Source organism: Enterobacter sp. UPMP2061 (assembly GCF_053709615.1).
Genome location: NZ_JBSKJP010000005.1, coordinates 228131 through 284833 on the forward strand (window position 1 = coordinate 228131; position 56703 = coordinate 284833).

At 56.7% G+C, this 56703-nt stretch carries 55 protein-coding genes and 4 tRNA genes (2 of these 59 only partly in view); 39 read left to right on the top strand and 20 right to left on the bottom strand.

Features of this window, described 5'->3' with window-relative positions:
* The 8 genes from ACWKXX_RS13120 to ACWKXX_RS13155 form a co-directional block, all read left to right on the top strand.
* Positions 1–586 carry the 3' portion of a TDP-N-acetylfucosamine:lipid II N-acetylfucosaminyltransferase gene (locus tag ACWKXX_RS13120; RefSeq protein WP_017383596.1) on the top strand. Its footprint begins 494 nt before the window's first position, so only the last 586 of its 1080 coding nucleotides appear in the window; its start codon lies beyond the left edge, outside the window; its stop codon occupies positions 584–586.
* Positions 583–1935, top strand: coding sequence for an ECA oligosaccharide polymerase (gene wzyE / locus ACWKXX_RS13125; RefSeq protein ID WP_017693948.1), 1353 nt, complete (start codon positions 583–585; stop codon positions 1933–1935). Before ACWKXX_RS13120 ends, wzyE begins: the two co-directional genes overlap by 4 nt.
* 12 nt (positions 1936–1947) lie before the next feature.
* Positions 1948–2688 carry a lipopolysaccharide N-acetylmannosaminouronosyltransferase gene (wecG, locus tag ACWKXX_RS13130; protein WP_015570015.1) on the top strand — a complete coding sequence of 247 codons (741 nt, stop codon included), beginning with the start codon at positions 1948–1950 and terminating at the stop codon, positions 2686–2688.
* 197 nt (positions 2689–2885) lie between these two features.
* A complete protein-coding gene (gene thrP / locus ACWKXX_RS13135) occupies positions 2886–4271 on the top strand; it encodes a bifunctional threonine/serine APC transporter ThrP (RefSeq protein WP_017693946.1) in 1386 nt (461 codons plus the stop codon).
* Between the two features lie 102 nt (positions 4272–4373).
* A tRNA-Arg gene (locus tag ACWKXX_RS13140) sits at positions 4374–4450 on the top strand.
* Positions 4451–4517: 67 nt separating this feature from the next.
* Positions 4518–4593, top strand: a tRNA-His gene (locus ACWKXX_RS13145).
* A 21-nt stretch (positions 4594–4614) separates the two neighbouring features.
* Positions 4615–4701: transfer RNA gene (locus ACWKXX_RS13150), tRNA-Leu, on the top strand.
* Between the two features lie 44 nt (positions 4702–4745).
* Positions 4746–4822, top strand: a tRNA-Pro gene (locus ACWKXX_RS13155).
* 537 nt (positions 4823–5359) lie between these two features.
* On the opposite strand, the gene hemY is transcribed toward ACWKXX_RS13155, so the two are convergent.
* The 4 genes from hemY to hemC are packed head-to-tail and all read right to left on the bottom strand — an operon-like array spanning position 5360 to position 9454.
* Complete coding sequence (hemY, locus tag ACWKXX_RS13160; protein ID WP_026080629.1) at positions 5360–6559, bottom strand: protoheme IX biogenesis protein HemY; 1200 nt, start codon at positions 6557–6559, stop codon at positions 5360–5362.
* 2 nt (positions 6560–6561) lie between these two features.
* Positions 6562–7755, bottom strand: a complete 1194-nt coding sequence (gene hemX / locus ACWKXX_RS13165) for a uroporphyrinogen-III C-methyltransferase (RefSeq protein ID WP_047726383.1) — start codon at positions 7753–7755, stop codon at positions 6562–6564.
* 20 nt (positions 7756–7775) lie between these two features.
* A complete protein-coding gene (hemD, locus tag ACWKXX_RS13170) occupies positions 7776–8516 on the bottom strand; it encodes a uroporphyrinogen-III synthase (protein WP_017383593.1) in 741 nt (246 codons plus the stop codon).
* Positions 8513–9454, bottom strand: a complete 942-nt coding sequence (hemC, locus tag ACWKXX_RS13175) for a hydroxymethylbilane synthase (protein WP_261665829.1) — start codon at positions 9452–9454, stop codon at positions 8513–8515. Before hemC ends, hemD begins: the two co-directional genes overlap by 4 nt.
* 350 nt (positions 9455–9804) lie before the next feature.
* Between hemC and cyaA the strand changes: the two genes are divergently transcribed.
* Positions 9805–12348: a class I adenylate cyclase gene (gene cyaA, locus ACWKXX_RS13180; RefSeq protein WP_017383591.1), complete on the top strand. Its 2544-nt coding sequence runs from the start codon at positions 9805–9807 to the stop codon at positions 12346–12348.
* 91 nt (positions 12349–12439) lie between these two features.
* Here the strand turns inward: cyaA and cyaY are convergent, their stop codons facing one another.
* Entirely contained in the window at positions 12440–12760 is a 321-nt protein-coding gene (cyaY, locus tag ACWKXX_RS13185; protein ID WP_006812374.1) for an iron donor protein CyaY, read from the bottom strand.
* A 135-nt stretch (positions 12761–12895) separates the two neighbouring features.
* Between cyaY and lptM the strand changes: the two genes are divergently transcribed.
* The 8 genes from lptM to corA all read left to right on the top strand — a co-directional run bounded on the left by lptM (position 12896) and on the right by corA (position 19827).
* Entirely contained in the window at positions 12896–13099 is a 204-nt protein-coding gene (gene lptM, locus ACWKXX_RS13190; RefSeq protein WP_003860815.1) for an LPS translocon maturation chaperone LptM, read from the top strand.
* Positions 13100–13134: 35 nt separating this feature from the next.
* The gene (gene dapF, locus ACWKXX_RS13195; RefSeq protein WP_017383590.1) at positions 13135–13959 is read left to right on the top strand and encodes a diaminopimelate epimerase; all 825 of its coding nucleotides are present in this window, start codon (positions 13135–13137) and stop codon (positions 13957–13959) included.
* Positions 13956–14663 (top strand): DUF484 domain-containing protein, encoded by a 708-nt coding sequence (locus tag ACWKXX_RS13200; RefSeq protein WP_261665828.1) that lies wholly within the window; start codon positions 13956–13958, stop codon positions 14661–14663. Before dapF ends, ACWKXX_RS13200 begins: the two co-directional genes overlap by 4 nt.
* Positions 14660–15562, top strand: coding sequence for a tyrosine recombinase XerC (xerC, locus tag ACWKXX_RS13205; protein WP_015570006.1), 903 nt, complete (start codon positions 14660–14662; stop codon positions 15560–15562). The genes ACWKXX_RS13200 and xerC overlap by 4 nt, the downstream gene beginning before the upstream one ends.
* Positions 15562–16278, top strand: a complete 717-nt coding sequence (yigB, locus tag ACWKXX_RS13210; protein WP_015570005.1) for a 5-amino-6-(5-phospho-D-ribitylamino)uracil phosphatase YigB — start codon at positions 15562–15564, stop codon at positions 16276–16278. The genes xerC and yigB overlap by 1 nt, the downstream gene beginning before the upstream one ends.
* A gap of 79 nt (positions 16279–16357) precedes the next feature.
* The gene (gene uvrD / locus ACWKXX_RS13215) at positions 16358–18520 is read left to right on the top strand and encodes a DNA helicase II (RefSeq protein WP_017383586.1); all 2163 of its coding nucleotides are present in this window, start codon (positions 16358–16360) and stop codon (positions 18518–18520) included.
* Between the two features lie 149 nt (positions 18521–18669).
* Positions 18670–18726: a YsgD/CorL family protein gene (ysgD, locus tag ACWKXX_RS13220; RefSeq protein ID WP_212743980.1), complete on the top strand. Its 57-nt coding sequence runs from the start codon at positions 18670–18672 to the stop codon at positions 18724–18726.
* Positions 18727–18876: 150 nt separating this feature from the next.
* Positions 18877–19827, top strand: a complete 951-nt coding sequence (gene corA, locus ACWKXX_RS13225; RefSeq protein WP_003860807.1) for a magnesium/cobalt transporter CorA — start codon at positions 18877–18879, stop codon at positions 19825–19827.
* Positions 19828–20255: 428 nt separating this feature from the next.
* Here corA and rarD read toward each other — a convergent pair whose 3' ends face one another.
* Both rarD and yigI read right to left on the bottom strand, forming a co-directional pair.
* Positions 20256–21152, bottom strand: coding sequence for an EamA family transporter RarD (rarD, locus tag ACWKXX_RS13230; RefSeq protein WP_017694744.1), 897 nt, complete (start codon positions 21150–21152; stop codon positions 20256–20258).
* Between the two features lie 51 nt (positions 21153–21203).
* Positions 21204–21671: an acyl-CoA thioesterase YigI gene (gene yigI / locus ACWKXX_RS13235; protein ID WP_006812366.1), complete on the bottom strand. Its 468-nt coding sequence runs from the start codon at positions 21669–21671 to the stop codon at positions 21204–21206.
* 160 nt (positions 21672–21831) lie between these two features.
* Between yigI and pldA the strand changes: the two genes are divergently transcribed.
* From pldA to rhtC, 3 genes are all read left to right on the top strand, one after another.
* Positions 21832–22701 (top strand): phospholipase A, encoded by an 870-nt coding sequence (pldA, locus tag ACWKXX_RS13240; protein WP_003860803.1) that lies wholly within the window; start codon positions 21832–21834, stop codon positions 22699–22701.
* Positions 22702–22791: 90 nt separating this feature from the next.
* Complete coding sequence (recQ, locus tag ACWKXX_RS13245; RefSeq protein ID WP_032620661.1) at positions 22792–24621, top strand: ATP-dependent DNA helicase RecQ; 1830 nt, start codon at positions 22792–22794, stop codon at positions 24619–24621.
* 61 nt (positions 24622–24682) lie between these two features.
* Positions 24683–25303: a threonine export protein RhtC gene (rhtC, locus tag ACWKXX_RS13250; protein ID WP_006179256.1), complete on the top strand. Its 621-nt coding sequence runs from the start codon at positions 24683–24685 to the stop codon at positions 25301–25303.
* On the opposite strand, the gene rhtB is transcribed toward rhtC, so the two are convergent.
* Positions 25300–25920 carry a homoserine/homoserine lactone efflux protein gene (gene rhtB / locus ACWKXX_RS13255; protein ID WP_006812363.1) on the bottom strand — a complete coding sequence of 207 codons (621 nt, stop codon included), beginning with the start codon at positions 25918–25920 and terminating at the stop codon, positions 25300–25302. The two genes, rhtC and rhtB, sit on opposite strands and share 4 nt — an antisense overlap.
* Before the next feature lie 111 nt (positions 25921–26031).
* On the opposite strand from rhtB, the gene pldB reads away from it, so the two are divergent.
* From pldB to ACWKXX_RS13270, 3 genes are all read left to right on the top strand, one after another.
* Positions 26032–27024, top strand: coding sequence for a lysophospholipase L2 (gene pldB / locus ACWKXX_RS13260; protein ID WP_015570002.1), 993 nt, complete (start codon positions 26032–26034; stop codon positions 27022–27024).
* Between the two features lie 31 nt (positions 27025–27055).
* Positions 27056–27856 (top strand): sugar/pyridoxal phosphate phosphatase YigL, encoded by an 801-nt coding sequence (gene yigL, locus ACWKXX_RS13265; RefSeq protein WP_015570001.1) that lies wholly within the window; start codon positions 27056–27058, stop codon positions 27854–27856.
* A gap of 82 nt (positions 27857–27938) precedes the next feature.
* Entirely contained in the window at positions 27939–28838 is a 900-nt protein-coding gene (locus ACWKXX_RS13270; RefSeq protein WP_023295736.1) for a carboxylate/amino acid/amine transporter, read from the top strand.
* On the opposite strand, the gene metR is transcribed toward ACWKXX_RS13270, so the two are convergent.
* Positions 28726–29679: an HTH-type transcriptional regulator MetR gene (gene metR, locus ACWKXX_RS13275; RefSeq protein WP_015570000.1), complete on the bottom strand. Its 954-nt coding sequence runs from the start codon at positions 29677–29679 to the stop codon at positions 28726–28728. The two genes, ACWKXX_RS13270 and metR, sit on opposite strands and share 113 nt — an antisense overlap.
* A gap of 116 nt (positions 29680–29795) precedes the next feature.
* Here metR and metE point away from each other — a divergent pair, with 116 nt between their 5' ends.
* Positions 29796–32057: a 5-methyltetrahydropteroyltriglutamate--homocysteine S-methyltransferase gene (metE, locus tag ACWKXX_RS13280; protein ID WP_017383582.1), complete on the top strand. Its 2262-nt coding sequence runs from the start codon at positions 29796–29798 to the stop codon at positions 32055–32057.
* A 47-nt stretch (positions 32058–32104) separates the two neighbouring features.
* Here metE and ACWKXX_RS13285 read toward each other — a convergent pair whose 3' ends face one another.
* The gene (locus ACWKXX_RS13285) at positions 32105–32911 is read right to left on the bottom strand and encodes a dienelactone hydrolase family protein (RefSeq protein WP_003860793.1); all 807 of its coding nucleotides are present in this window, start codon (positions 32909–32911) and stop codon (positions 32105–32107) included.
* 259 nt (positions 32912–33170) lie between these two features.
* Between ACWKXX_RS13285 and udp the strand changes: the two genes are divergently transcribed.
* The 9 genes from udp (at position 33171) to tatD (ending at position 41080) form a co-directional block, all read left to right on the top strand.
* A complete protein-coding gene (gene udp, locus ACWKXX_RS13290) occupies positions 33171–33932 on the top strand; it encodes a uridine phosphorylase (protein ID WP_003860792.1) in 762 nt (253 codons plus the stop codon).
* A 138-nt stretch (positions 33933–34070) separates the two neighbouring features.
* Positions 34071–35528, top strand: coding sequence for a DNA recombination protein RmuC (rmuC, locus tag ACWKXX_RS13295; RefSeq protein ID WP_017383581.1), 1458 nt, complete (start codon positions 34071–34073; stop codon positions 35526–35528).
* Between the two features lie 66 nt (positions 35529–35594).
* Positions 35595–36350, top strand: a complete 756-nt coding sequence (gene ubiE, locus ACWKXX_RS13300) for a bifunctional demethylmenaquinone methyltransferase/2-methoxy-6-polyprenyl-1,4-benzoquinol methylase UbiE (RefSeq protein WP_003860790.1) — start codon at positions 35595–35597, stop codon at positions 36348–36350.
* A gap of 13 nt (positions 36351–36363) precedes the next feature.
* Entirely contained in the window at positions 36364–36969 is a 606-nt protein-coding gene (gene ubiJ / locus ACWKXX_RS13305) for a ubiquinone biosynthesis protein UbiJ (protein ID WP_023295740.1), read from the top strand.
* Positions 36966–38606 (top strand): ubiquinone biosynthesis regulatory protein kinase UbiB, encoded by a 1641-nt coding sequence (gene ubiB, locus ACWKXX_RS13310; RefSeq protein WP_017694740.1) that lies wholly within the window; start codon positions 36966–36968, stop codon positions 38604–38606. Before ubiJ ends, ubiB begins: the two co-directional genes overlap by 4 nt.
* Before the next feature lie 76 nt (positions 38607–38682).
* Entirely contained in the window at positions 38683–38937 is a 255-nt protein-coding gene (gene tatA, locus ACWKXX_RS13315; protein WP_003860787.1) for a Sec-independent protein translocase subunit TatA, read from the top strand.
* Between the two features lie 3 nt (positions 38938–38940).
* On the top strand, positions 38941–39483 hold the full coding sequence (gene tatB / locus ACWKXX_RS13320) for a Sec-independent protein translocase protein TatB (RefSeq protein WP_163293977.1): 543 nt from the start codon (positions 38941–38943) through the stop codon (positions 39481–39483).
* Between the two features lie 2 nt (positions 39484–39485).
* On the top strand, positions 39486–40256 hold the full coding sequence (gene tatC, locus ACWKXX_RS13325) for a Sec-independent protein translocase subunit TatC (protein ID WP_015569997.1): 771 nt from the start codon (positions 39486–39488) through the stop codon (positions 40254–40256).
* Positions 40257–40297: 41 nt separating this feature from the next.
* Positions 40298–41080 (top strand): 3'-5' ssDNA/RNA exonuclease TatD, encoded by a 783-nt coding sequence (gene tatD, locus ACWKXX_RS13330; RefSeq protein WP_017694739.1) that lies wholly within the window; start codon positions 40298–40300, stop codon positions 41078–41080.
* Here the strand turns inward: tatD and rfaH are convergent.
* Positions 41077–41568: a transcription/translation regulatory transformer protein RfaH gene (gene rfaH / locus ACWKXX_RS13335; protein WP_003860779.1), complete on the bottom strand. Its 492-nt coding sequence runs from the start codon at positions 41566–41568 to the stop codon at positions 41077–41079. The two genes, tatD and rfaH, sit on opposite strands and share 4 nt — an antisense overlap.
* A gap of 169 nt (positions 41569–41737) precedes the next feature.
* On the opposite strand from rfaH, the gene ubiD reads away from it, so the two are divergent.
* The 3 genes from ubiD to ACWKXX_RS13350 all read left to right on the top strand — a co-directional run bounded on the left by ubiD (position 41738) and on the right by ACWKXX_RS13350 (position 45811).
* Complete coding sequence (gene ubiD / locus ACWKXX_RS13340) at positions 41738–43234, top strand: 4-hydroxy-3-polyprenylbenzoate decarboxylase (RefSeq protein WP_023295742.1); 1497 nt, start codon at positions 41738–41740, stop codon at positions 43232–43234.
* A 39-nt stretch (positions 43235–43273) separates the two neighbouring features.
* Positions 43274–43975, top strand: a complete 702-nt coding sequence (fre, locus tag ACWKXX_RS13345; protein ID WP_003860778.1) for an NAD(P)H-flavin reductase — start codon at positions 43274–43276, stop codon at positions 43973–43975.
* A gap of 216 nt (positions 43976–44191) precedes the next feature.
* On the top strand, positions 44192–45811 hold the full coding sequence (locus ACWKXX_RS13350) for an ABC-F family ATP-binding cassette domain-containing protein (protein WP_261665824.1): 1620 nt from the start codon (positions 44192–44194) through the stop codon (positions 45809–45811).
* Positions 45812–45849: 38 nt separating this feature from the next.
* On the opposite strand, the gene ACWKXX_RS13355 is transcribed toward ACWKXX_RS13350, so the two are convergent.
* A complete protein-coding gene (locus ACWKXX_RS13355; protein WP_003860776.1) occupies positions 45850–46137 on the bottom strand; it encodes an HTH-type transcriptional regulator in 288 nt (95 codons plus the stop codon).
* 330 nt (positions 46138–46467) lie between these two features.
* Here ACWKXX_RS13355 and ACWKXX_RS13360 point away from each other — a divergent pair, with 330 nt between their 5' ends.
* Together ACWKXX_RS13360 and cspE are read left to right on the top strand one after the other, a co-directional pair.
* Complete coding sequence (locus ACWKXX_RS13360; RefSeq protein ID WP_017383576.1) at positions 46468–47178, top strand: DUF3053 domain-containing protein; 711 nt, start codon at positions 46468–46470, stop codon at positions 47176–47178.
* Positions 47179–47422: 244 nt separating this feature from the next.
* Positions 47423–47635: a transcription antiterminator/RNA stability regulator CspE gene (gene cspE, locus ACWKXX_RS13365; protein ID WP_003860775.1), complete on the top strand. Its 213-nt coding sequence runs from the start codon at positions 47423–47425 to the stop codon at positions 47633–47635.
* Between the two features lie 58 nt (positions 47636–47693).
* On the opposite strand, the gene ghrB is transcribed toward cspE, so the two are convergent.
* The 6 genes from ghrB to ACWKXX_RS13395 form a co-directional block, all read right to left on the bottom strand.
* The gene (gene ghrB, locus ACWKXX_RS13370) at positions 47694–48668 is read right to left on the bottom strand and encodes a glyoxylate/hydroxypyruvate reductase GhrB (protein ID WP_261665823.1); all 975 of its coding nucleotides are present in this window, start codon (positions 48666–48668) and stop codon (positions 47694–47696) included.
* A 27-nt stretch (positions 48669–48695) separates the two neighbouring features.
* Positions 48696–49976, bottom strand: coding sequence for an MFS transporter (locus tag ACWKXX_RS13375; RefSeq protein WP_017694735.1), 1281 nt, complete (start codon positions 49974–49976; stop codon positions 48696–48698).
* A gap of 117 nt (positions 49977–50093) precedes the next feature.
* A complete protein-coding gene (locus tag ACWKXX_RS13380; protein ID WP_261665821.1) occupies positions 50094–51032 on the bottom strand; it encodes a sugar kinase in 939 nt (312 codons plus the stop codon).
* Between the two features lie 3 nt (positions 51033–51035).
* Complete coding sequence (locus tag ACWKXX_RS13385) at positions 51036–51785, bottom strand: sugar phosphate isomerase/epimerase family protein (RefSeq protein ID WP_045333503.1); 750 nt, start codon at positions 51783–51785, stop codon at positions 51036–51038.
* 102 nt (positions 51786–51887) lie between these two features.
* Positions 51888–52904 (bottom strand): LacI family DNA-binding transcriptional regulator, encoded by a 1017-nt coding sequence (locus tag ACWKXX_RS13390; RefSeq protein ID WP_062938376.1) that lies wholly within the window; start codon positions 52902–52904, stop codon positions 51888–51890.
* Between the two features lie 179 nt (positions 52905–53083).
* Positions 53084–53746 (bottom strand): OmpA family lipoprotein, encoded by a 663-nt coding sequence (locus tag ACWKXX_RS13395; protein ID WP_015569987.1) that lies wholly within the window; start codon positions 53744–53746, stop codon positions 53084–53086.
* A gap of 122 nt (positions 53747–53868) precedes the next feature.
* Here ACWKXX_RS13395 and ACWKXX_RS13400 point away from each other — a divergent pair, with 122 nt between their 5' ends.
* Positions 53869–56238, top strand: coding sequence for a molybdopterin guanine dinucleotide-containing S/N-oxide reductase (locus tag ACWKXX_RS13400; protein ID WP_044488942.1), 2370 nt, complete (start codon positions 53869–53871; stop codon positions 56236–56238).
* On the opposite strand, the gene ACWKXX_RS13405 is transcribed toward ACWKXX_RS13400, so the two are convergent.
* Positions 56207–56647 carry an N-acetyltransferase gene (locus tag ACWKXX_RS13405; RefSeq protein WP_015569985.1) on the bottom strand — a complete coding sequence of 147 codons (441 nt, stop codon included), beginning with the start codon at positions 56645–56647 and terminating at the stop codon, positions 56207–56209. The two genes, ACWKXX_RS13400 and ACWKXX_RS13405, sit on opposite strands and share 32 nt — an antisense overlap.
* Positions 56625–56703 carry the 3' end of a DNA-3-methyladenine glycosylase I gene (gene tag, locus ACWKXX_RS13410; protein WP_017383572.1) on the bottom strand. It continues 503 nt past the right edge of the window, so the window shows 79 of its 582 coding nt (coding positions 504–582); its start codon lies beyond the right edge, outside the window — the gene reads right to left on this strand; it ends in the stop codon at positions 56625–56627. Before tag ends, ACWKXX_RS13405 begins: the two co-directional genes overlap by 23 nt.

Consider the following 56703-nt stretch of genomic DNA (forward strand, 5'->3'; position numbering starts at 1 on the left):
CCGTATGGATCCGGCACTGAATACCATGGCGAATGACGCGGTTCGTGAGGGCAAACTGACTATCCTGGTGGGAAATTCCGGCGATCGCAGTAACGAGCATGTCGCGGCGCTGCGGGCGGTGCATCAGCAGTTTGGCGATACGGTGAACGTGGTGGTGCCAATGGGCTATCCCGCCAATAACGACGCCTACATCGATGAAGTTCGCCAGCAGGGGCTTGCGCTGTTTAGCGCGGAAAATCTGCACATTCTCAGCGATAAGCTGGAATTTGATGACTATCTCGCGCTGCTGCGAAAATGCGATCTGGGCTATTTCATCTTTGCCCGTCAGCAGGGGATTGGTACGCTGTGTCTGCTGATTCAGGCGGGCGTACCGTGCGTGCTCAACCGCGAAAACCCGTTCTGGCAGGACATGGCCGAACAGCATATTCCGGTGCTGTTTACCTCTGACACGCTTAATGTCGAGGTGGTACGGGAAGCGCAGCGTCAGCTCACGCTGGTGGATAAAAATAGCATCGACTTTTTCAGCCCGAACTACCTCACGCCGTGGCACCGCGCGCTGCGTATCGCTTCAGGAGACAACGCATGAGCCAGTTGCAATTTAGCGGCTTGCTGGTGGTCTGGCTGCTGAGCACGCTGTTTATCGCCACGCTCACCTGGTTTGAATTCCGGCGCGTACGTTTTAACTTCAACGTATTCTTCTCGCTGCTGTTTTTGCTGACCTTTTTCTTTGGCTTCCCGCTGACCAGCATCCTCGTGTTCCGCTTTGATGTGGGCGTCGCTCCGCCGGAAATCTTGTTGCAGGCGCTGCTCTCTGCGACCTGCTTCTACGCGGTGTATTACGTCACCTATAAAACGCGCCTGCGCGCGGCGAAAGACACCACACCCCGTCGTCCGCTGTTTACCATGAACCGGGTAGAAACCCATCTGACGTGGGTTATGCTGATGACCATCGCCCTCGTCAGCGTGGCGATTTTCTTCATGCATAACGGCTTTTTACTGTTTAAGTTGCAGTCCTATAGCCAGATTTTCTCCGCCGAAGTCTCCGGCGTCGCGCTCAAGCGTTTCTTCTATTTCTTCATTCCGGCGATGCTGGTGGTCTTTTTCCTGCGTCAGGACAGTAAAGCCTGGCTGTTCTTCCTGGTCAGCACCGTCGCATTTGGCATTCTGACCTACATGATCGTCGGCGGCACCCGTGCCAACATCATTATCGCCTTCGCGATTTTCCTGTTTATCGGCATTATTCGCGGCTGGATCTCGCTGTGGATGCTGGCGGCGGCAGGCGTCTTTGGCATTGTGGGGATGTTCTGGCTGGCGCTGAAGCGCTACGGACTGAACGTGGCCGGCGACGAAGCGTTTTATACCTTCCTGTATCTGACGCGCGATACCTTCTCTCCGTGGGAAAACCTGGCTTTACTGCTGCAAAACTACGACAAAATCGAATTCCAGGGGCTGGCGCCGATTGTTCGCGATTTCTATGTCTTTATACCGACGTGGCTGTGGCCCGACCGTCCCGGTATTGTCCTGAATACGGCGAACTACTTTACCTGGGAAGTGCTGAACAACCATTCGGGCCTGGCGATTTCCCCAACCCTGATTGGCTCGCTGGTAGTGATGGGCGGAACGTGGTTTATCCTGCCGGGCGCGATCGCGGTCGGGTTGATAATAAAATGGTTCGACTGGCTATATACGCTGGGTAACGAAGAGACCAACCGCTACAAAGCCGCTGTTTTGCACAGTTTCTGTTTCGGTGCCATTTTCAATATGATCGTTCTGGCGCGCGAGGGGCTGGATTCGTTCGTCTCACGCGTGGTGTTTTTTATGGTCGTTTTCGGTCTCTGTCTGCTGCTGGCAAAACTGCTGTACTGGTTGTTTGACAGTGCAGGGCTTGTGCACAGACGTGAGCCACAGGGCAGCACAACGCTGTCGCAAGTCTGAGTAGGGATTATCATGACGGATACAACTTCAGCCCCGCGTTATGCGCTGCGTGGGCTACAGCTTATTGGCTGGCGTGACATGCAACACGCGCTGGATTTCCTGTTCGCGGACGGGCAGATGAAATCGGGCACGCTGGTGGCCATCAACGCAGAAAAAATGCTGGCGGTTGAAGATAATGCGGAAGTGAAAAGCCTGATTGAAGCCGCGGAGTTTAAATATGCCGACGGTATTAGCGTGGTGCGTTCAATTCGTAAAAAGTTTCCTGACGCTAATGTGTCTCGCGTGGCGGGTGCTGACCTTTGGGAGCGACTTATGGAACGCGCAGGCGCTGAAGGCACGCCGGTATTTTTGATTGGCGGCAAACCAGAGGTGCTGGCGCAGACCGAACAAAAGCTGCGTAGCCAGTGGAATGTTAACATCGTGGGCAGCCAGGATGGCTATTTCAGGCCGGAAGATCGCCAGGCGTTATATGAGCGCGTACGCGACAGCGGGGCGAAAATTGTCACTGTCGCCATGGGGTCGCCGCGGCAGGAAATTCTGATGCGCGATTGCCGTCTGGTCAGCCCGGATGCGCTCTATATGGGCGTTGGCGGCACCTACGACGTCTTTACCGGCCACGTTAAGCGGGCACCCAAAGTCTGGCAAAACCTGGGGCTGGAGTGGCTCTACCGCCTGCTCTCTCAACCGACGCGTATCAAACGACAGATTCGTCTGCTGCGCTACCTCGCCTGGCACTACACCGGGAAAATGTAATCAATATGCAGCGCGATCTGCTGTTCGCGCTGCAGCCCCCCCTGTAAAACTGCTGGATTTCTGTACAATGCATTCATTTTTTTAATGCATTGTTTGCCATTTGCCAGAATTTAAGAAACCATTCGCTCCGTATTTCAGTACCCCTCAAAACAATACCCGGCAATAAGTCGGGAAACAGCAAACACAACCGAGGATTTATGGCAGAGAAAAAACCGGAGCTTCAGCGTGGGCTGGAAGCTCGACATATTGAATTGATCGCGCTGGGCGGGACTATCGGCGTTGGCCTGTTTATGGGCTCGGCAAGCACGCTGAAATGGGCGGGGCCTTCCGTCCTGCTGGCGTATATTATTGCCGGGCTGTTCGTCTTCTTCATCATGCGCTCAATGGGCGAAATGTTGTTTCTGGAGCCGGTAACGGGCTCTTTCGCCGTTTACGCCCACCGTTATATGAGCCCGTTCTTTGGCTATCTCACGGCCTGGTCGTACTGGTTTATGTGGATGGCCGTCGGGATTTCGGAGATCACCGCCATCGGGGTCTACGTGCAGTTCTGGTTCCCGGAGATGGCCCAGTGGATACCCGCGCTCATCGCCGTAGGGCTTGTGGCGCTGGCGAACCTTGCCGCCGTTCGCCTTTACGGTGAAATCGAGTTCTGGTTTGCGATGATCAAAGTCACCACCATTATCGTGATGATTGTTGTGGGTCTGGGTGTCATCTTCTTTGGTTTCGGTAACGGCGGGCACGCGATTGGTTTCGGTAACCTGACCGGACACGGCGGCTTCTTTGCCGGCGGCTGGAAAGGCTTCCTGACCGCACTCTGTATCGTTGTCGCCTCTTATCAGGGCGTTGAGCTGATCGGCATTACCGCAGGTGAGGCGAAAAACCCGCAGGTCACGCTGCGTAGCGCGGTAGGCAAGGTGCTGTGGCGTATCCTGATTTTCTATGTGGGCGCGATCTTCGTTATCGTGACCATTTTCCCATGGAACGAGATCGGCACCACCGGCAGCCCGTTTGTCTTAACCTTCGCTAAGATTGGCATCACGGCGGCGGCCGCCATTATCAACTTTGTGGTGCTGACGGCGGCGCTCTCCGGCTGTAACAGCGGGATGTACAGCTGCGGGCGTATGCTTTACGCGCTCTCGCAAAACAAACAGCTGCCGGCGGTGATGGGTAAAGTCTCCCGCGTGGGTGTACCGGTGGCGGGCGTAGCGGTGTCGATTGTGATTCTGCTGATTGGCTCTTGCCTGAACTACATCATCCCGAATCCGCAGCGCGTGTTTGTTTACGTCTATAGCGCCAGCGTGCTGCCGGGAATGGTACCGTGGTTTGTCATTTTGATTAGCCAGCTGCGTTTCCGACAGGCGCACAAAAAAGCGATCGCCAGCCATCCGTTCCGCTCCATTCTGTTCCCGTATGCGAACTATTTGACGATGGCGTTCCTGATTTGCGTATTAATTGGAATGTACTTTAATGAAGATACCCGCATGTCGCTGTTTGTCGGGATGATCTTCCTGGCTGCCGTCACAGCTGCATATAAACTTTTTGGCCTGGGTCGCCGTGGCTCCGCCCATAAAGTGGAGGAATAAGCGGCAAAATGTGCAAACCATAACCAAACGCGCATTTTTTTCAAAAAAGCACTAGACAGCGGGGACGGAGGTACGTAATATCCAGCCCCGCAACGGCGCTAAGCGCCCGTAGCTCAGCTGGATAGAGCGCTGCCCTCCGGAGGCAGAGGTCTCAGGTTCGAATCCTGTCGGGCGCGCCATTTTAGTCCCGGCGCTAGAGCTGCGGTGGTCTGAGAAGTAGTCAGAACCGCGTGAAAGAATACAGTGGTGGCTATAGCTCAGTTGGTAGAGCCCTGGATTGTGATTCCAGTTGTCGTGGGTTCGAATCCCATTAGCCACCCCATTATTGAAAGAGTTGTGAATTGCGAAGGTGGCGGAATTGGTAGACGCGCTAGCTTCAGGTGTTAGTGTTCTTACGGACGTGGGGGTTCAAGTCCCCCCCCTCGCACCACGACTTTTAATGAGTTGAACTAAAAATTCAAAAAAGCAGTACATCGGCGAGTAGCGCAGCTTGGTAGCGCAACTGGTTTGGGACCAGTGGGTCGGAGGTTCGAATCCTCTCTCGCCGACCAATTTTGAACCCCGCTTCGGCGGGGTTTTTTGTTTTCTGCGTTTTTTATCCTGTAGCCTTTCCCCGACAACACTCTATATCCTTGTCGCGATTCAGCGACATATAACCCTTTAATATTAAAGAATTTATTATTTTACCTCTTAACCTGTCTCCTGGTGACGACATATCGCCGCCTTCAGCGCGATGTTGTATGGCTTCAGGCGGTTCTTAACAGCATAATTTCCTTTTATCTTAAAATGTTGCGCGATGTAAAAGTTCTGCGTGTAAACCTGGCACATTACATGCAATAATATGCGTGTAGATGCTCATTCCATCTCTTATGTTCGCCTTAAGGCCTCATAAACTCAGGAATGACGCAGAGCCGTTTACGGTGCTTATCGTCCACTGACAGATGTCGCTTCGGCCTCATCAGACACCATGGACACAACGTTGAGTGAAGCACCAAATATGTTGTCTTACAGACCTGTTTTAACGCCTGCTTTTATAGCAGGCGTTTTTTTATGGGCGTAAAAAAGGAAGCCATCTGGCCTCCTGTTAATTACTGCTGCGTTCCGTTATTTTGCAACGTCAATAACAGCCCATCACGGCGCATAGCTGCGGCCTCTTCCGGCTTATGCTGCTTGTCCAGCGAATCAGCAAGCCAGGCGTAATCAAATGCGTCCGGACGTTGCTTCAGCGCGGCGCGGAAGGCGAGACTCGCCTCCTGCCACTCGCCGTGTTTCATCAGAGACTGGCCCAGCGTACTCCACAGCAGCGGACGATCGCCCACGGTTTTGATCTGCTGGCGCAGTGCTTTTTCAATTTGTTCCGGATTGTTGGTTTTCAGACGCGGGATGACCATCACCAGGCGGTCATCATACTGTCGCTTGAGACCGTCGAGGAGGATCTCCTGCGCGGTGTCATGGTCGTCACACTCAATCAGATGTTCTGCCATCGCCACCTGAAGAGGAACCTGCTGGCGCGTTTTGCGGCTCTGGTTTTTCCACCAGGTTTTCAGGCCGTCGCTGCCGAGATCGGCGCGCGCCTGATCCATCAGGCCAATCCAGGCCAGACGCTGAAGTTCATCACGATGTTCATCATCGCCCACGTCGGCTTTCGCCATGGAAGGGATAATGTCCAGCAGCGAGCCCCAGGCACCGGTCCGAATATATGCCTGCTCAGCCAGACGCAGCACTTCCGGGTGACGAGGGGTAATTTCCAGCAGACGGTCAACGCCGTGACGGGCGGCATGGTTTTCATTGCGCGCCAGTTGCAGACGAACGCGGGTGATCTCAACCGGAATCGGATCTTTAGTAGAGAGCTCAGACGCGCGTTCAAGATGCTGATTGGCGCGGGCCTCATCGCCTCGCTGTTGCGCCGCCTCAGCGGCCAGCAGATAGTTAACAACCGGTTGTTCTGCATGGTCGGCATTTTTCGACATCAGCTTTTCAACCTGCTGATAGTCGCCTTCGGCCAGCTTCAGCAACGCTTGCTCGGTCTGCTTGCGGGCGCGACGGCGCTTACGGCCAACGAACCAGCCGCGCGTATGTACGCCGGTACGGAAAATACGACGCAGGAGCCATTCCACGGCCAGCAGAACGACCACACCCAGGATCAGAATAATTACCAGCCCTGTTACGCTGGTTTCGATATTGTAGTTATCGGTCTGGATCAATACATAACCCTGGTGACCCGCGAGCATCGGCCCCAGTACAATCCCGGCGATCAGCAGGATGAAGAGTAAGAAGACTTTTAGCATCATTACTCTCCTTGCGGCGCGCTTTCAGGCGCTGGCGCGGCGGCAGGTGCTTCAGCCGGACGCTCTGCCGGAACGCCCGGCTGGGCCAGCAGGTTACGCACGCGCGTCTGCATGAGCTTCTCCAGAATCGGCTGGCTTTCCAGCTTGTCCGGCACGTTCATGGTGATGTTTTGCTGGCTCAGCTTGTCGATATCCTCAAGGAACGCGGTCGTGGTGGCGTCATTGGTATCGTAGTAAGCACGTACCCAGGTTGAAACGTTATCCAGCGCCTGTTTGTAGGTCTCTTCCTGGTGACGCGGTACGGCCTGGGCAGCCACCAGCAGGCGGGAGCGGATGTTTTCACGCAGATAGACGTCCTGGTTCGGCGCCAGCAGCGGCACGGCAGTTTCATCACGGCGGCGAATGGTAATAAAGCTGTCCATAAAGTTCTGCCAGCTCTTTTGCAGGTTGATACGCCATTCGCTCAGGGAGCTGGACAGCTCGGTGCCGTCAGAATCCATCGGGGAGTCATCGTCGTTGTTATCGGCCAGCTGAAGGTTATCAATCTGGTTCGAGAGCTGATTCACCTTAAGGATGATACCGTCGTAATCGACCTGAGAAACCGCGGACAGGCTGGCGATATCTTCCGTAATAGCGCGGCGAGCGTTGATGAGGCTCGGATCGTTCATGTCCGCCAGGCTTGCGTCGGCGCTTTTCAGCAGCGCGGCGGCGGTGGTGACATCCTGATCGCTCCAGAGCTTGCGCCCGGCCAGTTTCACCAGAAAATCGGCCTGTGAAAGTAGCCAGGTTTTGGCATCGGTTCCCGAAATTGTGGCGACTTTTTCCTGCACTTCGCTCAGCTGTTTGGTCAACTCTTCACGTTTGCTGTTCGCGTCGGCGAGGGCGACAGCCTGCTGTTTGATCACGCCTTCCAGCTCAGCTTTTTGCGTCTCCTGCGCTTTCTGTAGGGCAGTGATTTGGTTAACCAGCGCGTCGCTGGTGGCCGTCTGGTTGGTGCCTTGTTTCTTCACCAGTCCGTAGAGTCCCACGCCTGCGGCCAGCGCAATCGCGATGGCAATCACGCTCAGCGTTAGGCTGGTTTTGTTGCTGCCGTTTTTCTTCTCAACGGTTGTGTCTGTCGTCTCTGGCTGTGACGTGGTGTCCACAGTCTCCCTGGTCTCTTCAACCACGGCGGAGGATTTTTCGTGTTCCGTCATTATGGCTTCCCATTTGAGAGTTATTGTAATGCGCGCAGCAGCGCATCGTTGTCGGCGTTTTCAGCGATCCGAATATCCTGCCAGCCCAGTTCCCGGGCGTGGTTCGCCAGACGCTCACTGACGACCAGAAGCCGACAGCGGAGTAACCAGTTTTCGCGATACCAAAGCGGAATCAGCGACCAAAGCTGTTGTAACATTTCACCGCTGGTGACCACCAGCGTATTAATACCGCGGGCGTGCCAGCGCATTGCTTCTTCCGCGCCATCATAGTGTTTCGCACAGCGCTGATAGCACTCCACAAACGTCACGTCTGCGCCGCGTTCGCGCAGCGTTTCGCCCAGCAGTTCGCGGCCACCGTTGCCGCGCAAAATGAGCGCGCGCTTTCCGGCAATGGTTTGTAATTCAGGTAATTGTAGCAAGACTTCGCTGATTTCCCGATCTAACGGGTAACGAACATCGATTCCGCTCGCGGTATGTAAGGCCAGCGCCGTGGTGCGCCCGATGGCGAAATAGCGGGGGGCGTGAGGCCAGCTAACGGCATGCTGTTGCAGCTGCGCATGGGCAAACTCCACGGCATGCTGCGACAGCGCAAAGAGCAGATCGCCTTCCTGTAAGAGACGCATCTGGTCAGCGAGCTCAGGCAGCTCGCGACCGGGGGAGAATTCAATCAGCGGAAAACTCCAGGCCACCTGCCCCAGTGCGCGCAGACGGCTCACTAACTGCTCTCCTGCGGGAGAAGGGCGGGTGACAAGTATGCTCATGCAGGGGGCTCTCCGTTATAGACCTCAGCCAGAATTTCACGCGCGCCGTTATTCAGCAGCTCTTCCGCCAGCGATACGCCAAGCGCCTCGGCATCTTGCGGCTTGCCGCGACGTTCACCGCGAACCATCTGTGAGCCGTCCGGCGCGCCAACCAGCGCACGCAACCACAGCTCACCGTCAGTTAATTCAGCATAGCTGCCAATTGGCACCTGACAGCCTCCTTCGAGGCGAGTATTCATCGCGCGCTCGGCTTTTACGCGAACGGCGGTATCGTCATGATTCAGCGGCGCGAGCAGTGCCTGAGTGCGCGCATCAACCAGACGACACTCAATGCCGACGGCACCCTGGCCGACGGCGGGCAGCGACAGCTCCGGCGGCAACGCGACGCGAATGCGTTCTTCCAGCCCCAGGCGTTTCAGGCCCGCAACCGCAAGAATAATGGCATCGTAGTCGCCGTTATCCAGCTTGCCAAGGCGTGTGCCGACGTTCCCGCGCAGCGAACGGATCACCAGATCCGGGCGACGTTCAGCCAGCTGACACTGGCGGCGTAAACTTGACGTGCCGACCACGCTGCCTGCTGGCAACGCATCGAGCGAGTCATAGCGATTAGAGACAAACGCATCGCGCGGATCCTCGCGCTCGCAGATGGTCACCAGCCCCAGCCCTTCCGGGAACTCAACGGGCACATCCTTCATCGAATGCACGGCGATATCGGCGCGGTTCTCAAGCAATGCCAGCTCCAGCTCTTTGACAAACAGACCCTTTCCACCCACTTTGGCCAGCGGCGTATCCAGAATGACATCGCCACGCGTGACCATTGGCACCAGTTCAACGCGTAATCCGGTGTGGTAGGCTTCCAGGCGCTGCTTAACATAATGTGCCTGCCAGAGTGCAAGAGGACTTTGGCGTGTGGCAATTCTCAAAACATTGTCTAACATGCTTGTTACCGTCATTATCAATCGCTAACCATCCTAACATTGTTGACACTCGGATGGCAGTTTTACGGTTGATGAAGAGTGAGAGGGACAGGGCGGCGTACTCGTCAGCCATCGCCGTATTCAGGAATTTACACGTCAAGAACGGTGCTACACTTGTATGTAGCGCATCTTTCTTTACGGTCAACCGGCAAGGTGTTAAATTGATCACGTTTTAGACCATTTTTTCGTCTGTACCACCAGAAAAGCAAAAGGCGAAAAAAGGGTAACGGTTATTTTTTGAAATACTGCGGGTCCGCTGCTTTTTGTGTTCTGACTGGCGTGCGACACCCGGAAACATCAGGCGATACGTCTTGTACCTCTATATTGAGACTCTGAAACAGAGACTGGATGCCATCAATCAATTGCGTGTGGATCGCGCGCTTGCTGCCATGGGCCCTGCTTTCCAGCAGGTATACAGTCTACTGCCAACATTGTTGCACTATCACCATCCGCTGATGCCGGGTTACCTTGATGGTAACGTTCCCCAGGGCATTTGCCTCTTCACGCCTGATGAAACCCAACAGCATTACCTGACTGAACTTGAACTCTACCGTGGTATGCCGCCGCAGGATTCGCCGAAAGGCGAGCTGCCGATTACCGGGGTTTACTCCATGGGCAGCACGTCATCGGTTGGGCAAAGTTGCTCTTCTGACCTGGATATCTGGGTCTGCCATCAGTCCTGGCTCGACAATGAAGAGCGCCAGCTGTTGCAGCGTAAATGCAGCCTGCTGGAGAGCTGGGCGGCGTCGCTCGGCGTGGAAGTGAGCTTCTTCCTGATTGATGAAAACCGTTTCCGCCATAACGAAAGCGGCAGTCTGGGTGGTGAAGACTGCGGCTCGACTCAGCACATCCTGTTGCTGGATGAGTTTTACCGTACTGCCGTTCGCCTGGCCGGGAAACGTATTCTGTGGAATATGGTGCCGTGCGATGAAGAAGAGAATTATGACGACTACGTCATGTCGCTTTACTCGCAGGGCGTTCTGACGCCAAACGAGTGGCTGGATCTGGGCGGCCTGAGCTCCCTGTCCGCCGAAGAGTACTTTGGCGCAAGCCTCTGGCAGCTTTATAAGAGCATTGATTCACCGTACAAAGCGGTGCTGAAAACCCTGCTGCTGGAAGCCTACTCCTGGGAATACCCCACGCCGCGCCTGCTGGCGAAAGATATTAAACAGCGTCTGCACGACGGGGAGATCGTCTCCTACGGTCTTGATGCCTACTGCATGATGCTGGAACGCGTCACCGAATACCTGACAGCCATTGAGGACGCCACGCGTCTTGACCTGGTGCGTCGATGTTTCTATCTCAAAGTCTGTGAAAAACTGAGCCGCGAACGCGCCTGCGTGGGCTGGCGTCGTGAAGTCGTCAGCCAGTTAGTCAAAGAGTGGGGATGGGACGAAGAGCGTCTCGCCATGCTCGACAACCGCGCCAACTGGAAGATCGATCAGGTGCGTGAGGCGCACAACGAACTGCTTGATGCGATGATGCAGAGCTACCGCAACCTGATCCGCTTTGCCCGCCGTAACAACCTTAGCGTTTCTGCCAGCCCACAGGATATCGGGGTGCTGACCCGCAAACTGTACGCCGCGTTTGAAGCGTTGCCGGGCAAGGTAACGCTGGTTAACCCACAGATTTCGCCTGACCTGTCTGAACCGAATCTGACCTTTATCTACGTGCCGCCGGGCCGCGCGAACCGCACCGGGTGGTATCTGTACAACCGTGCGCCAAGCATGGATTCGATCATCAGCCATCAGCCGCTGGAGTATAACCGCTACCTGAACAAGCTGGTGGCCTGGGCCTGGTTTAACGGCCTTCTCACTTCACGTACCCGGTTGTTTATCAAAGGCAACGAGGTGGTCGATTTAGCCAAGTTGCAGGAGATGGTGGCGGATGTCTCGCACCACTTCCCGCTGCGTCTGCCTGCGCCGACGCCAAAAGCGCTCTACAGCCCGTGTGAGATTCGCCATCTGGCGATCATCGTCAACCTGGAATACGACCCGACGGCGGCCTTCCGCAATCAGGTCGTTCACTTTGACTTCCGCAAGCTGGACGTCTTTAGCTTTGGCGAGCAGCAAAACTGCCTGGTGGGCAGCGTGGATCTGCTGTACCGCAACTCGTGGAACGAAGTGCGTACCCTGCACTTTAACGGCGAGCAGGCGATGATCGAGGCGCTGAAAACGATCCTCGGCAAGATGCACCAGGACGCCGCGCCGCCGGACAGCGTGGAGGTGTTCTGCTACAGCCAGCACCTGCGCGGCCTGATTCGTACCCGCGTTCAGCAGCTGGTGTCTGAGTGCATCGAACTGCGTCTCTCCAGCACCCGACAGGAAACCGGGCGCTTTAAAGCGCTGCGCGTCTCCGGCCAGACCTGGGGGCTGTTCTTTGAGCGCCTGAACGTGTCGGTGCAGAAGCTGGAAAACGCCATTGAATTCTACGGCGCGATTTCACACAACAAACTGCATGGCCTGTCGGTTCAGGTGGAAACCAACCACGTTAAGCTGCCGCAGGTGGTGGATGGCTTTGCGAGTGAAGGGATTATTCAGTTCTTCTTCGAAGAGTCGGGCGATAACGCCGGGTTTAACATCTACATTCTGGATGAAACCAACCGTGCCGAGGTGTATCACCACTGCGAAGGCAGCAAAGAGGAGCTGGTGCGCGACGTCAGCCGCTTCTATTCGTCCTCGCACGATCGCTTTACCTACGGCTCAAGCTTTATCAACTTCAACCTGCCGCAGTTCTACCAGATTGTGAATGTGGATGGGCGAGCGCAGGTGATCCCGTTCCGTACGCAGGCGATTACCCCGGCGGCGCCCGCTAACCAGGAAACTGCGCCGCTGTTGCAGCAGTATTTTTCCTGAGGCTTTTCGCCGGGTGGCGCTGACGCTTACCCGGCCTACGGTTTGAGTCGTTGTAGGCCCGGTAAGGCGTAGCCGCCACCGGGCAACGCAACTACCTGAAACTCACTGCCTCGCCTGCCTGCGCCGTCGCCGCCTGCTCCAGCAGATCCCAGAACGTTTCGCCGCTGCGATCACAGACCCACTCGTCACCTTTCAGATCAAAGTGATAGCCGCCCTGTTTCGCCGCCAGCCACACCTGGTGAAGCGGCTCCTGACGATTAATAATAATCTTGCTGCCGTTTTCGAAGCTTAAGGTCAGGATCCCGCCGTTGATTTCACAATCGATATCGCTGTCGCCGTCCCAGTCGTCGATACGCTCTTCGATGGTCATCCACAGGGTATCGGCAAGGCGATGAAATTCACTGTCGTTCATGGTTTTATTCCTGTTTTTCGTGATGGCGGCAGTATAACGCTAAATAATTCCCGTTGCAGGAAAGCTGCAAACTCTTGCTTTTGTGTCTTCTCCTGCGATGATAGAAACAGATTTGAACTTACGGGCAACCTCTACATGAAAAACGTCTTCCGAACGCTTGTCGTTCTTGTCACTCTGTTTAGCCTGACCGGCTGTGGACTGAAGGGACCACTGTACTTCCCGCCAGAGGATAAAAACGCACCACCGCCGACAAAACCGGTGCAAAGTGGTATCGAGTCATCTACGCCGGATACCAACGATCGCGGCAATAACGGCGGCCCGACTCAGGTCAATCTCTGACAATTACGTTCTGTACCCGCGCAATGGAGCAAATGATGCAGTTCTCTAAAATGCATGGCCTTGGCAACGACTTTATGGTCGTCGACGCGGTAACGCAGAATGTCTTTTTCTCCCCGGAATTGATCCGTCGCCTGGCGGATCGACACGTGGGCGTGGGGTTTGACCAGCTGCTGGTGGTGGAGCCGCCTTACGATCCTGACCTGGACTTTCACTACCGCATTTTTAACGCCGACGGCAGCGAAGTTTCCCAGTGCGGCAACGGCGCGCGCTGTTTTGCCCGCTTTGTTCGGCTGAAAGGGCTGACCAACAAGCGCGATATCCGCGTCAGCACCGCCAACGGCCGGATGGTGCTCAGCGTCACCGACGACGAACTGGTGCGCGTGAACATGGGCGAGCCAAACTTCGACCCCTCTGCCGTGCCGTTTCGCGCCAACAAAGCGGAAAAGACCTATATTATGCGTGCCGCCGAGCAGACAGTATTGTGCGGCGTCGTCTCGATGGGTAACCCGCACTGCGTGATTCAGGTGGATGATGTGCAAACCGCGGCGGTTGAAACGCTCGGCCCGGTGCTGGAAAGCCATGAGCGCTTCCCGGAGCGGGCGAACATCGGTTTCATGCAGGTGGTGAAGCGTGAACACATTCGCCTGCGGGTTTACGAGCGCGGCGCGGGCGAAACCCAGGCCTGCGGAAGCGGTGCCTGTGCGGCGGTGGCCGTCGGTATCTCACAGGGGTTACTGGCAGAAGAGGTTCGCGTGGAATTACCGGGCGGACGTCTTGATATCGCCTGGAAAGGAGCGGGTCATCCACTGTACATGACTGGCCCGGCGACACATGTTTATGACGGGTTTATCCATCTATGAAGCAACCAGGGGAAGAACTGCGGGAACCTGTAACGGAGCTGGACGACAGCGCTGTTGTGGATTACCTGCTGCACAATCCTGAGTTTTTTATCCGCAATGCACGCGTCGTCGAACGGATGCGCGTGCCGCATCCGGTTCGCGAGACCGTGTCGCTGGTTGAATGGCACATGGCGCGCTCGCGCAACCACATCAATCAGCTCGAAGAGAACATGACGCTGATGATGGAGCAGGCCAGCAATAACGAAAGCCTGTTCTACCGTCTACTGCACCTTCAGGCGCGTCTGGCTTCCGCGCACAGTCTCGAAGAGTTCCTCAACCGCTTCCACCGCTGGGCGCGCGATCTGGGGCTGGCAGGCGCGACGATCCGTCTCTTCCCTGACCGCTGGCGCATTGGCGCGCCGTCCGGGTTTACCCATCTGGCGCTGAGCCGCCAGGCGTTTGAGCCGCTGCGCATTCAGCGTCTGGGCCATGAGCACCACTATCTGGGGCCGCTGAACGGGCCAGAACTGCTGGTGGTGCTGCCGGAAGCCAAAGCTATCGGCTCGGTGGCGATGTCGCTGATGGGGCGCGATGGTGACCTGGGCGTGATGTTATTTACCAGCCGCGACGCGCATCATTATGAACAGGGGCAGGGCACGCAACTGTTGCAGGAGATCGCCCTGATGCTGCCTGAGCTGCTGGAGCGCTGGATTGAGCGCGTATGACGGACGGATTGCTCGCCACTGACGTCAACCGCTTTCTGCGCTATCTGGGCGTAGAACGCCAGCTCAGCCCTATTACGCTGCTCAACTATCAGCGTCAGCTTGATGCCATCATGCAGATTGCCGATGAAATCGGCCTGAAAAGCTGGCAACAATGTGACGCCGCCACGGTACGCGGGTTCGTCGTGCGTAGCCGTAAAAAAAATCTCAGCCCGGCGAGCCTGGCGCTCCGGCTCTCTGCCCTGCGCAGTTTCTTCGACTGGCTGGTCAGTCAGGGCGGTCTGAAAGCCAACCCGGCAAAAGGGATCGCCACGCCGAAAGCCCCGCGTCATCTGCCGAAAAATATCGACGTCGACGACGTAAACCGCCTGCTGGATATCGATCTTAACGATCCGCTGGCCGTGCGCGACCGCGCGATGCTGGAGGTGATGTACGGCGCGGGCCTGCGTCTCTCTGAGCTGGTGAACCTCGACTTAAAGCACCTCGATCTGGAGTCCGGCGAGGTGTGGGTAATGGGCAAGGGCAGCAAAGAGCGCCGCCTGCCGATCGGCCGCAATGCGGTCTCCTGGATTGAGCACTGGCTGGACCTTCGCGGGCTGTTTGGCGCCGACGAAGATGCGCTGTTCCTGTCGAAACTCGGCAAGCGGATCTCGGCGCGTAACGTGCAGAAGCGCTTTGCGGAGTGGGGCATTAAGCAGGGGCTGAACAGCCACGTTCACCCCCACAAGCTGCGCCACTCCTTTGCGACGCACATGCTGGAATCAAGCGGCGACCTGCGCGGCGTACAGGAGCTGCTTGGTCACGCGAATCTGTCGACCACCCAAATCTATACCCACTTAGACTTCCAACACCTTGCCTCGGTGTATGACGCGGCGCATCCACGCGCCAAACGGGGGAAATAATGCGTTTTTACCGCCCACTCGGTCAGATCTCAGCCCTGACGTTTGATCTTGATGACACCCTTTACGACAATCGTCCGGTGATCCTGCGTACTGAGCAGGAGTCGCTGGCGTTTGTGCAGAACTACCATCCTGCGCTGAAAGCGATGCAGAACAAAGACTTCCAGAAGCTGCGTCAGTCCCTGCGGGAAACCGAACCGGAGATTTACCACGACGTGACCGAATGGCGCCGCCGTGCGGTTGAGCAGGCGATGCTCAACGCCGGCCTGAGCGCGCAGGATGCGGCCACGGGGGCCGAAGCGGCCATGGAAAACTTCGCCAAATGGCGCAGTCGGATCGACGTGCCGCAGGAGACCCACGACACGCTGGCGAAGCTCGCCGAAAAGTGGCCGCTGGTGGCCATCACCAACGGCAACGCTCAGCCTGAACTGTTTGGTCTGGGGAACTATTTTCAGTTCGTGCTGCGCGCGGGCCCGCACGGACGCTCGAAGCCGTTCAACGATATGTATCATCTGGCAGCGGAAAAACTGGATTTGCCGCTCGGTGAGATCCTGCACGTGGGCGACGACCTGACCACGGACGTCGCCGGGGCGATCCGCTGCGGCATGCAGGCCTGCTGGATCAAGCCGGAAAATGCCGATCTGATGACTACCCCGGATAGCCGTCTTCTGCCGCACGTGGAAATTTCACGGTTGGCATCCCTCACGACGCTGATATAATCATCAATTGTTCTGTATAAATTAACAGGGTTTTGGCGAATGGAAACATTTGCCTGCCCGACATGACGTGACGGTGCCAATGGACGTTTCTTACCTGCTCGACAGCCTTAATGATAAACAGCGTGACGCGGTTGCCGCCTCGCGTACAAACCTGCTGGTACTGGCTGGAGCGGGCAGTGGTAAGACGCGCGTGCTGGTTCACCGTATCGCCTGGCTACAGAGCGTGGAGAACTGCTCGCCGTACTCGATTATGGCCGTGACGTTCACCAACAAGGCGGCGGCGGAGATGCGCCACCGTATCGCGCAGCTGATGGGCACCAGCCAGGGCGGCATGTGGGTTGGCACCTTCCACGGCCTGGCGCACCGTCTGCTGCGCGCGCACCATATGGACGCTAACCTGCCGCAGGATTTCCAGATCCTCGACAGCGAAGATCAGCTGCGCTTGCTGAAACGCCTGATCAAGGCGATGAACCTCGATGAGAAGCAGTGGCCGCCGCGTCAGGCGATGTGGTACATCAACGGTCAGAAAGACGAAGGGCTGCGTCCGCATCATATCCAGAGCTTCGGTAACCCGGTCGAGCAGACCTGGCAGAACGTCTACAAGGCCTATCAGGAAGCGTGCGATCGCGCCGGTCTGGTGGATTTCGCCGAGCTGCTGCTGCGCGCCCACGAGCTGTGGCTGAACAAACCGCATATCCTGCAACACTACCGTGAACGCTTTACCAACATCCTGGTGGACGAATTCCAGGATACCAACAACATCCAGTACGCCTGGATCCGCCTGCTGGCCGGGGATACCGGCAAGGTGATGATCGTAGGCGATGACGACCAGTCTATCTACGGCTGGCGCGGCGCGCAGGTGGAGAACATCCAGCGCTTCCTCAACGATTTCCCCGGCGCGCAAACCATCCGTCTGGAGCAGAACTACCGTTCTACCAGCAACATTCTGAGCGCGGCCAACGCCCTGATTGAGAACAACAACGGGCGCCTGGGTAAAAAGCTGTGGACCGATGGCGTCGACGGCGAACCGATTTCGATTTACTGCGCCTTCAACGAGCTCGACGAAGCCCGCTTCGTGGTGAACCGCATTAAAACCTGGCAGGAGAACGGCGGCGCGCTGGAGCAGTGTGCCATTCTCTATCGCAGCAACGCCCAGTCGCGCGTGCTGGAAGAGGCGCTGTTGCAGGTGAGCATGCCGTACCGCATTTATGGCGGTATGCGCTTCTTCGAACGTCAGGAGATCAAAGATGCGCTCTCGTATTTGCGTCTGATTGCCAACCGTAACGACGATGCGGCGTTTGAGCGCGTGGTGAACACGCCGACGCGCGGCATCGGCGATCGTACGCTGGACGTGGTGCGTCAGGCCTCGCGCGATCGTCAGCTCACGTTGTGGCAGGCGTGCCGCGAGCTGTTACAGGAAAAAGCCCTTGCCGGGCGCGCCGCCAGCGCATTGCAGCGCTTCCTGGAGTTAATCGACGCGCTGGCGCAGGAAACGGCCGACATGCCGCTGCACGTCCAGACCGACCGGGTGATCAAAGATTCCGGCTTGCGCACCATGTACGAGCAGGAAAAAGGCGAGAAGGGCCAGACCCGTATTGAGAACTTAGAGGAACTGGTGACGGCAACGCGCCAGTTCAGCTACAACGAAGAAGACGAAGACCTGATGCCGTTGCAGGCATTCCTCTCTCACGCCGCGCTGGAGGCGGGTGAAGGGCAGGCCGATACCTGGCAGGATGCGGTTCAGCTGATGACCCTGCACTCCGCAAAAGGTCTGGAGTTCCCGCAGGTGTTCATCGTCGGGATGGAAGAGGGGATGTTCCCGAGCCAGATGTCGCTGGATGAAGGCGGGCGTCTGGAAGAGGAGCGTCGTCTGGCCTACGTGGGCGTGACCCGTGCGATGCAGAAACTGACCCTGACCTACGCGGAAACCCGCCGCCTGTACGGGAAAGAGGTGTATCACCGTCCGTCGCGCTTTATCGGCGAACTGCCGGAAGAGTGTGTGGAAGAGGTGCGCCTGCGCGCCAGCATCAGCCGTCCGGTCAGCCATCAGCGTATGGGCTCGCCGATCTCTGAAACCGACACCGGTTACAAGCTGGGCCAGCGCGTGCGCCACTCGAAGTTTGGCGAAGGCACCATCGTCAACCTGGAAGGCAGCGGCGAGCACAGCCGTTTGCAGGTAGCGTTCCAGGGGCAGGGGATCAAATGGCTGGTGGCAGCCTATGCCAAGCTGGAAAGTGTGTAACTTTCAGAAAAATATCACTATTTTGTAATAATCTGCTAGCCTTATACGTTGAAGGTCAATTAATGCCCTTCAGCGTTCCGTTGCGTGTTGACGCCACAGTTATTGCTGGCGTAACATGCGCGCACGATTACGCTAAGAGGACATTCGCCTTGGACACACCCAGTAGATACTGGCTCAATTCCCTGTCATCCAGGAACAACTCCTAAGGCTATCTCCTCTTGCTGATGGCCTTAGTGGTTGTCAGCGACTGCATCATTCCCGTCGCGCTGAGTCAGGCTGTTTAATGGTCTGAAACCCAATTTGTTTCTGTGTGCCCACCGAACTGTCCGATATTTTTTGCATTGGGAGTCCCGGTCATGTTGAGCGCATTTCAACTCGAAAATAACCGACTGACTCGGCTTGAAGCCGAAGAGTCACAGCCCCTCATTGATGCCGTATGGGTGGATCTGGTCGAGCCGGACGACGATGAGCGCCTTCGCGTACAATCTGAACTGGGGCAAAGCCTGGCGACACGCCCGGAACTGGAAGACATCGAAGCATCCGCCCGTTTTTTTGAAGACGAAGACGGCCTGCACATTCACTCCTTCTTCTTTTTCGAAGATGCCGAAGACCACGCGGGGAACTCCACCGTGGCGTTTACCATCCGCGATGGCCGCCTGTTCACCCTGCGCGAGCGCGAACTGCCTGCGTTTCGTCTCTACCGTATGCGCGCCCGCAGCCAGGCGATGATGGACGGCAACGCCTATGAGCTGCTGCTGGATCTGTTCGAAACCAAAATCGAACAGCTGGCGGATGAAATCGAAAACATCTACAGCGACCTGGAAAAGCTGAGCCGCGTGATCATGGAAGGCCATCAGGGCGATGAGTACGACGAAGCGTTGTCCACGCTGGCTGAGCTGGAAGATATCGGCTGGAAGGTGCGTTTGTGTCTGATGGATACCCAGCGCGCGCTGAACTTCCTGGTGCGCAAGGCGCGTCTGCCGGGCGGTCAGCTGGAGCAGGCGCGTGAGATCTTACGCGATATCGAATCCCTGCTGCCGCACAACGAATCCCTGTTCCAGAAGGTCAACTTCCTGATGCAGGCGGCGATGGGCTTTATCAACATCGAGCAGAACCGTATCATCAAGATCTTCTCGGTGGTGTCCGTGGTGTTCCTGCCGCCGACGCTGGTGGCGTCCAGCTACGGGATGAACTTCGAGTTTATGCCGGAGCTGAAGTGGAGCTTTGGCTACCCGGGGGCGATTATCTTTATGATCCTCGCCGGGCTGGCGCCGTATCTGTACTTTAAGCGGAAGAACTGGCTGTAAAAATCTGGCGGGTGGCGCTGCGCTTACCCGCCCTACGATCGAATTCCCTCTCCCTGTGGGAGAGGGTTCCCCACAAAATAATGCCTGCACAGACGGCCCCCTCTCCCTTGAGGGAGAGGGCTGGGGTGAGGGGGAACATACGGCTCAGGTGGTCATTCCGTTCACTTTATGTTCCTTGCTACTCTGTCACGACATGAGCGGTGAACGTGCCAGGGTGGCTCAGTCGCCACCACCCTGGCGACCCGGGCTTCCGGTGGAAAATCGCCGCTTCGCGGTGCCTTCGGCTTATTCCTTCCGGCTTATCGGGGACGGGCGGAGGTAACATCCCTGTAAAGCCCTCAGTTATTCTGAGGCAACGTTATCGCTTTTGCTTTCAAATTACTGGGGAACCCTCTCCCCTGTGGGAGAGGGTTAGGGTGAGGGCAACATCACAGCCCTTTGCGCACCCTGCGCTGGGTATAAATCGCATCCGCAACAAAGATGGCCAGCGCCACCCAGATAAAGGCGAACGTCACCATCTTATCCGCACCCGGCACCTCGCCGTAAAACACCACCGCCAGCAGGAACATCAGCGTGGGGCCAATGTACTGGAAGAAGCCCAGCGTGGAGAGGCGCAGACGCGTTGCCGCGCCGGTAAAGCACAGCAGGGGGATCGTTGTGACCACGCCCGCGGCCATCAGCATCAGGTTCAGCGACCATGGATTGCTGCCCATGTGGCTGGTGGCGCTGTCGGCAATACCGAACAGGTAGATCGCGGCGACAGGCAGCAGCCACAGGGTTTCAAACAGCATTCCCGTCTGCGCTTCCACGGCAATTTTTTTACGCACCAGGCCGTAGAAGGCAAAGCTGAACGCCAGCCCCAGGGCGATAACCGGCAGTGAGCCGAAGGTCCACAGCTGTACCAGCACGCCGCAGAAGGCCAGAATCACCGCCACCCACTGCATCCGGCGAAAGCGCTCACCAAGGAAAATCATCCCCAGCAAAATATTGACCAGCGGGTTAATAAAGTAGCCCAGGCTGGCTTCGAGCATGTGATGGTTATTCACCGCCCAGATAAACAGCAGCCAGTTTCCGCCAATCAGCACCGCAGAGAGAGCGAGCAGGAAGACCTTCTTCGGGGTTTTCAGCAGCGTTTTGACGCCTGACCACTGACGGCTGATACTCATCAGCGCAATCATGAAGAAAAAGGACCAGATGACGCGGTGAGTGAGGATCTCGTCCGCCGGGACATAGGCGATAAGTTTGAAGTACGCCGGTGCGATACCCCAAATAAAATAAGCGGCAAGGGCGAGTAAAACGCCCTGCCGCGTCTGTTTAGCATCCATCGGGAAAATCCGTTACAAAAAAGTGAAGTAATTTTACCCGAATTTGCCGTCTCAACCCACCATATAAGTGGCGGTTGCGCTGGCGATATAAACCTGTTCTTCGTTATGCAGCTCAACGCGGGCGACAGCAACTTTATTCCCGGCGCGCAGCAGGCTGCTGGTGCAGGTGAAGCGGTTTCCGCGTCCCGGCCGCAGATAGTCGACGCGTAAATCGATGGTGCCCATGCGCGACAGGCGCTGGCGTAACTCATCTTCGTTGATGGTGTCATGGCGCGTCAGCGTGCTGCCCACGCACACCAGACCGGCCGCCACGTCCAGCGCGGAGGCAATGACCCCGCCGTGCAAAATGCTTTGCGCCCAGTTACCGACCATCATTGGCTGATTATTGAAACTCAGCTGAGCGAAGTCTTTTTCGTATCGCTCCAGCTCAAGACCCAGTGCACGGTTGAACGGCATGTGGTACACAAAAATCTCGCCCACGAGCTTTAAGGTTTCTTCGGCGGTGAGTGTGGCTGACATCTGACGTGGCATCCTTGTTGTTAACAAAATGTTGATTTTATGCTTCAGGATAAAGGAATGCCACTTTAAGAAACGAGGAAGCGGAAGTTATCGCAGAAGTCTGTAGAATGCCCGGACAAAACTATTCATTAAATGTCACCATTTCAGGAGAACACCACCGATGCGGACGTATCTGGGTTGGTTACTGGCGGCGGTTGCGCTGCCCCTCACAGCATATGCGCAGGAAGCGACGATCAAAGAGGTGCATGATAAACCTGCCGTTAAGGGCAGCATCATCGCCAATATGCTTCAGGAGCATGACAATCCGTTCACGCTGTACCCTTATGATACAAACTACGTGATCTACACCCAGACCAGCGATCTCAACAAAGAGGCGATAAGCTCCTATAACTGGTCTGATAATGCGCGTAAAGATGAGGTGAAGTTCCAGCTCAGCCTCGCCTTCCCGTTCTGGCGCGGCATCCTGGGGCCGAACTCGGTGCTTGGCGCGTCTTACACGCAGAAGTCATGGTGGCAGCTCTCAAACAGCGGGGAATCTTCACCGTTCCGCGAAACCAACTATGAGCCGCAGCTGTTCCTCGGTTTCGCCACCGATTATGAGTTTGCAGGCTGGACGCTGCGAGACGTGGAGGTGGGCTATAACCACGATTCCAACGGTCGTTCCGACCCAACCTCACGCAGCTGGAACCGCATCTATACGCGTCTGATGGCGCAGAACGGCAATTTCATGGTGGAAGTGAAGCCGTGGTACGTGGTGGGCAGCACCGATGACAACCCGGATATCACCAAATATATGGGCTACTATCAGCTTAAAGTGGGCTATCAGCTGGGTGACGCGGTGCTGAGCGCCAAAGGCCAGTACAACTGGAATACCGGCTACGGCGGTGCAGAGCTGGGCCTGAGCTACCCGGTAACGAAACACGTTCGTCTTTATACTCAGGTGTATAGCGGGTATGGCGAATCGCTGATCGACTACAATTTCAATCAGACCCGCGTCGGTGTGGGCGTCATGCTGAACGATATTTTCTAAGCTGCTCGAATGTTTTTGCGTTAAACGTTGAAGTTTCTCTCTCAGGCGCTGAAAATAGCGCCTGTTTCATTTCTGGCATATGGGGTTAACGTGGCGCAGGCGGAAGTATTGAATCAGGAATCGCTGGCTAAACAGGTTTTGCAGGAAACCTTTGGCTACCAGCAGTTCCGCCCTGGCCAGGAAACCATCATTGAAACCGTGCTGGAAGGCCGCGATTGCCTGGTGGTCATGCCGACCGGCGGCGGAAAATCGCTCTGCTATCAGGTGCCCGCGCTGGTGCTTAATGGCCTGACGGTCGTGGTATCGCCCCTTATTTCCCTGATGAAAGACCAGGTCGACCAGCTGCTTGCCAACGGCGTGGCGGCGGCCTGCCTGAACTCGACGCAGACCCGCGAGCAACAGCAAGAGGTAATGACCGGGTGCCGCACCGGGCAGATCCGCCTGCTGTATATCGCGCCAGAACGCCTGATGCTGGACAACTTCCTCGATCATCTGGCGCACTGGAATCCGGTGCTGCTGGCAGTGGATGAAGCGCACTGTATCTCCCAGTGGGGGCACGATTTCCGCCCGGAATACGCCGCTCTTGGCCAGCTTCGTCAGCGCTTCCCCGAGCTGCCGTTTATGGCGCTTACCGCCACGGCGGACGACACCACGCGTCAGGACATCGTTCGCCTGCTGGGGCTGAACGACCCGTATATTCAGGTCAGCAGCTTCGACCGCCCGAACATCCGCTATATGCTGATGGAGAAGTTCAAGCCGCTGGATCAGCTCTTACGCTACGTGCAGGAGCAGCGCGGAAAGTCCGGCATCATCTACTGCAACAGCCGGGCGAAGGTGGAAGACACCGCCGCGCGTCTGCAAAACCGTGGCTTTAGCGCCGCGGCCTATCACGCCGGGCTGGAGAACCATATCCGCGCCGACGTGCAGGAGAAATTCCAGCGCGACGACCTGCAAATCGTGGTCGCAACGGTGGCGTTCGGGATGGGGATCAACAAGCCCAACGTGCGCTTTGTGGTGCATTTCGACATTCCGCGCAATATCGAATCCTACTATCAGGAAACCGGCCGCGCCGGGCGTGACGGCCTGCCTGCGGAAGCGATGCTGTTTTACGATCCGGCGGATATGGCGTGGCTGCGCCGCTGTCTCGAGGAGAAACCGCAGGGGCAGTTGCAGGATATCGAACGGCACAAGCTTAACGCGATGGGGGCCTTCGCCGAAGCGCAAACCTGCCGCCGTCTGGTGCTGCTCAACTACTTTGGTGAAGGGCGTCAGGCACCGTGCGGCAACTGCGATATCTGCCTCGACCCGCCGAAGCAGTACGATGGCCTGATGGACGCGCGCAAAGCGCTCTCGACTATCGGACGCGTGAACCAGCGCTTCGGGATGGGCTACGTCGTTGAAGTGCTGCGCGGGGCTAACAACCAGCGTATCCGCGATATGGGTCACGACAAGCTGCCGGTTTATGGCATCGGGAAAGACCAGAGCCACGAGCACTGGGTGAGTATCATCCGCCAGCTGATCCATCTCGGCTTTGCCACGCAGAACATTGCCCAGCATTCTGCGCTTCAGCTGACCGAAGCGGCGCGACCGGTCCTGCGTGGCGAGGTTGAACTGAAGCTCGCCGTTCCGCGCGTCGTCGCCCTGAAGCCGCGCGTGATGCAGAAATCCTACGGCGGTAACTACGATCGCAAGCTGTTCGCCAAGCTGCGTAAGCTGCGTAAAGCCATTGCGGATGAAGAGAACATCCCGCCATACGTGGTGTTCAACGACGCGACGCTTATCGAGATGGCCGAGCAAATGCCGCTCAGCGCCAGCGAGATGCTCAGCGTCAACGGCGTTGGCACGCGTAAGCTGGAGCGCTTCGGTAAAGAGTTTATGGCGCTCATCCGTTCCCACGCTGATGGTGATGATGAGGAGTAGTCAGCCGGGCGAAAAAGTGCCAGGATGGTGACTCACTACATTATTTCCCCGCGAGCTAATTATGTTAATGCTATTTCTCACCGTGGCGTTAGTGCACATCGTGGCGCTGATGAGCCCTGGCCCTGACTTTTTCTTCGTGTCACAAACGGCCGTCAGCCGCTCCCGCAAAGAGGCAATGATGGGTGTGCTCGGTATTACCATGGGCGTCATGGTCTGGGCGGCGGTTGCGCTGCTCGGTCTGAACCTGATCCTGGCGAAAATGGCGTGGCTGCATAACATCATCATGGTCGGCGGCGGTCTATACCTGTGCTGGATGGGCTACCAGATGCTGCGCGGGGCGCTGAAGAAAGAAGAGAAAAAGCCGGAAGAGCCAAAGGTTGAGCTGGCAACGGGCGGCCGTAGCTTTGTGAAAGGGCTGCTGACCAACCTGGCGAACCCGAAAGCGATTATCTACTTCGGCTCTGTGTTCTCGCTGTTTGTGGGGGATAACGTCGGCGCGGGCGCGCGCTGGGGGATCTTCCTGCTGATCGTTGTTGAGACGTTCGCCTGGTTTACCGTTGTGGCAAGCCTGTTTGCCTTACCGGCGATGCGTCGCGGCTACCAGCGCATCGCGAAATGGATCGACGGCTTTGCCGGCGCGCTGTTCGCCGGCTTCGGCATTCATCTCATCATTTCTCGCTAAGCATGACGCGCTGACGCAAGCAGCGCGCCAACCAGCATAAACAGCGAACCAAAGACTTTGTTCAGGGCCTTCATCTGCTTAGGCCCTTTGATCCACGCCGCAATTCGCTGCGCCAGCGTCGCGTAACCAATCATCACAATGATATCGACAATAATGGTGGTCGCGCCCAGCACCACGTACTGCATCACCTGTGGCTGATGCGGCACGATAAACTGCGGGAACAGGGCGGCGAGGAACACGATGCTTTTCGGGTTGGTCAGGTTAACGAACACCGCGCGTTTAAACAGGTGGCCGCGTGTTTGCGTCCGGGAGAGCGTATGCAGATCAATCGAGCCTGCGGCGCGCCACTGCTGAATACCCAGCCAGATAAGATACGCTGCGCCAGCCCATTTCAACACCTCGAAGGCCAGCACCGAACGGGAGAACAGCGTGCCCAGACCAATCCCCACCAGCACAATATGAATGCCAAGCCCGGTCTGTAAACCGGCGATTGACGCCGCCGCGCCGCGATAGCCGTGATTAATGGAGGTGGTCATGGTGTTGATTGCGCCCGAGCCAGGTGAAAGGCTGAGGATGATGGATGTCAGCAGGTAGGCGAACCACCATTCGAAGGTCATTTGAAACTCCCGGATCGTCTGTTTTTATGCCACAATACGCTATTGTTGAGTCATTTTGTGACCGGTGACGAAAAAAACGATATTCCCTGAATTACGGGGGGTGGAAACCCAATGTTTCAGCAGAAAAAGGACTGGGAAACACGAGAAAACGCATTTGCTGCTTTCTCCATGGGGCCGCTGACCGATTTCTGGCGCCAGCGTGAGGAAGATGAGTTTATGGGCGTCGGGGAAATCCCGGTACGCTTCGTTCGTTTCCGTGATGAAAAAAATGACCGGGTGATTGTGGTCTGCCCCGGGCGCATCGAAAGCTATATCAAATATGCCGAGCTGGCGTATGACCTGTTCCATCTGGGCTTTGATGTGTTAATTATCGACCATCGCGGGCAGGGGCTTTCTGGCAGGATGTTGCCGGATACCCATCGCGGCCACGTGGATAACTTCAGCGATTACGTCGACGATCTGGCCGCGTTCTGGCAGCAGGAAGTGCAGCCCGGACCGTGGCGCAAGCGTTATATTCTTGCCCACTCCATGGGGGGCGCGATCTCGACGTTGTTTTTGCAGCGCCATAAGCACCAGTGTGACGCCATTGCGCTGACCGCGCCGATGTACGGCATTGTGATACGTTTTCCTGACTGGATGGTGCGCCATCTTCTCGACTGGGCTGAGGGCCATCAGCGCATTCGAGAAGGCTATGCCATCGGAACAGGACGCTGGCGGGCATTGCCATTTGCCATCAACGTGTTAACCCACAGCCGGCAGCGTTATCGCCGCAACCTGCGTTTTTATGCCGATGAACCGCGTCTGCGGGTCGGCGGCCCCACCTGGCACTGGGTGCGGGAAGGTATTCATGCCGGTGAGCAGGTGCTGGCGGGCGTAGGCGATGATGACACGCCGACGCTCCTGATCCAGGCGGAAGAAGAGCGTGTGGTGGATAACCGCATGCATGACCGCTATTGTGAACTTCGCGCCGCTGCGGGCCATCCCTGTGAAGGGGGTAAACCGCTGGTCATCAACGGTGCGTACCATGAGATCCTTTTTGAAAAGGACGCTATGCGCTCAGTCGCGCTCAACGCCATTGTTGAATTTTTCAACAGGCATAACTGATTATTGTTTTCCACCAGAGGTTGAAATCCCTATGTACCAGGTTGTTGCATCTGATTTAGATGGCACGCTGCTTTCCCCCGACCACACCCTGTCGCCTTATGCGAAAGAGACCCTAAAACTCCTGACTGCCCGCGGCGTGAACTTTGTGTTCGCCACCGGTCGCCACCACGTGGACGTGGGGCAGATCCGCGATAACCTGGAGATCAAGTCGTACATGATCACCTCTAACGGTGCGCGCGTACATGACACGGACGGCAACCTGATTTTTACCCACAATCTCGATCGCGACATCGCCACCGATTTGTTCGGCATTGTGCATAACAACCCGGATATCGTGACTAACGTTTACCGCGACGACGAGTGGTTTATGAACCGCCATCGCCCGGAAGAGATGCGCTTCTTCAAGGAAGCCGTATTCCAGTACTCACTGTACGAGCCGGGTCTGCTGGAGCCGGAAGGGATCAGCAAGGTATTCTTCACCTGTGTAAATCATGAGGAGTTACTGCCGCTGGAGCAGGCGATCAACGCCCGCTGGGGCGACCGCGTGAACGTGAGCTTCTCCACGCTGACCTGTCTGGAAGTGATGGCGGGCGGGGTGTCCAAAGGTCACGCGCTGGAAGCGGTAGCGAAACGGCTGGGCTTTGATCTGAAAGACTGTATCGCCTTTGGCGATGGCATGAACGATGCCGAGATGCTCTCCATGGCGGGTAAAGGCTGCATCATGCAGAACGCGCACCAGCGCCTGAAAGATCTGCACCCGGAGCTGGAAGTGATCGGCACCAACGGCGATAACGCCGTGCCTAAGTATCTGCGCAAACTGTTCCTTGAATAATCTTCAATTGATTGTTTATTGTTCAGATGTCAACTAAAGAGTTCGCTACAATGCCTCTCCTTCTTTCTGAGAGACAAGCATTGTGGCGCTACTCATTATCACCACTATCCTGTGGGCCTTCTCCTTTAGTCTGATTGGCGAATACCTTGCCGGATCGGTCGACAGCTACTTCTCGGTACTGATGCGCGTGGGGCTGGCGGCGCTGGTGTTCCTGCCGTTCCTGCGTACCCGCGGGCAGTCGCTAAAAACGATACTGCTGTACATGCTGGTAGGCGCGATGCAGCTCGGCATCATGTACCTGTTCAGCTTCCGGGCCTACGTTTACCTGTCCGTCTCGGAATTTCTGCTCTTCACCGTGCTGACGCCGCTCTACATCACGCTGATATATGACTTGCTCAGCAGGCGCCGTTTGCGCTGGGGGTATCTGCTGAGCGCTGCGCTGGCAGTCATTGGCGCGGCGATTATTCGCTATGACAAGGTAAGCGATCACTTCTGGACCGGGCTGATGTTCGTCCAGCTCGCTAATATCAGCTTTGCCATCGGGATGGTGGGTTACAAACGTCTGATGGAGACCCGCCCGATGCCGCAGCATAACGCGTTTGCGTGGTTCTATATGGGCGCGGCGATTGTCGCGGTAGCGGCGTGGTTTCTGCTCGGCAATCCGCAAAAGCTGCCGACTACCTCCGTGCAGTGGAGCGTTCTGGTCTGGCTGGGCGTGGTGGCGTCGGGGCTGGGCTATTTTATGTGGAACTACGGCGCTACGCAGGTAGACGCCGGGACGCTGGGGATCATGAACAATGTGCACGTGCCGGCGGGGCTACTGGTGAACCTCGCCATCTGGCAGGAGCAGCCGCACTGGCCGAGTTTCCTTATTGGGGGAACGGTGATCCTGGCTTCGCTGTGGGTACATCGCCGCTGGGTCGCTCCGCGCTCCGCACAAACGGAAGATGGTCGCACGCGTGGTTCCGCGCTGAGCGAATAAACGCTTCCGTAATCGGCTGACGCTGCTCGCCGTCGCGCACGGCGGCGTACAGCCGGCTCCACAGTCCTTCACCCAGGGTTTTGGTGACCACCAGACCCTGGCGTTCAACCGTCTCGACCACCCAGTGCGGCAGCGCCGCAATCCCCATTCTGGCCGCCACCATCTGAATTAACAGCAGCGTGTTATCCACGCTTTTCAGCTGTGGGCTGATGCCCGCGGGTTGCAGGAAATGGCGCCAGATATCCAGACGACTGCGCTGTACCGGGTAAATCAGCAGCGTCTCCGTTGCCAGATCTTCCGGCGTGATACGCGTTTTAGCGGCCAGCGGATGGTCCGGGGCCAGCACCAGACGCACCTCAAAATCAAACATTGGCGAATAGTGCAGACCGCTGCGCGGCAGAATATCTGAGGTCATCACCAGATCCAGCTCACCCTGCTGAAGCGACGGCTGCGGATCAAACGTGACGCCGGATTTGAAGTCCATCTCCACCTGCGGCCACTTCTGGCGGAAGTTCTCAAGCGCGGGGGTCAGCCACTGAATACAGCTGTGACACTCGATGGCGATGCGCAGGGTGGTCTGCTGCGGCTCGTTGCATGACTGCAACGCGCTGGCAATCTGCGGCAGCACCTGGTTCGCCAGCTGAAGCAAAATTTCGCCCTGCGGCGTAAAGCGCAAGGGCTGGCTCTTGCGCACAAAAAGACGGAAGCCGAGGCGTTGTTCCAGATCGCTGAACTGGTGAGAAAGGGCAGACTGAGTCTGGTGCAGCGTGGCCGCTGCCGCCGCAAGAGAACCGCAGTTCCGCAACGCTTGTAGCGTTTTCAGGTGTTTTATCTCGATCATGAAAGTCCTTCACTTCGCCATGAACATTTTGCGCTTGAGGAATATACAGTACCTGCCAATTATAGAAGTGTAAACATCTGGACGTCTAAATAACGAATTTCTACAAGGGGTATGCCATGACAATCCGCACTCACACTCTCGGTTTCCCTCGCGTTGGTCTGCGTCGCGAGCTGAAAAAAGCGCAAGAAAGCTACTGGGCGGGTAACGCCACCCGCGAAGAACTGCTGGCGGTGGGGCGCGAGCTGCGCGCGCGTCACTGGGATCAGCAAAAACAGGCGGGCGTAGACCTGCTGCCGGTGGGCGATTTCGCCTGGTACGACCATGTTCTGACCACCAGCCTGCTGCTTGGCAACGTGCCGGCTCGTCATCAGAACAACGATGGATCGGTGGATATCGATACCCTGTTCCGCATCGGCCGTGGCCGCGCGCCAACGGGTGAGCCAGCGGCAGCGGCGGAAATGACCAAGTGGTTTAACACTAACTATCACTATATGGTGCCGGAATTCGTTAAGGGCCAGCAGTTCAAACTGACCTGGACCCAGCTTCTGGATGAAGTGGACGAAGCGCTGGCGCTGGGTCACCAGGTGAAACCCGTGCTGCTGGGGCCGGTCACCTACCTGTGGCTGGGCAAAGTGAAAGGCGAGCAGTTCGACCGCCTCAGCCTGCTGAACGATATTCTGCCGGTTTATAAGCAGGTGCTGATTGAGCTGGGCAAACGCGGTATTCAGTGGGTGCAAATCGATGAACCGGCGCTGGTGCTTGAGCTGCCACAGGCGTGGCTGGATGCCTTCAAACCGGCGTATGACGCGCTCACGGGCCAGGTGAAGCTGCTGCTGACCACCTATTTCGAGGGCGTAACGCCGAACCTCGACACCATTACCGCGCTGCCGGTTCAGGGTCTGCACGTTGATCTCGTTCACGGCAAAGACGATGTGGCAGAGTTGCACAAGCGTCTGCCTGCGGAGTGGCTGCTCTCAGCCGGTCTGGTGAATGGTCGTAACGTCTGGCGTGCCGATCTCACCGGGAAATATGCACAAATCAAGGACATTGTCGGTAAACGTGAATTGTGGGTAGCCTCTTCCTGTTCCCTGCTGCACAGCCCGATCGACCTGAGCGTGGAGACCCGACTCGACCCTGAGGTGAAAAGCTGGTTTGCCTTTGCCCTGCAAAAGTGTGAGGAGCTGGCTCTGCTGCGCGACGCGTTGAACAGCGGCGACACGGCAGCGATTACCGACTGGAGCGCCCCGATCCAGGCGCGCCGTCACTCGACGCGCGTGCATAACCCGGCGGTGGAAAAACGTCTGGCGGCCATCACTGCCCGGGACAGCCAGCGCCAGAGCCCGTATGAAGTGCGCGCCGAAGCCCAGCGTGCGCGCTTTAACCTGCCCGCATGGCCGACCACAACCATCGGCTCCTTCCCGCAGACTACCGAGATCCGCGGCCTGCGCCTGGACTTCAAAAAGGGCAATCTGGATGCGAATCACTACCGCACCGGCATTGCGGAGCACATCAAACAGGCGATCGTCGAGCAGGAACGTCTGGGTCTGGACGTGCTGGTGCACGGCGAGGCCGAGCGTAACGATATGGTGGAATACTTCGGTGAACACCTGGACGGCTTTGTCTTTACCCAGAACGGCTGGGTGCAAAGCTACGGCTCCCGCTGCGTGAAGCCGCCGGTGGTGATCGGTGACGTCAGCCGCCCGGAAGCGATCACCGTGGAGTGGGCGAAGTATGCCCAGTCTCTGACCGACAAACCGGTAAAAGGCATGCTGACGGGGCCGGTGACCATTCTCTGCTGGTCGTTCCCGCGTGAAGATGTATCCCGGGAAACCATCGCCAAACAGATCGCCCTGGCGCTGCGTGATGAAGTGGCGGATCTGGAAGCGGCGGGGATTGGCATCATTCAGATCGACGAACCGGCGCTGCGTGAAGGCTTGCCGCTGCGTCGCAGCGACTGGGATGCTTATCTGACGTGGGGCGTGGAGGCGTTCCGCCTGAACGCGGCCGTCGCGAAGGACGACACGCAGATCCACACCCACATGTGTTACTGCGAATTTAACGACATCATGGACTCCATTGCCGCGCTCGACGCCGATGTGATCACCATCGAGACCTCGCGTTCAGACATGGAGCTGCTGGAGTCGTTCGAAGAGTTCGACTACCCGAACGAAATCGGGCCGGGCGTGTATGACATTCACTCCCCTAACGTGCCGAGCGTGGAGTGGATTGAATCGCTGCTGCAAAAAGCCGCCCAGCGCATTCCGGCGGAACGCCTGTGGGTAAACCCGGACTGCGGCCTGAAAACTCGCGGCTGGCCTGAAACCCGCGCGGCGCTGGCGAACATGGTGCAGGCGGCGCAGAATTTGCGTCAGGCGTAGTGGGGCTGGATTGCCCGGTTGGCGCAGCCGCCACCGGGCTTTTTGTATTACGCTTTCTTCCCGCCGTACTGGCTGAACCACGCCAGCATTCTCTGCCAGCCATCTTTCGCCGATTCTGCGTGATAGCTCGGACGATAATCGGCATTAAACGCGTGTCCCGCATCCGGGTACACCACTATTTCGGCCTTCGCGTTTGCCGCCCGCAGCGCGTGGCGCATGGTCTCGACTGTATCAAGCGGAATGCCGGTATCCTGGCCGCCATACAGCCCTAGCACCGGGGCATTTAAATCGGTGGCGATATCAACTGGATGTTTCGGCGAGTTCAGGGTCTTTTCACCCACCAGTTTACCGTACCAGGCCACAGCGGCTTTCAGTTGCGGATTGTGCGCGGCATACAGCCAGCTAATGCGTCCGCCCCAGCAAAAGCCGGTCACCATCAGACGGTGCGGGTCGCCACCGTTGCGCGCCGCCCAGCTGGCAACGTGGTCGAGATCGGCCAGCACCTGCGCGTCCGGCACTTTGCTGACCAGGTTGCTGAACAGCGTCGGGATGTCGCTGTAATCATTCGGATCGCCCTGACGGAAGTAGAGTTCCGGCGCAACGGCCAGGTAACCTTCCAGCGCCAGACGGCGGCAGAGGTCGCGAATATGTTCATGAACGCCAAATATTTCCTGCACCACGATCACGATGGGCAGCGGGCCATCGGCAGATTTTGGCCGCGCGTGGTACGCTGGCATGTTCTCCCCCTGGGAGGGAATGGAGGTCTCGCCTGCGGTAATGGCCTCTTCAGGGGTTGAGACGATGGTTGAAGCATGCGGGGCCGCAGCAGGTGCAAAACCGGTTTTTTCAGTCATGGCATTCTCCGTACCAATGAATGGATTAGCGCAAAGATAAATATAGACACCAGGTTAACAATCCACAGTGCCTTATAGCGTCTATCTTTTGTGCAGCACCCGGCGATATAACTTGTTAGTGTGATGTGAATCACTATTTTATGGAAATTAACTGCAATCATTTTCATTCATGGTGAGGTGTGTCACGAAATAATGCACATTGCTTCTGTAAAGTACCGTTTTACTTCTTCTGACAAACCGACCCACAGAGGAGTCACCTATGTCTAAGTCTGATGTTTTTCATCTCGGCCTCACTAAAAACGATTTACAAGGGGCTACGCTTGCTATCGTCCCTGGCGATCCTGAGCGTGTGGAAAAGATCGCCGCGCTGATGGATAAGCCGGTTAAGCTGGCAGCGCATCGCGAATTCACCACCTGGCGCGCAGAGCTGGACGGTAAAGCGGTGATCGTGTGCTCTACCGGTATTGGTGGCCCGTCTACCTCTATCGCCGTTGAAGAGCTGGCGCAGCTGGGCATTCGTACTTTCCTGCGCATCGGCACCACAGGCGCCATTCAGCCGCACATCAACGTGGGCGACGTGCTGGTTACCACCGCATCCGTGCGTCTGGACGGGGCAAGCCTGCACTTTGCACCGATGGAATTCCCGGCAGTGGCCGATTTCGAATGCACCACCGCGCTGGTTGAAGCCGCGAAGTCCGTGGGCGCAACCACCCACGTGGGCGTAACTGCCTCTTCCGATACCTTCTACCCGGGCCAGGAGCGTTACGACACCTTCTCTGGTCGCGTGGTGAGCCGTTTCAAAGGCTCCATGGAAGAGTGGCAGTCGATGGGCGTCATGAACTACGAAATGGAATCTGCGACGCTGCTGACCATGTGCGCAAGCCAGGGTCTGCGTGCCGGTATGGTGGCGGGCGTTATCGTCAACCGTACCCAGCAGGAGATCCCGAACGCTGAAACCATGAAGCAGACTGAAAGCCATGCGGTGAAAATCGTGGTTGAAGCGGCGCGCCGCCTGATCTAATTCTCTCTTCAGTGCTGAAAGGCCGACATGCTCGGCCTTTTCTTTTTGCGTAACGCCTCGCAGGAAAACCCTTTCAAACTGGACGTTCATACAGCACAATTCTATTTTGTGCGGTAATACGTTGATGCAGGGGGCATTGTGGATATCTCAATCCTGATTTATGCAGTGATTGCGCTGGTGAGCGTGGGGATTGGCTGGCTCATTTCCGGCTACCAGCATGCGCAGCAGAAAGCCGAACAGCTGGCAGAGCGCGAAGAGATCGTCGCTGAACTTAGCGCGACGAAACAACAGCTTGCGCTGAGTGACCACTGGCGCGACGAATGCGAACTGCTCAATAACGAACTGCGCAATCTGCGTGATATCAATACCTCGCTGGAGGCCGATCTCCGTGAAGTGACCACCCGTCTTGAGTCCACCCAACTGCACGCGGAAGACAAAATCCGTCAGATGATCAACAGCGAGCAGCGTCTTAGCGAGCAGTTTGAGAACCTCGCGAACCGCATTTTTGAGCACAGCAATCGCCGCGTGGATGAGCAGAACCGCCAGAGCCTGAACAGCCTGCTGACGCCGCTGCGTGAACAGCTGGATGGCTTTCGCCGTCAGGTACAGGACAGCTTTGGTCAGGAAGCCCGCGAACGCCACACGCTGGCGCATGAAATTCGTAATCTCCAGCAGCTGAATGCGCAGATGGCGCAGGAGGCGGTTAACCTGACGCGCGCACTGAAAGGTGATAACAAAGCGCAGGGAAACTGGGGCGAAGTGGTCATGACGCGCGTGCTGGAGGCCTCTGGCCTGCGCGAAGGATACGAATACGAAACGCAGGTCAGCATTGAGAACGATGCGCGCTCGCGGATGCAGCCGGATGTCATTGTTCGTCTGCCACAGGGCAAAGATGTGGTTATCGACGCCAAAATGACGCTGGTGGCCTATGAGCGCTACTTCAACGCTGAGGATGACTACACCCGCGAAACAGCGTTGCAGGAGCACATCGCCTCCGTGCGTAACCATATCCGTCTGTTGGGCAGAAAAGATTATCAGCAGTTGCCGGGGCTGCGATCGCTGGATTATGTGCTGATGTTCATTCCGGTCGAGCCTGCGTTCCTGCTGGCGCTCGACAGACAGCCCGAACTGATCACCGAAGCGCTGAAAAATAACATTATGCTGGTCAGCCCCACCACGCTACTGGTGGCGTTACGTACCATTGCCAACCTGTGGCGCTATGAGCACCAAAGCCGTAACGCGCAGCAGATTGCCGATCGCGCCAGCAAGCTGTACGACAAAATGCGGCTGTTTGTGGACGATATGTCCTCGGTGGGGCAAAGCCTGGATCGCGCGCAGGATAACTACCGCCAGGCGATGAAAAAACTCTCCTCCGGGCGTGGCAATTTGCTGGCGCAGGCGGAGGCGTTTCGCAGCCTGGGGGTGGAAGTTAAACGCGAGATTAATCCGGAACTGGTGGAGCAGGCTACCGCTCAGGACGAAGAGTTTCGTCTGCGTGAAGGCGACGGTAAGCAAAATAGCCGCAATGAAGACAACGATTTAGCGGCGAGTTTATCCCCCGAAGCGCAGCCGGCGCGTTTCTTTCACGGTGGTTGAAACGTAGGGCAAATGCGCCCAATCTGTTACACTTCACGAACATTTGACTGATTAGCAGGCTCTGAGATGGTTGACGATTCACAAGACACAACGCACTTTGGCTTTCAGACTGTCGCCAAAGCGCAGAAAGCTGACATGGTGGCCCACGTATTTCATTCCGTGGCGGCGAAGTACGATGTGATGAATGATTTGATGTCATTTGGCATTCATCGCTTGTGGAAGCGCTTCACTATTGATTGCAGCGGCGTGCGCCGTGGACAAACGGTGCTGGATTTAGCCGGAGGCACAGGGGATCTGACCGCTAAATTCTCCCGTCTGGTTGGCGAAACCGGCCGCGTGGTGCTGGCGGATATCAACGACTCCATGCTGAAAATGGGACGCGAAAAGCTGCGTAATATCGGCGTGGTAGGCAACGTTGAATATGTTCAGGCCAACGCCGAAGCGCTGCCGTTCCCGGATAATACGTTCGACTGCATCACCATCTCTTTCGGTCTGCGTAACGTGACCGATAAAGATAAAGCGCTGCGCTCCATGTACCGCGTGCTTAAGCCGGGCGGTCGACTGCTGGTACTCGAGTTTTCTAAACCGATTATCGACCCGCTGAGCAAAGCTTACGATGCCTATTCCTTCCACGTTCTGCCGCGCATCGGCGAGCTGGTGGCAAACGATGCAGAAAGTTACCGTTATCTGGCCGAGTCCATCCGAATGCACCCGGATCAGGACACGCTGAAAGCGATGATGCAGGATGCGGAGTTTGAAAACGTGGAATACTTCAATATGACGGCGGGTGTCGTCGCGCTGCATCGTGGTTACAAGTTCTGAGTGGAGGTTTCCCGTGCCCATTAAACCCTTAGTCACCGCAGGCATCGAGAATGTACTGAATGCTTTTCTGTATCGCGCTCCGGCGTTGAAAACCGCACGTCAGCGGCTTAACGGAAAGGTGCTGCGCATCGTTTTAAAGGAGTTCTCGACGCCGCTTGTGCTGGTCTTCAGCGAACGCCAGCTTGACGTTCTGGGTGAGTGGGAAGGCGAGGCTGACTGCTCGGTGATTACGCACATGAGCGTATTGCCAAAACTGCGTGACCGTCAGCAGATGACGGCGCTTATTCGCAGCGGTGAGCTGGAGGTCGAAGGCGATATTCAGGTGGTACAGAACTTCGTTGCACTCAGCGATCAGGCTGAATTCGACCCGGCGGAACTGATGGCGCCCTATATCGGCGACATCGCGGCTGAAGGTATAAGCAAAACGCTGCGCACGGGTTCCGCTTTCCTTCGTAAAGGTCTGCTCCGTCAACAGCGCTACGCTGCCGAGGTGCTGACCGAAGAGTGGCGTATGGCGCCGGGGCCTTTAGAAGTCGCCTGGTTTGCAGAAGAGACCGCGGCAGTTGAGCGCGCAGTTGATGCGTTAACCAAACGGCTGGAAAAACTGGAGGGCAAATGACGCCTGGTGAAATTCGGCGCCTCTATTTTATCGTTCGCACCTTTTTGAGCTACGGGCTCGACGAGCTTATCCCCAGAATGCGTATCACCCTGCCGCTTCGGCTTTGGCGTCGCACGCTATTCTGGATGCCGAATCGCCATAAGGATCAGGAGCTGGGCGCACGCCTGCGTCTTGCGTTACAGGAGCTGGGCCCGGTCTGGATCAAGTTTGGGCAGATGCTCTCAACACGTCGCGACCTTTTCCCACCGCAGATTGCCGATCAGCTCGCGCTATTGCAGGACCGCGTTGCTCCGTTTGACGGAGAGAGAGCGAAGAAACAAATCGAAGAAGCGATGGGCAATATCCCCATCGAGACCTGGTTTGATGATTTCGATATTCAGCCCCTGGCCTCTGCCTCTATTGCGCAGGTTCACACCGCGCGCCTGAAGGAAAATGGCAAAGAGGTGGTCATCAAAGTGATTCGTCCGGATATCCTGCCGGTTATCAAAGCAGACATGAAGCTGATTTATCGCCTGGCTCGCTGGGTGCCGCGTCTGTTGCCGGATGGTCGCCGTCTGCGTCCGCTGGAAGTGGTTCGGGAATACGAAAAAACGCTGATTGACGAGCTTAACCTGCTGCGTGAATCGGCGAACGCCATTCAGCTGCGTCGAAACTTTGAAGACAGCCCGATGCTGTATGTTCCTGAAGTCTATTCTGACTATTGCAGTCAGAACATGATGGTGATGGAACGTATCTACGGTATTCCGGTCTCGGACGTGGCGGCGCTGGAAAAACAGGGCACCAACATGAAGCTGCTGGCCGAGCGTGGCGTGCAGGTCTTCTTTACTCAGGTTTTCCGCGACAGCTTCTTCCATGCAGACATGCATCCGGGCAACATCTTCGTCAGCTATGAGCACCCGGAAGATCCGAAATACATCGGCATCGACTGCGGTATTGTCGGCTCGCTGAATAAAGAGGATAAGCGTTATCTCGCCGAGAACTTTATCGCTTTCTTCAATCGCGACTACCGTAAGGTGGCCGAGCTGCACGTGGATTCAGGCTGGGTTCCGCCAGATACCAACGTGGAAGAGTTTGAATTTGCGATCCGCACCGTCTGTGAGCCGATTTTTGAAAAGCCGCTCTCGGAGATCTCTTTCGGACACGTCCTGCTCAACCTGTTCAACACCGCACGCCGTTTCAATATGGAAGTGCAGCCACAATTAGTTTTACTTCAGAAAACATTACTTTACGTTGAGGGCGTAGGCCGCCAGCTCTATCCTCAGTTAGACTTGTGGAAAACCGCGAAACCGTTCCTCGAATCCTGGATTAAGGATCAGGTCGGTATTCCAGCCCTGGTTCGCTCGCTTAAAGAGAAAGGCCCGTTCTGGATTGAAAAAATGCCTGAAATTCCTGAACTGGTTTACGACAGTTTGCGTCAGAGCAAGAACCTTCAGCACAGCATGGATAAAATCGCGCACGAGCTTCAATCCAGTCGCGTGCGTCAGGGGCAGTCCCGCTATCTCTTCGGAATTGGCGCGACGCTGCTGATAAGCGGCACGTTGCTGTTGATCAATCGTCCGGACTGGGAAATGATGCCAGCCTGGATTATGGCTGCCGGTGTGGTTGTCTGGCTTGCTGGCTGGCGAAAAACGCGCTGAATTAGCGTCGCTATCGAGAGATTGCATACGTATAATGCGATCTGACTAATTAATCATCTATCACTGGGGAACACGCATGGGTGGTATCAGTATCTGGCAGTTAGTGATCATTGCCGTCATCGTTGTGCTGCTGTTTGGCACGAAAAAACTCGGATCGATTGGTTCCGACCTGGGCGCGTCAATCAAAGGCTTCAAGAAAGCCATGAGCGATGATGAGAATAAGCAGGAAAAAACCAGTCAGGATGCTGATTTTACCGCTAAATCCATCGCCGATAAGCAGGACGAAGCCAAAAAGGAAGAGGCTAAACGTCACGATAAAGAGCAGGTGTAATTCGTGTTCGACATTGGTTTTGGTGAGTTACTGCTGGTCTTTGTGATTGGTCTGATTGTGTTGGGGCCGCAGCGTTTACCCGTTGCGGTGAAAACCGTCGTGGGCTGGGTGCGGGCGCTTCGCTCGCTGGCAACTACCGTGCAGAACGAACTGGCGCAGGAGCTGAAGCTTCAGGAATTTCAGGACAGCCTGAAAAAGGTTGAAAAGGCGAGTATGGACAACCTGACGCCGGAGCTGAAAGCATCAATGGATGAGTTGCGCGAAGCGGCTGAATCCATGAAGCGTTCTTACAGTATTAACGATCCTGAGAAGGCGAGCGATGAAGCAAACACCATCCACAATCCGGTGGTGAAGGGTAGCGAAGAGCAGCGCGAGGGTGTAACGCCTTCCAGCGCGGAGCATCAGGCTGCTTCGCCAGAGCAATCGCCGCAGGAGCCCGAAGTGAAAAAGCAGGTGCCGCCGGAAGAGCCCGTGGTCAGAACGGCTGAGGTAAAACCCGCCGCGCCCGTTTCCGAATCATCCCCCTCGTCGAGTGATAAAGCGTAAACATGGCAGTAGATGATACTCAACCGCTTATTACGCACCTCATTGAGCTGCGTAAGCGCCTGTTAAACTGCATTATTGCGGTTTTCCTCATTTTTTTATGTCTGGTCTATTTTGCCAACGATATCTATCAGGTGGTTTCCGCGCCGCTGATTAAACAGATGCCTCTGGGCGCGACGATGATTGCAACAGACGTTGCTTCACCGTTCTTTACCCCGATCAAACTGACCTTCTGGGTGTCGTTGATTGCCTCTGCGCCGGTCATTCTGTATCAGGTCTGGGCATTTGTGGCGCCCGCGCTGTACAAGCATGAACGCAAGCTGGTTATTCCGCTGCTGGTGTCCAGTTCGCTGCTGTTTTATATCGGCATGGCGTTCGCCTACTTCGTTGTCTTCCCGCTGGCCTTCGGCTTCCTGACGCATACCGCGCCGGAAGGGGTACAGGTGTCGACGGACATCGCCAGCTACCTCAGCTTCGTGATGGCGCTGTTTATGGCCTTTGGTGTCGCCTTCGAGGTGCCCGTAGCAATTGTCCTGCTCTGCTGGGTGGGGGTGACCACGCCTGACGATCTGCGTAAGAAGCGCCCGTACATCCTGGTGGGGGCATTTGTCGTAGGTATGCTGTTAACGCCACCGGACGTCTTCTCGCAAACCTTACTGGCGATACCTATGTACTGCCTGTTTGAAGTCGGCGTGTTCTTCGCTCGTTTCTACGTCGGAAAGGGGCGTACCCGGGACGAAGAAGACGAGCCGTCTGAAGAGACCACTAAAGAATAAAACCAACCGCCCGTCAGGGCGGTTGTCATATGGGGATACGTATGTTTGATATCGGGCTTAACCTCACCAGCGCCCAGTTTGCGAAAGACCACGATGAGGTGGTGGCGCGCGCCTTTGCCGCCGGCGTGGGTGGGCTGCTACTGACGGGAACGAATCTGCATGAGAGTGAGCAGGCACGGCAGCTGGCGCAACGCTATCAACACTGCTGGTCCACCGCAGGCGTGCATCCTCATGACAGCAGCCAGTGGACGCATGAAAGCGCTGAGGCGCTTCATCGTCTGGCACAAACGCCAGAAGTGGTTGCCATTGGCGAATGCGGGCTTGATTTCAACCGTAACTTCTCGACGCCTGAAGAGCAGGAGAAGGCATTTACCGCCCAGCTCGCGCTGGCAGCAGAGCTGGAGATGCCGGTGTTTATGCACTGTCGCGATGCGCATGAACGTTTTATGGCGCTACTGGAACCCTGGCTGGAGAAACTGCCGGGCGCGGTGTTGCACTGCTTTACGGGCTCCCGTCAGGAAGCGCTGGATTGCCTGAACCGCGGGCTGTATTTGGGTATCACGGGCTGGGTCTGCGATGAGCGTCGTGGGCTGGAACTGCGTGAGCTGTTACCCGTTATCCCGGCCGATCGTTTGCTGCTGGAAACGGATGCGCCGTATCTGTTGCCCCGGGATATGCAGCCCAAACCGCCATCACGACGTAATGAACCGGCCTACCTGGGGCATATTGCTGAGCGAGTGGCGCACTGGCGCGGAGAAGATGCCCAGTGGCTGGCAGCACAAACCGATGATAACGTGCGTCGTCTGTTCGGCGTGCAGTTCTAAACTTTGCGGAAATCGGTGTTTTTAACGCTCTGCAACACCTCTTTGTTCAGCAGGTTGAGCAGCAGCATGGAGCGCGCTTCACCGTCCGGCTCAGCGAAGATGGCCTGTAACCCTTCAAAGGCGCCTTCGGTGATCACCACGCTGTCGCCGGCATAAGGGGTTTCCGGATCGGTAATATCTTCAGGCTGCTGGTAGACAGAAAGCTGATGAATAACCGATGACGGTACTCTTGCCGGATGGGCGCCAAAACGCACAAAATGGCTGACGCCGCGCGTGGCGCTGATCGTCGTGGTGTGGATCACTTCGGGGTCGAACTCGACGAACAGATAGTTCGGGAACAGAGGCTCACTGACGGTCGTGCGTCTTCCACGCTGCATTTTTTCAAGCGTGATCACGGGTGTCAGGCAGTTAACAGACTGACGTTCAAGATGTTCCTGCGCGCGCTGAAGTTGCCCGCGTTTGCAATACAGTAAATACCAGGCCTGCATAATCACTCTTCCCATTGTTCGGGGCGCAAGCATACCAAAACCCTGGCGGGATCGCTAAGGTGATTATAATGGCGAAAAAGAGAGTAAGTCGTGGAAGTTCACGCTAATTTAACAAAATTACAGCATCACGCGGTCTTACGCCGTATAATGAAGCGCTTACAGAGAGGCCATGATTAACTGCATGAAATACCACGATCTACGCGACTTCCTGGCGCTGCTGGAAAAGCAGGGCGAACTCAAACGCATTACGCTTCCTGTTGATCCGTATCTGGAAATGACAGAAATCGCTGACCGCACCTTGCGCGCGGGCGGCCCGGCGTTGCTGTTTGAAAACCCAAAAGGCTACGCCATGCCGGTGCTGTGCAACCTGTTTGGCACACCTCGCCGCGTGGCGCTGGGGATGGGACAGGAAGATGTCACGGCGTTACGTGAAGTGGGCAAACTGCTGGCCTTTCTTAAAGAGCCGGAGCCGCCAAAAGGGTTCCGCGACCTGTTCGACAAGCTGCCGCAGTTTAAGCAGGTGCTGAACATGCCCACCAAACGCCTGCGCGGTGCGCCGTGCCAGCAAAAAGTGCTGGAAGGCGATGCGGTGGATCTGACCAAAATTCCCATCATGCAGTGCTGGCCTGACGATGCCGCACCGCTGATCACCTGGGGCCTCACCGTGACGCGTGGGCCGCATAAAGAGCGTCAAAACCTCGGCATTTACCGCCAGCAGCTGATTGGCAAAAACAAGCTCATCATGCGCTGGTTGTCCCATCGCGGCGGGGCGCTGGATTTCCAGGAGTGGTGCGCGGCCCATCCGGGCGAACGCTTCCCGGTTTCCGTCGCGCTGGGTGCCGATCCGGCAACCATTCTGGGCGCGGTGACGCCTGTTCCTGATACGCTGTCTGAATATGCCTTTGCAGGGCTGCTGCGCGGCACCAAAACCGAAGTGGTGAAGTGCATCTCCAATGACCTGGAAGTACCGGCCAGCGCAGAGATTGTGCTGGAAGGTTACATTGAACAGGGCGAGCTGGCGCCCGAAGGGCCGTACGGCGACCACACCGGCTATTACAACGAAGTGGATAACTTCCCGGTGTTCACCGTCACGCACATTACCCAGCGTGAAGATGCCATCTATCACTCCACCTATACCGGCCGTCCACCCGACGAACCGGCGGTGCTTGGCGTGGCGCTGAACGAAGTGTTTGTGCCGATCCTGCAAAAGCAGTTCCCGGAAATCGTTGATTTTTATCTGCCGCCGGAAGGGTGTTCGTATCGCCTGGCGGTGGTGACGATGAAGAAGCAGTATGCCGGTCACGCTAAGCGCGTGATGATGGGCGTATGGTCTTTCCTGCGCCAGTTTATGTATACCAAGTTTGTGATTGTCTGCGATGATGACGTCAATGCCCGCGACTGGAATGACGTCATCTGGGCCATCACCACGCGTATGGATCCGGCGCGTGATACGGTGTTAGTGGAAAACACGCCGATTGATTACCTGGACTTTGCCTCGCCGGTTTCCGGACTTGGCTCAAAAATGGGACTGGATGCCACGAACAAATGGCCTGGCGAAACCGACCGTGAATGGGGTCGCCCGATCGAAAAAGATCCTGCCGTGACCGCGCGAATTGACGCGATCTGGGACGAGCTGGCCATAATGAATAACGGTAAGGCAGAATAAGACCGTTTAGCCCTATAGACTTCCCGACAGAGAGAGCGAATGACAACCTTAAGCTGTAAAGTGACGTCGGTAGATGCTATTACCGACACCGTATATCGCGTCCGTTTGGTTCCTGAAGCGGCATTCTCATTCCGTGCCGGTCAGTACCTGATGGTCGTGATGGATGAGCGTGATAAGCGTCCTTTCTCTATGGCCTCAACGCCAGCAGAGAAGGAATTTATTGAGCTGCATATTGGTGCGTCTGAGCTTAACCTGTACGCGATGGCCGTGATGGACCGCATCCTGAAAGAGCGTGAAATCGTGGTCGATATTCCTCATGGCGAGGCCTGGCTGCGTGAAGACGAAGACCGTCCGCTGATCCTGATTGCCGGTGGCACGGGCTTCTCTTATGTCCGCTCTATTCTGCTGACCGCGCTGGCGCGCAACCCGAATCGCGATATCACCATCTACTGGGGCGGCCGTGAAGAGAAGCATCTTTACGATCTGTCTGAGCTGGAAGCGCTGAGCGTAAATCATCCAAACCTGCGCATCGAGCCGGTTGTCGAGCAGCCTGAAGAGGGCTGGCGCGGGCGCAGCGGTACGGTGCTGACTGCGGTATTGCAGGATCATGGGACGCTGGCCGGGCACGATATCTATATTGCCGGTCGCTTTGAAATGGCAAAAATTGCCCGCGACCTGTTCTGCAACGAGCGTGACGCGCGGGAAGATCGTCTGTTTGGCGATGCGTTTGCGTTTATCTGATTGAGAGACCCGCTTCGGCGGGTTTTTTACGCTCGGGCATTAGCCTGGTGAAAATTTAACCTTGAAATGGGCGGCGCATTGCCGTTATTCTTGTTCCCGTTAAATTTCGCCCTCAGGAGCGCCCCCCAAAAATGAACAAACACGACTGATGAATTTCGATCCTTGCTCAACGCACCGCGTCGGCAGGGGATGTTTTGATTTCATTCAGGAGTGCTTATGGCTCATTTTGCGCAGTCCCCCTCTTTTATTTTGCATCAGGTCACCTGTCAGTTTGCGACGGGCGATATCCTTTTTGGTCCGCTGAATCTTTCTCTGGATGCGTCAGTGTGCGCGCTGGTTGGCCGCAACGGCAGCGGTAAAACACGTCTTCTGCGGCTGCTGGCAGGGGTTGATGAACCCGCCAGCGGTCATATTGAGCGCTTTGGTACACACGTCTATGTGGCGCAGCAGCAGGATATTTCTGCGGATACGACGCTTGCCGGACTGCTTGGTTACGACGCGATCTTTGCGGCGCGCACGCGCATCGACAGCGGTCATTATGAACCCGACGATCTCGACACGCTCGATGGTTACTGGGATCTGGCTGAACGGCTGAGCCAGGCTTTTATCACTGCAAAACTTCCCCCTTTTGACCCGAATAAACGCGTGGCAGAGCTGAGTGGCGGTGAGCGCATTCGTGCCTTGCTGTGCAGCGCATTCACCGCGGATGCTGACTACCTGCTGCTGGACGAACCGACCAACCACCTCGACAGGCAAGGCCGCGTGTGGTTCTACGAGCAGCTATCCCGGTATCAGGGCGGGGTGCTGGTGGCCTCTCACGACCGTGAGTTGCTGGCCCAGGTGCCGCGAATCCTTGAACTGAGCGCGTTGGGCTTGCGCAGCTACGGTGGGAATTATGCTGACTATCGAACCCAGCGTGATGCTGAGCAGCTGGCTGCCCGCGCCGCGCTGGAGCATGCTGCCACCGAACGCAAGCGTACCCGCGCCCGTATGCATAAAGAGCATGACGACAGCCTGCGGCGTTCAGCCAAAACGCTTCGCACGGTCGACAGCCTTAACATCGCCTCGTTTGAACGGGTCAAATACAAAGGGGCGGCGAAAGAGCGTATTGGTTCCTGGAAAAAACAGCATAGCGATCAAAATCATGCTCTGAACGCTGCGGTCAACCAGGCACGCGAGCGGGTTGAAGAGGATAACGCGGTGATGTTTACCCTGCCGGGCAGTGAAATCCCGGAAGGAAAACAGGTGCTGGTGCTGGAAGAACTGGTGCTTCCGCATGTGCCTGTCTCCCCGATAAACTGGCGAATGGATGGCCCGATGCGCGTGGCGCTACGCGGGCCGAACGGCTGTGGAAAATCCACGCTGTTGAAAGTGATGTTGGGCGAAACCGCCCCTGCCACGGGAACCTGTAAGGTCTCCGTCAGGTGTGCTTATCTCGATCAGCATCTTTCCCGGCTGGATCTGTCGCAGTCGGTGATGACACACCTTAGCCTGGGCAATACGCCGCTCGAAGAGGGGGCGCTGCGTACCCGTTTAGCGCAGCTTCAGTTGGGCGCAGAGAAAGTGACACTACCACTGGCCGAACTGAGTGGCGGCGAGCGCCTGAAGGCCGCGCTGGCCTGCGTATTGTGGCGTGAAGCGGCAACGCAGCTGTTGCTTCTGGATGAGCCGACCAACCATCTTGATCTGGCCTCTGTTCAGGCCATAGAAGCGGCCTTAGCCGATTACCCCGGCGCGCTGCTGGTGGTGTCGCACGATGAAGCCTTTCTGGCAGGGCTGAAGCTGACGCATGAACTGGTATGGGAAGAGACGGGATGGCGATGTGAAAGCCTGTAAACACAAGCCCCCGCAAGGGCGGGGGCAAACAAACTTTATCAGGCTAACTGCTTGCGAAGGTCAGGGTTTGCCTGGATCAGGCGCATCAGCTTTAGCTCGGCTGGGGTAGGTTTTTCACGTTTTGACTCCCACTCCAGCACCATCGCTACGCTGACACCCATCGCTCTTGCGAATTCATCTGTTTTCAGGCCCGATCCTTTACGTAAACGCTCAAATTCACTAAAAGGATTGGACTTTTGATTCAGGGTAACCGTCGGCGGTACATCTTTAAAAATAATCTGTTCCAGGCTGCTCAGCAGCTCAAACTCAGGATCTTTTAATTCCATTGAGAACTCCTCATAAATCACACATCGGGATCATGAACATCAGAGAGCCTGTTAAGAATAGTCCCTAAACCAGACACAGGATCGTCACGGCTGTGATTAATTGTGCGATAACGATCGCTTTACGCGTTTCAGCTATATGGATAGTTATGCTAATTACCTGATTAGTCATATGTAGGGATGCACAGGTATTTTTTTGTAAATAGTCAGTACAAAAACGGGAATACCCGTTTTGCATGAAAACTCTATCTTGCAAGGCTGACCTGGACTATCCTTGTCAGCGTTGGGCACGCGTGTGCCGGTGTGCGCTTTTTGGGTGAAAGGAGTAATAAAATGGCGACAGGAAAGTCCTGCTCTCGCTGGTTTGCGCCTATTGCGGCGTTGTTGATGGTTGTTAGCCTGAGTGGGTGTTTCGATAAAGAAGGCGATCAGCGCAAAGCGTTTATCGATTTTCTACAGAATACAGTGATGCGTAGCGGCGAGCGTTTACCAACGCTGACTGCGGATCAGAAAAAACAGTTTGGTCCATTCGTGTCGGATTACGCCATTCTGTATGGCTATTCACAGCAGGTAAGCCAGGCGATGGATTCCGGTATTCGCCCGGTAGTGGATAGCGTGAATGCCATCCGCGTTCCACAGGATTATATGACCCAGCGCGAACCGCTGCGCCAGTCAAATGGCGCGCTTGGGGTACTGAGCCAGCAGCTGCAAAATGCCAAAATGCAGGCTGATGCGTCGCGTTCCGCGTTGAAGCAGGGCGAGGATCTCAAACCGGTCTATGACCAGGTGTATGAGAAAGTCGTGACCAAGCCGTCAAACGCCTTGCAACCGCTGATCCCGGCGGCGCAGGTCTTTACTCAGCAGCTGGTTCAGGTGGGTGACTTTATCAGTGAACAAGGTACGCAGGTGAGCTTCGTCTCTAACGGTATCCAGTTCCCGACCTCCCAGCAGGCGAGCCAGTACAACGCGCTGATCGGGCCGCTCGCGTCCCAGCATCAGGCCTTTAGCCAGGCCTGGAGCGCAGCGGTCGCTGCTACGGAATAAGAAAAACCCCCGCTTCGGCGGGGTTTTTTTTATGCTTGATGAAAATAACGCTTGTCATTCATCTACCACATCGGTATAACTATGTTCGTCGGTTTGTTACACAGACCTAAAGCAGTTTAGTAAAGCAGTCCAGATTGTTATCCATAGATACCCTTCGTAGTGACCCTTCCTTCATCGCTTAAAAATCTGTAACGCAATCCATCAAGCCGGAAGGCACAATATATTTGTTAATAAGGTAATTTCTATGTCTGCTAAAATGACTGGTCTGGTAAAATGGTTCAACGCTGATAAAGGTTTCGGCTTCATCACTCCTGACGATGGCTCTAAAGACGTGTTCGTACACTTCTCTGCTATCCAGAACGATGGCTACAAATCTCTGGATGAAGGTCAGAAAGTTTCCTTCACCATCGAAAGCGGCGCTAAAGGCCCAGCAGCTGGTAACGTTGTAAGCCTGTAAGCTTCCAACCCAGTAGCACAAAATTCAAAAACCCGCCTTCTGGCGGGTTTTTTCGTTTCTACTGTTGTATCTGTGGGTTAACGCAGTTCTTATCCACTTTACCGCCGAGCGCGGCAATCAGGTTATCCACGGCGGTCGCCGCCATATTGTAGCGTGTTTCATGAGTGGCAGAGCCGATGTGAGGCAGGGCGACGACGTTCGGCATGGTCAGTAGCGGAGAATCCACCGGCAGCGGCTCCTGTTCAAACACGTCCAGACCGGCGGCGTGGATCTCACCGTTTTGCAGTGCCTCAATCAGCGCCTTCTCATCGACCACCGGACCACGACCCGCGTTGATGAAAATGGCCGATTTCTTCATCTTTTCAAACGCCGCTTTGCCGATGAGATGACGCGTTTCATCCGTCAGCGGCAGGATCAGGCAGACAAAGTCGGCTTCCCGCAACAGCGTATCAAGCTCGCAGTAGCGGGCATTGAAACGTTCTTCAGCTTCAGTGTGGTGACGGCGTGCGTTATACAGAATGGGCATGCTGAAGCCGAAATGCGCGCGCTGTGCCAGTGCCAGACCGATGCGGCCCATCCCAACAATCCCCAGCGTTTTGCCATGAACGTCCACGCCGAACCAGTCCGGGCCAATGCTTTTCGTCCATTCGCCCGCTTTCACGCGCTCGGCCACTTCCACCACGCGACGGGCGGTGCTGAGCACCAGCGCCATCAGCGTGTCGGCGACGGTTTCCGTCAGGGCATGCGGCGTGTGCATCAGCAGGATGTTGCGTGCGTTTAGCGCATCCACGTCGAAATTGTCGTATCCCACCGAAACGGTTGAGGTAGCACGAAGCTTCGGCATTTTCACCAGCAGCGCTGCATCCACCTTTTCGCTCGAACCCAGCAGACCCTCGGCGCTGGCAAACGCGTCGGCGTGCTGCGCCACGGTTTCCGGGCTGAGGTTCTTGACCCGGGTAACGGTAAAGTGTTCTTCCAGGCGTTTTTGCAGATCTTCAGGCAGTGCTTTGTACAAAATGACGGACGGCTTCATGCTAATCTCCGTTGATTTTAAAAGGATTCAGGCGTGGCGTGCGCCGACGGGTAGCTGTTGATTATTAGCAGGCTTAACGATCAGAGTAAGCCATACCGAGGCAAAAAGCGCCACCCCCATAAAGATGTAAGAGGCCGACGGGCTGCCGGTGGCGCCGTTCAGATAGCCCACAAACCACGAGCCAAAGAACGAACCCAGCGCGCCCATACTGTTGATCAACGCCATCGCGCCCCCTGCGACGTTACGCGGCAGCATTTCCGGGATGATGGCAAAGAACGGACCATACGGGGCATACATGGCCGCACCCGCAATCACCAGCAGAGTGTACGAGACCCAGAAGTGGTTTGCGCCTACGGCCCAGGAGCCAATGAAGGCAAAAGCAGCGATCAGCAGCAGCGGCCAGACGAACAGCTTACGGTTTTGCAGCTTGTCCGATGCCCAGGAGACGATAATCATCGCGATGGTCGCAGCCAGGTAAGGCACCGATGACAGCCAGCCCACTTCCACCATGCCAAGGTTTTCACCGCCGCTGCGGATAATCGACGGCAGCCACAGCACAAAGCCGTACACGCCAATACTCCAGGTAAAATACTGTGCGCACAGCAGAATAACGTTCCGGGAGCGGAAGGCTTCGCCGTAGTTACGCACCGCTTTCAGCCCCTGCTGCTCTTTATCCAGCTGCGCCTGGAGTGCGGCTTTTTCGTCCTCAGAAAGCCATTTCGCCTGGGCTGGCTTATCTTTCACCAGCACCCACCAGCAGAAGGCCCAGATAATCGCGGGAACCCCTTCGATGATGAACATCTCGCGCCAGCCGAAGGACTGGATCAGATAGCCGGAAACTACCGACATCCACAGCACGGTGACCGGGTTACCGAGTATCAGGAACGTATTAGCACGTGAACGCTCAGATTTTGTGAACCAGTTGCTGATGTAAATCAGCATTGCTGGCATGACGGCCGCCTCAACCACGCCGAGAATAAAGCGAATGGCCGCCAGAGCAGGTATGTTATTCACCACGCCAGTAAGCGACGCACAGGCACCCCACAAGATCAGGCAGATGAAAATGAGCTTTCGCACGCTGCGGCGTTCAGCGTAAATCGCGCCGGGGATCTGGAAGAAGAAATAACCCAGGAAGAAGAGGGCACCCAGCAGGGAGGAGACCCCTTTGGTGATCCCGAGGTCTTCGTTGATCCCGGCGGCGGATGCGAAACTGAAGTTGGCACGATCCAGGTACGCCAGGCTGTACGTGATAAACACGATTGGCATGATGTACCACCAGCGTTTTACTGCATTGGTCGAACTGTTCATAGGCTTGCCTCTGTTGTTGAGGTTGTTGCCGCCGTTGTCTGTAGGGTACACGGTGGCTTAATTATCTGGTGCGGATTGCTGCCCTCACCCTGGCCCTCTCCCACAGGGAGAGGGAATTTAGACGCCGAGATCTGCTCGTGTTGGTAATCCTTCGCTGTCGCCCTGCACCTGAATCGCCAGCGAACCAATTTTGTTGCCTCGCGCCACGGCCTGCGACAGCGGTTTGCCCTCCAGCAGAGCGCTGATGACCCCGACGGCAAACCCATCGCCCGCGCCCACGGTATCGACCACGTTGTCGACTTTTACCGCAGCGACAGCGCCTTGCTCACCGTCGGCAGTTTTGAACCATGCGCCGTCGGCACCGGTTTTCAGCACCACGGCTTTTACCCCTCTGTTGAGGTAAAAATCAGCAATGCCTTCGGGCGTGCTTTCGCCAGTGAGGATCATTCCCTCTTTTATGCCCGGCAGAACCCAGTCCGCCTTAAATGCCAGTCGGTTGAGTTTCTCAGCCATCTCCGCTTCGCTTTTCCACAGCACCGGGCGCAGGTTCGGATCAAAGGAGATGGTTTTGCCCTGCGCTTTCATTGCCGAAGCCGCGTGATCCAGTAAATCGTACGAGCTGGCCGAGAGCGCCGCCGCCACGCCGCTCAGGTGCAGGTGGCGCGCGGAGGAGAAATACGCGGCGTGATAATCATCCACGGAGAGATGGCTTGCCGCTGAGCCTTTGCGGAAATACTCCACGATGGGATCGGTTCCATTTTCAACTTTAGATTTCAGCTGAAAGCCCGTCGCAAAGCGTCCGTCGAGGGTCACGCCTGCGGCATCAATACCCTCTTTTTTCAGCGAGTCGAGAACAAAATGGCCAAAGCTGTCATTTCCCACGCGGCTTACCCAGCCGACATTCAGCCCCAGACGCGCAAGGCCGGTAGCAACATTCAGCTCGGCACCTGCCACGCGTTTAATGAAGTGCTCCACTGCGCTCAGCTCGCCCGTTTCGGTGGCGACAAACATCGCCATGGCCTCGCCAATGGTGATGACATCCAGCGTCTTGTGCATGGTTTACTCCTCGCGCAGCAGGTTGACGTAATGGCGGGTGACGGCGGTGAGATCCGTCCCTTCCAGCGGAAATTCGATACCGCGTGGCGCATCGGCAGGGAGCTGATTAAGCAGATCCCGCCAGCGAGAATCGGCCTGATCCGGCGCGACGGCGCGGAACTGCGCCTTATGTGGGACCGCGGCCTTAACATGAATATAGCTCACGGCGGGAGCCAGCTGACGTGCAGCCTCTTCCGGGGAGTCGCCAACCCACAGCCAGTTGCCCATATCGAACGTCAGCGTGACCGGCAGCGCCATTACCCGGCAGGCGGCTTTGAAACGCTGCATCGGCGCGAGCTGCCCGCAGTCGGTCTGGTCGTTTTCCACCACCAGCGTCATGCCGCTTTCATCCAGCAGTGTGCGCAGGGCTTCAAGGGGCTGTTTGTCGCTGAAATGACCCAGCGAGACTTTAAGCCACAGCGCGTTCAGGGTGCTGGCTTCGCTAAGGTAGCGCGGGAGATCCGGGTTGAGGGTGCCATCGGGCATAAACAGGGGGGCCGGGGCGGAGTAGCACGCCAGTAAACCCAGCAGTTCAATGGACTCGCCGAGCGCAGGTAGGGCCATTAACTCGTCGTTGCTGAAGAGCTCGCGGCGGATTTCAACGCCATCAGCTCCTGCGCCGGCAATAACGGGAAGCATTGCCCGTTGACCGCCTGCCTGTCGCACCTGATCCGCACCATACGCGGCGGTGACCACCATAATTTTCCTGCTCATTTCCTGACTCCAGAGCGTAATCGATAGTATTACGCTAGATGGAACCGGTTCCAAAGAAAAGATCGGGATGCTGAATTTATGATCGCTGTCACGAAGGGGAAATTAACGGGCAGTAGAGCCGCGAACGATCAGTTCGCCGGAAAACACCTGCTCGCGTACGGCGTCGCGGGTGCCTTCAATGCGGCGAACCACTTGTTCAACCGCGGCATAGCCGATCTGCCAGGTGGGTTGTTTGAGGGTGGTGATGCCTACGCCAGCAAGTTCTGCCCACTCCAGTTCATCAAAGCCGAGTAAGCCGATGTCGCTGCCCCAGTGCAGGCCAATGCGTTTAAGCGAGCGGGCAACCTGAAGCGTCAGCGCCCCGTTCGCGGAGATCACCGCCTTGCGCATACCCCGATGGCGGGTATGGAACTGGCGCAGGGTATTATCCAGCTGCCCGGCTTCATGCAGGGGGATTTCGGCATTCTCGGCGATCATGCCGGGATATCGCGCCAGCGTGGCACGAAATGCAGCCAGGCGGTCGCGGCGGGTGTTAACCATGCCCAGCGGTTCGCTCAGGAATAAAATGGCTTCGAAGCCCTGTTCAATCAGGTGCTCAGTGGCGGTGGTGGCCGCCTGGGTGTTATCCAGCCCGACCACATCGCAGGCAAATTCCGGGATTTTTCGGTCAATAAGCACCATTGGCAGAGACGATTGTTGCAGACGATTTAGCCCCTCTTCTCGCATCCCGACGGCATTCACCACAATCCCTTCCACCTGATAGCTGCGCAGCAGATCGAGGTAATGCAGCTCCTGATCAACCTCGTTATTGGTGTTACAGACCAGCGGGGTAAAGCCTTTTTCACGGCACGCCGCTTCGATGCCGCTGAGGACGTTAACGGAATAGGGGTTGGTGATATCGGCGATGATGAGGCCAATCAGACGGGTGCGGCCCCGCTTGAGGCCGCGCGCCATCAGGCTGGGACGGTAGTCGAGATCGGCAATGGCCTGTTCGATTCGCGCCAGCAGCGCATCGGAAAGCAGGTGTTTCTCGCCGTTGAGGTAGCGTGAAATGCTGGTTTTACCGGTTTTGGCGGCTTTCGCCACGTCGCTGATGGTGGCCCGGGTTGGTTTGATCATCGCTGATTTCCCTGAATTTAGTGAGAATACCTTAGCGGGAAAATCTGGCGAATCAAGCTATTTGCCGGGTGGCGCTGCGCTTACCGGAGGTTGCGGTCTGATGCCCTCACCCCAACCCTCTCCCACGGGAGAGGGCGCAAACACTAATAACGGCAACGGGGTTGCCGTTTTGCTTTTACCTACTGCACCGGGCTTAACGTAATCTCAACGCGGCGGTTCTGCGCTTTGCCTTCCGCCGTGCTGTTGCTGGCGATCGGGTTAGCCGGACCCATGCCGCTGGTGCGGATGCGGTTCGCTTCTACGCCCTGGGCGATCAGCGAGCTGGCCACGGAATCGGCGCGCTGCTGGGACAGACGCATGTTCAGATCCTGGCTGCCGGTGCTGTCGGTGTAGCCAATCACGTTCACGGCAGTTTTATTGTACTCTTTCAGCACTGCGGCCACGCCGGTCAGGGTGTTTGCGCCTGCGGGTTTCAGCGTCGCGCTGCTGCTGTCAAAGGTCACGTTGTTTGGCATGTTCAGGATGATGTTGTCACCGCTGCGCGTCACGCTCACGCCCGTACCTTTCATTTTGTCACGCAGTTTTGCTTCCTGCACGTCCATGTAATAACCCACGCCGCCGCCCAGGGCTGCGCCTGCCGCTGCGCCAATCAGCGCACCTTTGCCGCGATCTTTCTTGGAGGAGGAGAGTGCGCCAACGCCAGCGCCCACCAGGGAACCAATACCCGCGCCAATGCCGGATTTGCCCGCTTCGCGTTCACCGGTGTAAGGGTTGGTTGTGCAGCCAGAAACAGCCAGTGCGCCGCTCACCAGAGCGGCAATAACGAGTACGCGTTTTTTCATCTTATTTCCTTAATCCTTTTTATTCTTTGCCACGATGGACGTGGCAGTGGATTATGACGTCCGGATACGGAGAAAATTCAGTGTATAACTCTGAAATTTGTCACAAACGATAAACTGCCTCAATGAAAGGCCGAAACACCTGCACGCAACCAGGAGCGCACGCTTTGAGCACCTCAACAAAAACCATTCTGACCGCCGCCCACTGGGGGCCGATGCTGGTCGAAACCGATGGCGACACTGTGCTGTCGTCTCGCGGGGCTTTGCCTTCGCGCCATCTCAACTCTTTACAGACCGTCGTTCGCGATCAGGTACACAGTAAAACCCGCGTCCGCTGGCCGATGGTGCGTAAAGGCTTTCTGGCGTCACCGGATAAGCCGCAGGGTATTCGTGGGCAGGATGAGTTCGTACGCGTGAGCTGGGACGACGCGCTGGCGCTGATCCATACCCAGCATAAACGCATTCGCGACAGCTATGGCCCGTCGTCCATTTTTGCCGGCTCCTATGGCTGGCGCTCGAACGGCGTGCTGCATAAGGCCGCAACCCTGCTGCAACGCTATATGAGCCTGGCCGGAGGATACACCGGCCATCTGGGCGATTACTCGACCGGCGCGGCGCAGGCAATCATGCCGTATGTCGTGGGCGGGAATGAGGTTTATCAGCAGCAGACCAGCTGGCCGCTGGTGCTGGAGCATGCGGAGGTGGTGGTGCTCTGGAGCGCCAACCCGCTCAATACCCTGAAAATTGCCTGGAATGCGTCCGACGAGCAGGGCGTTTCCTACTTTGATGCGCTGCGCAAAAGCGGCAAGCGCATCATCTGTATCGATCCGATGCGTTCTGAAACGCTGGATTTCTTCGGCGACAGCGCCGAGTGGATCGCGCCGCATATGGGCACCGACGTGGCGATGATGCTGGGCATCGCCCACACCCTGGTGGAGAACGGCTGGCACGATACGGAATTTCTGGCGCGCTGCACCACGGGCTTCGATAAATTTGCCGACTACCTGACGGGACAAACCGACGGTATCGCCAAAACCGCAGAGTGGGCTGCGGCGATTTGCGGCGTTGATGCCGTTAAAATCCGCGAACTGGCGACGTTATTCCATAGCCGTGTCACGATGCTCATGTCCGGCTGGGGGATGCAGCGCCAGCAGTTTGGCGAGCAGAAGCACTGGATGCTGGTGACGCTCGCCGCGATGCTCGGGCAGATTGGCACACCCGGCGGCGGTTTTGGGCTTTCCTATCACTTTGCTAACGGCGGCAACCCGACGCGAAAAGCGGCGGTGCTGGCCTCCATGCAGGGCTCGGTGCAGGGTGGCGTGGACGCTGTAGATAAAATTCCGGTGGCACGCATTGTTGAAGCCCTGGAGAACCCAGGCGGGTTTTATCAGCACAACGGCCAGGATCGGCATTTCCCGGATATTAAGTTTGTCTGGTGGGCGGGTGGGGCCAACTTCACCCATCACCAGGATACTAACCGCCTGATCCGCGCCTGGCAGAAACCGGAACTGGTGGTGATCTCGGAGTGCTTCTGGACCGCGTCAGCGAAACATGCCGATATCGTTTTGCCCGCCACGACCTCGTTCGAGCGTAACGATCTCACCATGACGGGGGATTACAGTAATCAGCATATGGTGCCGATGAAGCGCGTCGTGGCTCCCCGGGATGAAGCGCGGGATGATTTTGATGTCTTTGCCGACCTGAGTGAAATGTGGGAAGCGGGCGGTCGGGAGCGTTTCACCGAGGGCAAAACGGATCTGCAATGGCTGGAAACATTTTACCAGATTGCCAGCCAGCGCGGGGCTGCGCAGGGCGTGACGCTGCCGCCATTTGCTGAATTCTGGGAGGCGAATCAACTCTTCGAAATGCCGGAAAGCGAGCAGAATGCGCGGTTTGTGCGCTTTGCTGACTTCCGTCGCGATCCGGAGAATCATCCGTTAAAAACCGAAAGCGGGAAGATTGTGATCTACAGCGAACGCATCGCCAGCTTTGGCTACGCGGACTGTCCGCCACATCCGGCGTGGCTGGAGCCGGACGAATGGCATGGTAATGCGCAGCCGGGGCAGCTTCAGCTGCTGTCTGCCCATCCCGCCCATCGTCTGCACAGCCAGCTCAACTATTCGGCTTTGCGCGAGCAGTATGCGGTGGCGGGTCGTGAGCCGATTGCGCTGAACAGCGATGACGCAAAGGCGCGGGGGATTAACCACGGCGACCTCGTTCGGGTCTGGAACGCGCGCGGGCAGGTGCTGGCCGGTGCCGTGGTGAGTGACGGGATCCGCCCTGGCGTTTTCTGCATTCATCAGGGCGCATGGCCTGATCTGGCGCTGGACGAGGGCGGTATTTGTAAGAACGGCGCCGTAAACGTGCTGACCAAAGATCTCCCCAGCTCGAAGCTGGGGAATGGCTGCGCGGGGAATACGGCGCTGGCATGGGTGGAGAAATATGAGGGGCCGGCGCTTACCCTTACGGCGTTTGATCCGCCTGCCAGCTCATGATCCACGTCGGGTGTTGGGTATCATCCTGCCAGGCGCTGTCTTCGATGCGAAAACCCTGAGCATGATAGAAATTCACCGCCCGCACGTTTTTCTGATACACCTCCAGAGTTAAATACGGATAGTGCTGCTGAACGTGGTTCAGCAGCGCACGCCCGATCCCCTTTCCGATGAACGCCGGGGCGATAAACAACGCCCCCACGAACTGGAACTGCATGACGCTGATAAAACCGCACAGGGTACCGTTTTCTTCCCAGACCCAGGTCTCGGCGGCGGGAAGGTATTCATCCCGCACTACCGCTTCATTCGCTTGCCAGTAACTTGCGTCGATAAACGGATGCGCCTCGGTGGTGCTCTCCAGCCACAGACTCAAAAGCGGAGCGGTGTCCTCACTTTGCCATTTGCGGATCATGGTGGCCCTCCGGATGGCAGAAGCAGCCCGTAATGTGGTCATTGACCAGCCCGCAG

Coding starts and splice junctions, on each gene's coding strand:
- wzyE (WP_017693948.1), top strand. CDS start 583: ATGAGCCAGTTGCAATTTAGCGGCTTGCTGGTGGTCTGGCTGCTGAGC.
- wecG (WP_015570015.1), top strand. CDS start 1,948: ATGACGGATACAACTTCAGCCCCGCGTTATGCGCTGCGTGGGCTACAG.
- thrP (WP_017693946.1), top strand. CDS start 2,886: ATGGCAGAGAAAAAACCGGAGCTTCAGCGTGGGCTGGAAGCTCGACAT.
- hemY (WP_026080629.1), bottom strand. CDS start 6,559: ATGCTAAAAGTCTTCTTACTCTTCATCCTGCTGATCGCCGGGATTGTA.
- hemX (WP_047726383.1), bottom strand. CDS start 7,755: ATGACGGAACACGAAAAATCCTCCGCCGTGGTTGAAGAGACCAGGGAG.
- hemD (WP_017383593.1), bottom strand. CDS start 8,516: ATGAGCATACTTGTCACCCGCCCTTCTCCCGCAGGAGAGCAGTTAGTG.
- hemC (WP_261665829.1), bottom strand. CDS start 9,454: ATGTTAGACAATGTTTTGAGAATTGCCACACGCCAAAGTCCTCTTGCA.
- cyaY (WP_006812374.1), bottom strand. CDS start 12,760: ATGAACGACAGTGAATTTCATCGCCTTGCCGATACCCTGTGGATGACC.
- lptM (WP_003860815.1), top strand. CDS start 12,896: ATGAAAAACGTCTTCCGAACGCTTGTCGTTCTTGTCACTCTGTTTAGC.
- dapF (WP_017383590.1), top strand. CDS start 13,135: ATGCAGTTCTCTAAAATGCATGGCCTTGGCAACGACTTTATGGTCGTC.
- ACWKXX_RS13200 (WP_261665828.1), top strand. CDS start 13,956: ATGAAGCAACCAGGGGAAGAACTGCGGGAACCTGTAACGGAGCTGGAC.
- xerC (WP_015570006.1), top strand. CDS start 14,660: ATGACGGACGGATTGCTCGCCACTGACGTCAACCGCTTTCTGCGCTAT.
- yigB (WP_015570005.1), top strand. CDS start 15,562: ATGCGTTTTTACCGCCCACTCGGTCAGATCTCAGCCCTGACGTTTGAT.
- uvrD (WP_017383586.1), top strand. CDS start 16,358: ATGGACGTTTCTTACCTGCTCGACAGCCTTAATGATAAACAGCGTGAC.
- corA (WP_003860807.1), top strand. CDS start 18,877: ATGTTGAGCGCATTTCAACTCGAAAATAACCGACTGACTCGGCTTGAA.
- rarD (WP_017694744.1), bottom strand. CDS start 21,152: ATGGATGCTAAACAGACGCGGCAGGGCGTTTTACTCGCCCTTGCCGCT.
- yigI (WP_006812366.1), bottom strand. CDS start 21,671: ATGTCAGCCACACTCACCGCCGAAGAAACCTTAAAGCTCGTGGGCGAG.
- pldA (WP_003860803.1), top strand. CDS start 21,832: ATGCGGACGTATCTGGGTTGGTTACTGGCGGCGGTTGCGCTGCCCCTC.
- rhtC (WP_006179256.1), top strand. CDS start 24,683: ATGTTAATGCTATTTCTCACCGTGGCGTTAGTGCACATCGTGGCGCTG.
- rhtB (WP_006812363.1), bottom strand. CDS start 25,920: ATGACCTTCGAATGGTGGTTCGCCTACCTGCTGACATCCATCATCCTC.
- pldB (WP_015570002.1), top strand. CDS start 26,032: ATGTTTCAGCAGAAAAAGGACTGGGAAACACGAGAAAACGCATTTGCT.
- yigL (WP_015570001.1), top strand. CDS start 27,056: ATGTACCAGGTTGTTGCATCTGATTTAGATGGCACGCTGCTTTCCCCC.
- metR (WP_015570000.1), bottom strand. CDS start 29,679: ATGATCGAGATAAAACACCTGAAAACGCTACAAGCGTTGCGGAACTGC.
- metE (WP_017383582.1), top strand. CDS start 29,796: ATGACAATCCGCACTCACACTCTCGGTTTCCCTCGCGTTGGTCTGCGT.
- ACWKXX_RS13285 (WP_003860793.1), bottom strand. CDS start 32,911: ATGACTGAAAAAACCGGTTTTGCACCTGCTGCGGCCCCGCATGCTTCA.
- udp (WP_003860792.1), top strand. CDS start 33,171: ATGTCTAAGTCTGATGTTTTTCATCTCGGCCTCACTAAAAACGATTTA.
- ubiE (WP_003860790.1), top strand. CDS start 35,595: ATGGTTGACGATTCACAAGACACAACGCACTTTGGCTTTCAGACTGTC.
- ubiB (WP_017694740.1), top strand. CDS start 36,966: ATGACGCCTGGTGAAATTCGGCGCCTCTATTTTATCGTTCGCACCTTT.
- tatA (WP_003860787.1), top strand. CDS start 38,683: ATGGGTGGTATCAGTATCTGGCAGTTAGTGATCATTGCCGTCATCGTT.
- tatC (WP_015569997.1), top strand. CDS start 39,486: ATGGCAGTAGATGATACTCAACCGCTTATTACGCACCTCATTGAGCTG.
- tatD (WP_017694739.1), top strand. CDS start 40,298: ATGTTTGATATCGGGCTTAACCTCACCAGCGCCCAGTTTGCGAAAGAC.
- rfaH (WP_003860779.1), bottom strand. CDS start 41,568: ATGCAGGCCTGGTATTTACTGTATTGCAAACGCGGGCAACTTCAGCGC.
- ubiD (WP_023295742.1), top strand. CDS start 41,738: ATGATTAACTGCATGAAATACCACGATCTACGCGACTTCCTGGCGCTG.
- fre (WP_003860778.1), top strand. CDS start 43,274: ATGACAACCTTAAGCTGTAAAGTGACGTCGGTAGATGCTATTACCGAC.
- ACWKXX_RS13350 (WP_261665824.1), top strand. CDS start 44,192: ATGGCTCATTTTGCGCAGTCCCCCTCTTTTATTTTGCATCAGGTCACC.
- ACWKXX_RS13355 (WP_003860776.1), bottom strand. CDS start 46,137: ATGGAATTAAAAGATCCTGAGTTTGAGCTGCTGAGCAGCCTGGAACAG.
- ACWKXX_RS13360 (WP_017383576.1), top strand. CDS start 46,468: ATGGCGACAGGAAAGTCCTGCTCTCGCTGGTTTGCGCCTATTGCGGCG.
- cspE (WP_003860775.1), top strand. CDS start 47,423: ATGTCTGCTAAAATGACTGGTCTGGTAAAATGGTTCAACGCTGATAAA.
- ghrB (WP_261665823.1), bottom strand. CDS start 48,668: ATGAAGCCGTCCGTCATTTTGTACAAAGCACTGCCTGAAGATCTGCAA.
- ACWKXX_RS13375 (WP_017694735.1), bottom strand. CDS start 49,976: ATGAACAGTTCGACCAATGCAGTAAAACGCTGGTGGTACATCATGCCA.
- ACWKXX_RS13380 (WP_261665821.1), bottom strand. CDS start 51,032: ATGCACAAGACGCTGGATGTCATCACCATTGGCGAGGCCATGGCGATG.
- ACWKXX_RS13385 (WP_045333503.1), bottom strand. CDS start 51,785: ATGAGCAGGAAAATTATGGTGGTCACCGCCGCGTATGGTGCGGATCAG.
- ACWKXX_RS13390 (WP_062938376.1), bottom strand. CDS start 52,904: ATGATCAAACCAACCCGGGCCACCATCAGCGACGTGGCGAAAGCCGCC.
- ACWKXX_RS13395 (WP_015569987.1), bottom strand. CDS start 53,746: ATGAAAAAACGCGTACTCGTTATTGCCGCTCTGGTGAGCGGCGCACTG.
- ACWKXX_RS13400 (WP_044488942.1), top strand. CDS start 53,869: ATGAAAGGCCGAAACACCTGCACGCAACCAGGAGCGCACGCTTTGAGC.
- ACWKXX_RS13405 (WP_015569985.1), bottom strand. CDS start 56,647: ATGATCCGCAAATGGCAAAGTGAGGACACCGCTCCGCTTTTGAGTCTG.